Origin of the sequence: Actinomyces oris (assembly GCF_006546825.1) — a bacterium.
Classification (GTDB): Bacteria; Actinomycetota; Actinomycetes; order Actinomycetales; family Actinomycetaceae; genus Actinomyces; species Actinomyces oris.
Genome location: NZ_VICC01000004.1, coordinates 57,672 through 115,342 on the forward strand (window position 1 = coordinate 57,672; position 57,671 = coordinate 115,342).

Below are 57,671 nucleotides of genomic sequence, written 5' to 3' on the forward strand. Positions count from 1 at the left end.
GCAGCGCTCAGGGCGCGTTGGAGGACTCGGTGGCGCTGTGGCGGTGGACGGCGCTCTCGGTGCGCGAGTCGGTCCCCGCCCCCGAGGCGTCCTCGGAGCCGTGTGAGTTGTCTGCGGGGCCGGAGTGGAGGGTGGGCTCGGCCTTCAGGCCGCGCAGGCCGTTCCACGCGAGGTTGACCATGTGGGCAGCCACCTCCTCCTTGCTCATCGAGCGGTTCTCCAACCACCACTGAGCCGGCATGGCCACGATACCCACCAGCATCTGGGCGTACAACGGGGCCGTGCGCGGGTCGAGGTCGTGGGCGGCGAACTGCGAGGCGAGGATCCCGGAGACCTCGATAGCGACGTCGGCCAGCAGCGTGGAGTAGGTGCCGGCGGCGCGGTCCGAGCCGGCCGAGAGGATGCGGAAACCGTCGGGGGAGTCCTCGATATAGGTCAGCAGGGCCAGGGCGGCCCGCTCGGCGACCCGTGAGGCCGAGCCGGAGGCGTCAGATCCTCCTGTTTCGTGACGCCCGGCCTCCGGCGCCGCCGCGGCGTCCGCGGCCGGGTCCGCGATCGCCGAGGAGATCGCGGCCGAGATCGTGGTGATCTCCCGGTCGACGACGACGGCGTACAGGCCCTCCTTGCCGCCGAAGTGCTCGTAGACCACCGGTTTGGACACCTGGGCGCGGGCCGCCACCTCCTCCACACTCGTGGCGTCGAAGCCGCGTTCGGCGAACAGCCCGCGGGCCACGGCGATGAGCTGCTCGCGCCGCTCGCTGGCGCTCATACGGGTGCGCTTGGCCGCCATGGCCCTAGCCCCTCTCGCTGTGGTCCGCCGGCCGGGTGGGGCGACGGCGCTCGGACCACTGGGCGAAGCGCGCCGAGGCCAGAGCCCCGGTGCGGCGGGCCAGCCGGTGGCTGGGGGCCTCGATGTAGCGCTGGAACAACCAGGTCAGCGGCGCCGAGGCCAACGGCGCCAGGATGAGCACCCACCACGGCGAGATCGAGTGCGTCAGCAGCCGCAGCGAGACCACGACCGGCTCGTGCACCAGGTACAGGGAGAAGGACATGAGGCCCAGGTACTGCACGGTGCGCGAGCGCAGCAGGCCGCGCAGCGCCCCGGCCCGCACCACGAGGTGGACCAGGTAGGCCGCGGCCGCCAGGGTGACCGCGTTGGCCAGACGCTGAGCCGTGTGGCTCTCCATCCCCGGCCACCAGGCCAGGGTGATGAGCAGCAGGCACACCAGGGCCTGCGCCGCCGCCCAGGGCTGGGGGCGCTGCGGCACCGGGGCGGGGTTGTGCCCCCAGGCCCAGCCCATGACCGCGCCGACGGTGAAGACCGGCAGGTAGCTGCCCGAGCCGGGGCTGGCGGTGATGACGGGCACCGCCAGGGCCGCCACCACCGGCAGCCAGGAGATCCGCCAGCGGGCGCACAGGGCCACCCCGAGGATCATCAGGGGCAGCACGAAGGAGAAGATCGCCTCGGCGTGCAACGACCACAGGACGGTATTGCGGTAGGCGTGCTTGGGGATGAGCAGGTACTCCATGAGCATCTGGCGCGCCCCGAGCCCCACGGGGTGAGTGACGGTCATCCAGTGCCCCAGCGCCGGATCCTCCGAGCGCGGCACGAGCAGCATCGCGATGACCGCGAAGGTGGTGGAGGCCGCCGCCGGCAGCCACAGGCGCACGAAGCGCCTCGGGGCGTAGTCGACCCAGTCGAAGCGCCGCCCCTGGGCGTGGCGGCGGGCCACCGGGTAGGTCAGGGCCACACCGGACAGGACGAAGAAGATGAGGACGGCCTCATGGCCCGCCCACAGCAGGTGGAGGGGGCTCTGGGTGAGGATCCGGTTGAAGGTGCCGGTGGGGACGGTGCCGGGCCGCGCCCCGACCTCCGCCAGTGCGGGGACGGTCTCCAGGGCGTGGTGGATGAGCACGACGACGGCGGCCAGCCCGCGCAGCCCGTCGAGCTCGATGAGTCGCACCGCTGCCGGCTTGCCGGAGGAGGGAGGGGGAGCGGAGGGGGAACTGGACATGCCCCCATCCTGCCCTGTCCTCCCAGCCGACCGCGAAGTCCGAGGAGTGTGGCATACGCCCCGCTCAGACGGGAGACCCGGTGCCAGGTCCGGTCCTGGAGGCGACCGGGGCGCAACCGGGCGCGACCGGGGCGCGCTGAGCCGCCGCGAAGGTGCCGAGTGCGACCGGGACATGAGAGACTGTCCCGGCGTCTCGCCCCTCGCCGTCAGGCCCGGGTCGGGATGCGTCCTTCCGCCCTGGTGTAGCGGCAGCACGCAGGCCTTTGGAGCCTTGAGGCCCGGGTTCGAATCCTGGGGGCGGAGCGGCGTAGCATGAGCGGCGTTGGGGTTCCCTCGCTCTCACGCCCGACGGCGGTCACCCGGTCGCCGGCGGGATACGCGCCAACCGTCCATCCGTACCTGATTTCAGAAACCGTTGGAGTCCGTCCCCGGCCTCCGCCCGGTCGCGGCCGGAGACGTCGGGAGCCCGGGCGCGAACCTGTGAGAAGAGGACACGTGACGTCAACCGCACCCGCCGCCGTCATCGTCATGGCCGCAGGCAAGGGAACTCGTATGCGATCGGTCACCCCCAAGGTCCTGCACCGGATCGGCGGTCGCAGCCTCGTGGACCACGCCGTCACCGCGGCCAGGGGGCTGGAGCCCCAGCACCTCGTCGTCGTTGTGCGCCACGAGCGCGACGCCGTCATCGCCCACCTCGCCGAGGTCGCCCCCGATGCCGTTCCGGCCGACCAGGACGAGGTGCCCGGTACCGGGCGGGCCGTCGCCTGCGGGCTGGCCGCCCTCCCCGAGGACCTCATCGGGCCCGTCGTCGTCACCAGCGGGGACGTCCCGCTGCTGGACACCGCCACCCTGAAGGAACTCCTGGCTCAGCATCATGAGCGCGGGGATGCCGTCACCCTGCTGACCACCGAGCTCGAGGACCCCACCGGCTACGGGCGAGTCGTGCGCGAGGCGGACGGCACCGTCTCGGCCGTCGTCGAGCAGCGCGACGCCAGCGAGGCCCAGCGCGCTATCCGCGAGATCAACGCCGGCGTCTACGTCTTCGACGCCGCCCACCTGCGCACCGCCCTGGCGACCCTGGGCACGGACAACGACCAGGGCGAGGTCTACCTCACCGACGTCGTCGCCCATGCCCACCAGACCGGCCGGTCCACCAGCGCGCTGGTCGCCACCGACCACTGGCTCGTCGAGGGCTGCAACGACCGCGCCCAGCTCGCCGAGCTCGGCGCCGAGCTCAACCGCCGCGTCCTGGCCGGCTGGATGGCCCAGGGCGTCGGCGTCGTCGACCCGGCCTCCACCTGGGTGGACGTCACCGCCGAGCTCGCTCAGGACGTCACCCTCGAGCAGGGTGTCCTCGTACGCGGAACCACCCGGATCGGCCAGGGTGCCCGGGTGGGCGCCTACGCGATCCTCACCGACGCCGTCATCCCGGCCGGCTGTGTCGTGGCCCCCTTCAGCCAGCTCGACGCCGATGCCGCCCAGGCCTGACGCATGAGCGCACCGCAGCTTCGGCCCCGACCGGTGAGGCCGTCATGGCTCTGCCGGCCGAAGCGATCACTGACCTTCACCTCCGTCTCCAACAGTCACATCGAGGGCCGCACCGGCCGTGAGAAGGGAACCACGTCATGACGGGCATCATTACCAAGGGTGAGAAACGGCTGGTCGTCGTCTCCGGACGCGCTCATCCCGAGCTCGCCCGGGACGTGGCCAGCGAGCTCGGCACCGAGGTGCTGTCCTCCACGGCCTACGACTTCGCCAACGGGGAGACCTACGTCCGCTTCAACGAGTCGGTGCGCGGCTGCGACGTGTTCGTCGTCCAGTCCCACGGCGACCGCGTCAACGACTGGCTCATGGAGCAGCTCATCATGGTTGACGCCCTCAAGCGCGCCTCCGCCAAGCGCATCACCGTGGTCGCCCCCTTCTTCCCCTACGCCCGTCAGGACAAGAAGCACCTGGGGCGCGAGCCCATCAGCGCCCGCCTCGTGGCCGACCTCTACAAGACCGCCGGCGCCGACCGCCTCATGAGCGTGGACCTGCACACCTCCCAGGAGCAGGGCTTCTTCGACGGCCCCTGGGACCACCTGTGGGCCCAGCCGGTGCTCGTGGACTATGTGCGCACCCGCGTCGACCCGGCCAATGCCGCCGTCGTCTCACCCGACGCCGGCCGCATCCGGGTGGCCGAGCGCTGGGCCAACCAGCTCGGCGGCACCCCGCTCGCCTTTGTCCACAAGACCCGCGACGTCACCCGCCCCAACGAGTCGGTGGCCAACCGCGTCGTCGGCGACGTCGAGGGACGCTCCTGCGTCCTGGTCGATGACATGATCGACACCGGCGGCACCATCGCCAAGGCCGTCCAGGTGCTCCTGGACTCCGGGGCCAAGGACGTCATCGTCGCCGCGACCCACGGGGTGCTCTCCGGGCCGGCTGTGGACCGGCTCTCCACCTGCGGGGCCCGCGAGGTCATCGTCACCGACACCCTGCCGATCCCCGCCGGCAAGCGCTTCGAGCAGCTGACGGTCCTGCCGATCGCGCCGCTGCTGGCGCGCGCCATCAAGGCCGTTTTCGACGACGGCTCAGTGGCGGAGCTCTTCGACACCGTCGGCGTCGCCGGCGACTGAGACAGTCGGGTCCGCTCCTCGCAGGACCCCCATGAGCCACCGCGCGCCGGCTCCGGCCGCCGCGCTCCCGCCCTCGCCGAGCCCCTCACCGGGCCCGGCGAGGGCGTTTTTCATGGGGTGGGCTCCCCATGACGGCGAGTCGCGCTCGAAGTGTGCAGTAACCTTCAGATAACGATTTCGTTGCAAACCGACCTTGCGGTCACGTAGCGTGGCGCCGTCATCGAATTGTGTTCCTTTCGTTGCCTCTTCGTGTTCCGCATGGTCGGATGCGCTCCCCGAACTAACAAGCGCTACCAGTTACATTAATCGTTATCGCAGACATTCATCCGGTGACTCATGTGGGCCTCATCCGTCCCGGTACCAGCGATGATCTGTGATCCGCTTGCGCGTCGCTCGCCATATATACCGGAGGTTCCTGTGCGTCGTCTCTCCCCCATCCCCCGTCTTGCCATCATCGTCTCCCTCCTGCCGCTCCTGCTCGCCTCGATGGTTGTCCTGACCCCCGCCGCCCCGGTGGCCTCGGCTCAGGAGACCGAGGCCGATGCCGACGGAGACGACCCGGGCGACGGCTCCGGCGACGTCGGTGACAACGAGGCCGCCGCTGCCGCTGGTACTGACCCCTCCGGCCAGTCCTCCCGGGAGCCCACCTACACGGCCGCGCCCCTGCCCACGGTGCAGATCGACGGCGTCGCCTGGGGGCAGCTCGTCGTCGGCGACGTGGTCTACGTCGTCGGCAACTTCAACAATGCCCGCCCGGCCGGGGCCCGTGCCGGACAACAAGAGGTCCCGCGCTCCAACATCCTGGCCTACGACCTCAACACCGGGAAGCTCATTGAGGACTTCGCCCCCACCCTCAATGGCGCGGGACGAAGCCTGGCCCTCTCCGAGGACGGCAAGACCCTCTACGTCGCCGGGGAGTTCGACAAGGTCAACAACGAGTGGCACAGCCGTCTGGCCGCCTTCGACATCTCCCACGGGCACGGCACCCTCATCTCCTCCTTCAAGCCCGTGTTCAGCACCACCGTCAAGGACATCGCGGTGGCCGGCGACACCCTCTACGTCGGGGGCTACTTCACCAAGGTGAACAACCAGCAGCGGACCCGCCTGGCCGCCCTCAAGGCCTCCACCGGTGAGCTCCTGGACTGGACCGCCTCCGCCGAGGGCCCCAACGCCCAGGTCTACGCGATCGAGGTCTCCCCGGACCATTCCAAGGTCGTCATCGGTGGCTCCTTCTCCACGGTCAACGGCTCGAGCAAGCCCGGATACGGGATGGCGCTTTTGAGCGCCTCCACTGGTGAGGTGCTGCCCATGCCGGTCAACGACACGGTGCGCACGGCCGGTGAGAAGGCCGCCATCTTCGACATCGCCGTCGACGAGGACGGTTTCTACGGCACTGCCTACTCCGCCGTCGGGCGCCTCGACGAGGCCAACCTCGAAGGGAGCTTCAAGGCCGACTGGAACGGCAACCTCGTCTGGCTCGAGCCCTGCCACGGTGACACCTACGGGATCGCCCCCACCAAGGACACCGTCTACACGGTGGGGCACGCCCACTCCTGCGAGACCATCTACGGGTTCCCCAACATGCCCGAGGTGCGCAAGGACGGTCAGCACCCCCTGTACGTGCGGGCCATGGCCTTCACCAACAGCCCTGACATCACCATCCGCCACCAGGGGGTGGTCGACGGGTACCAGGACTGGTCGACCTCGGGTCTCAAGAGCCCCACGATCATCGGCTGGTACCCGGACCTGGAGGCGGGGAAGTTCACGAAGACGTCCCAGGCCGCCTTCAAGGTCGACGTCACCGACTCCTACATCCTCATGGTGGGCGAGTTCATCGAGGCCGACGGCAAGGTCCAGCAGGGGATCGTGCGCTACCCCAAGCGCGCGGGCCAGCCCACGCTGCCCCCCGAGGGCAAGGCCGAGACCCTGGCGGCCAAGGCGGAGGTGACGACCTCGAGCTCAGTGAGGGTGGGGTTCAACGCCACCTGGGACCGCGACGACCCGACCCTGACCTACAGCCTCTACCGGGATGACGAGACCACGCCGGTGGCCACCGAGAAGATCAGCGACACCCGCTGGGCCCTCAAGAGCCACAGCCTGGAGGACACCACCTGCTCGCCCGGCGATCACACCTACCGCCTGGTGGTCTCCGACCCCAGCGGCAACACCATCACCGCCCAGATCCCGAGCCTCACGGTCCCCAAGACGGCGCAGAACAACAAGGAGAAGGGCAAGAAGGCCAAGCCCGCCGCTGAGGCGAAGGACGCCGCCAACAACGCGGACCAGGACGGCAACCAGCAGGCCGCCGACGAGGACCAGGCCACCGATGAGGAGGACGACAACTGAGCGCTCCGGCCAGGCGGGATCCTGGCCGGGAACCAGCCTGGTCCGGTGTAGACATGAAGGGCGGGTCCGTTGCTTTGAGCATCGGACCCGCCCTTGACGCTGGTGCCGGCAGCCGGCTCACCAGGAGCGGCGCGTCGGTTGCCTGCGGCGACCGGCCGAGGCCGCAGAGGCAGCCGAGGCGGAGGCTGTGTGGCGGGCCGAGGAGGCCGACGACGCTGAGGCCATCTGCTGGCTGGGCTGGATCGACGGCGGCGGAGGCAGCGGCGGGGCGTCCGGCCGATCAGGACTGCGGTGGCGTCCACCCGTTGACGCCGACACCGGCGTGAGATGGCGGGTCTGCTCGATGGAGGACTCCTCGGACAGCGGCGTCACGAGAGTCAGCCGCGGCTTGGACATCCGCCGGCGTCGAGCCAGGGTCTGCCGGCGCGAGGGCGCCTGCTGACGCATCGACGTCGAAGGGGAGGGGGAGTCGGTCTCGGAGGCCGAGTCCTGCGTGCGCGCCGCGACGCGTGAGACCTCGGCGGCGGCCGGGGGCTCGGGGGCCGACGAGGTCGGCTGGGCCCGGCGTCGGCCCGTCGTCGTCGGCAGGGCGGAGGCATCCTGCCAGCCGGCCGATGACACCGAGCGATCCGCCGAGGGCGAGGTGATGCGCCGTCGGACGGGCGTGCTCGGCGCGGAGCTCGACGTCGGCGCTGAGACGCGCCGGCGCCCGGTGGCCGGCGTGGTGGAGGCAGGGGAGCCGGCAGACGAGGTGACTGGTGCCGGGGCCGACGTCGGAGCCGGCGGGTACTGGTAGGACGGTCCCGCCGAGGGGGCGGAGGAGGCCGGGGAGGCTGAGGAGCCTGAGACGGTCTGTCCGGTGGGCAGGGCGGTGCTGCGCCGAGTGGGGCCGTCGGGTGCGCCCGGGAAACGGTGACTCCCGGAAGTCGGGGCGGCCGTGTAGGGCTGCACAGCGATCGACGGGGAGGCCGGCACCGTCAGGTCGGCGGGGGTGGGAAGCGGAGGGGGCAACGGCGCGTGCCTGTAAGAGGCGCTGGTCTCGGAGGCCGACTGGGACGAGACGGTCCCGGCCGAGATGGTCTCGGCCGAGATGGTCTCGGACGAGGCGCCCGGGGCGGGCAGGTCGGCCTGCTGGCGCTGCATGGCGGAGGTGATGCCGGAGGTGAAGCTGTGTGCCGGGTCCGGGGTGGAGGGCTGTACCGAGGACTGAGCGGAGACGGAGGCCGCCGAGGGTGACGACAGCGGCGCCGCGCTCATGGAGACGGGGCTCTGCGAGGCGGGGGAGTACGTCGGCATCGGGGAGGCCGGCGACGACAGCGGCGCCGGGGCGTGGGTCGGCTCCTGGGCGGAGGGCACCGGCTGGGCGGCCGGGTTCGCGGAGTCGGAGATCGCGGGCATCGCGGTCGTCTGCTGGGGCGACTGGGGCGACTGCGGGGCCGGGAAGGTCGGGGCCGGTGCTGATGAGGCCGTCGGCTGAGAGGCCGGTACTGGGGCCGACGTCGAGCCCGGCAGCATGGGCGCGGAAGCGGGGGACGGCATCGAGGCGGGGGCTGCCTGCGGGGCCATGGCGCCGGGGGCCGGGATGACGGAGGCCTCGGGGGAGGCCGGGACCGGAGACTGGGCCGGGAGCTGCTGATACTGGTAGGGCGGCTGCGCCTGCACCTGAGGCTGCGCGGGCGGCTGGCTCGGTCGCAGCAGGTCCGAGGTCTTCTGCCTCAGGGCGCTCAGCGTGGCCGCGGTGCGCCCGGGGTGGATCTCTGCGCCTCTGTCGGCGCCGTGGCCGCTGTCGCGCCGGTGACGGAACATCGCGTAGGAGACGGAGGCCAGAAGCCCCAGCAGCAGTCCGGAGATCGCCGCGGCCCGGGCGCCGGGTCGCTCCATGGTGGTGTTGGCCGGCGTGGCGGGCGAGGTGGTGCTCGTCGTCATGCCCAGGGCCTGCTTGCCCAGCAGCTCGCCGGAGGTGAGCTCCTTGTTGAGCGAGTCGGCCGTCGCCTGGGCCATGTCGACGGCCTTCTGCTTGCTGCTGGCCTTGGCGGTGATGGACAGGACCAGCGTCTCAGGCGGGTTGGTGACCGTCAGGGCGTCCGACAGGTCGGTGGTCTCCATGTTCAGGTTGGCCGCCGCCGGATCGAGGACCTTTGGGCTCGTGGAGAGCTCCACGAGGGTCGGCATGAGGTCCTTGGCCTGGGTGGAGAAAGACGGGGTCTCCTTGGACTTGGGCTGGATGCCCAGGGTCGTGGTGGCCGCGGCGACCGGCTTCGTCGCCAAGGCCACTCCCAGCCCGGCCAGGATGCACACGAGCAGGATGACGAGGCAGGCCACAAGGTTCCTGCGGATGGCGTGAAGGATCTGCGACGGCTGCACGCTGCTCCTCATCTGGTCTGGGGATGATCTGGATCTGGTCGGTTCCGGCGGCCCGTCGGGCACCGTGGGCCGCATGGCCCGGCGGATGCTGAAAGGCTACGGCCCAACCCTAACTGTAAGATCACGCTTAGGTCTCGGCGACTGTAGTAGCCTTCGCTGCGCCCCCGGCCACGCCTGGAATCCTCAGACGTGGGGGAGCGGGCGATGTGGTGAGTCTTTCACCGGAACCGTGTGACGGGCGAGGGGTCCGAGGACCCCGCACCAGCAGTGAAGAAGGCGTCGGGGTCGGCCCAGCCGGGGCGACGACGTCGGACTTCTTCCGGTTGCTCCTGACCTTGGTCAGGGCCTCGGAGGCTCTTCCAGCATCTTCCCGGGTACTTCTCACAGCAGCCTGTGGCGGCTTGCCGCCCCACCGGCCGTCCGCCGACAAGCCACGTATCAACCACCTACCGACCACCTACCGACCACCGTGACATCACCGCGGTCATGACAGAACAAGGGAGGAATGATGTCCTTCGTCAGGACCCTGTTCATCGTCCTCCCCATGGTGGCCGCCGGTCTGGCGGTCCTCATCTTCGTGGCCGACCGCATCCACCGCCGCCCCATTGTCGGGGCCGGCCTGGTCATGGGCGCCATCGGCTTCGTGCCGGTGTGGGTGATGATCCCCTTCGAGCCCAATGTGCCTCCGGCCACCCTGGCCTGCTTCCTGGTGATCGTCGCCCTCCTGCCCGGTTTCTCGTGGCGGCTGACCAGCGGTGACTTCATGGTCGCCACCGCTTGGTGCCTGGTGGGCCTGTCCGTCGCCGCGGGCTCGCCGCTCAACTACGTCCTGTCCGACGTCGTCTTCGGCGCTCTGCCCGCCTACCTCGCCGGACGGCTGCTCGTGGAGCGGCTCGGGCTGCGGCGCATGGCCGAGGTCCTGGCGGTCGTGTGGATCGTGGTGGCGGTGCTGGCGCTGTTCGAGGCCGTCACCACCATCAACCCCTTCAGCTACATCACCATCGACAACAACCTCTACGAGGAGTGGGCCCCGCCCCTGGCTCGGGGCAGTTTCACCCGCGTCGAGGGGGCCTTCGGCCACCCCATCGCCCTAGGCGTGTGCCTGGCGGCCGGGATTCCCCTCATCCTGGCCACGCGGTGGAGGCCCGGCTACCGGATCGCGGCCGGCGCCCTCGTTCTGGGGGCGACCATCCCGACCTTCTCCCGCTCGGCGATCGCCTGCGCCGTCATCGCCGTCATCCTCAGCCTCATGCAGGTGCACACCAACATCCCCGCCCTGTGGCGGATGAGCTTCCTCATGGTGCTGGTCGGCGTGGGCAGCGTGCTGCTGCCCTACGTCCTGGGCGTCTTCGACTCAGCCGGCCGTGAGCAGGAGGACTCGGCCGGCTACCGCGGTGACATCCTCGTCCTGGTGCGTCAGCTCAAGCCGCTGGGACTGTCCCCGGTCTACCAGAAGTCAGGGGACTCGGTGTCCTGGGGCGGCTACAGCTCCATCGACAACCACCTGCTGCTGACCGCGCTGCGCTTCGGCTGGCTCCCCGTGGTGCTCATCATGGTGGGGCTGCTGGTCTACGGCTTCCGGGCCGTCGTTCAGCGTTCCAACCCCGCGCAGATCGCCCTGCTCAGCCTCATTCCGGCCTACGGCACGGTCGCCTTCATCACCCAGATCGGCACCGTTGTGTGGCTCATCGCCGGCATGGCCGCCTCAGCGCAGGTCTCCGTCCTGCTGGAGAGTCGCAACAAGACCACGGGTGGGGGCGTGGGCGTCGTCGCCGGGCACGCCAACCCCTGGAACCGGATCCGCAGCGGGGACTGGTCCCGCCGGGCACTCACCCACGTAACAGTGGGCGATAATTCGTAGCCTCTTTTGTCTGCATTGAAAAATAACTTCTATGTAAGTGTGGGCACACATAAGATCTGCCTTTTCAATGTCCTATCTCTTCTGGGCTGCTGTAAGATCGACATTGGTGTAACATCACTGTTGTCAATGCGCCATAGATTCCAGAGAGGTGATTTCCTGTGACGACAGAATGGACTGTTAGTGATTTTTTAGGTGAGCGAGAGTTGCTCTCTAACCAGCTTGACGCCCGCTCATTCTATGAGCACTTAAAACGAGAGTTTAAGAGCCTACCCCGATACCGGCATTCTCGTATGGGCGTTGGGAAGCCTGGTGGTTCTTCCTCTAAAGACGAGAAGGTATGTTTTTTTCGGGGGCAGGCATGCAGTGAGTGGGGGTTGACCTCTTCTTTATATCGCCTACTTGATGCCACCGATAATCTGGGTGTAGATAGTGAGCTTGAGATGGCTGAAGCGGAGAGGATTGTAATTGATACCGCACGTTCTCCGCACATTGGAATTGGGCGAGGGGTTTCACCTCTTGAATTGCTGGCGGTTCTGCAACATCACGGTGTTCCAACAAGGCTTATCGATATGTCGACAGATTGGCGGGTGGCGCTGTATTTTGCGTGCAATGAGCTAGATTCGGAGGATGGCCGTCTTTTCTTGATTTTTGTGGACCAAGATTCACGGCCTTCAGTCCCTTTCGATTCAGAAATTAATGTTGAATTGAATTGGTGGCAGGGTGCGGAGGATGCTTTCATTGAAAGTGTGTGGAGAAGCTCTGTATTTCCGGTACTTTTCCCATTTTTTGATGTGAGGATGATCTCTCAGAGAGGTTATTTTATAGTCGGGGGATTACCTGAAGATGGGGCCCACTTAGGTGTGAGTTGCGATGACGTAAACCTAATAGATATTCGGAATGTGTCTTCACTTCCGATTTGGTTTCCAAAACTTGAATATAGAGATCAGTGGGGTAGAGTCTTCAATGGAGTTGCAAAGTCGCCAAGGGCCTCTGTAGTGACTTTAAGGGTTCCGGCAGAGTTTAAGTCCGGAATTAGGAGGTTGTTGTGGGAAGATGGAGTCTTCCAGGATTCTCTGTATCCACCTCTCATGGAAAGTGTGCGCTTACTGAAGGATTGCGCAGCAACCTTTCAGGACCGGGCTTCTTTGTTTGATTCTGCCGAAGATGATGGCGAAGTAGATTTTTGAGGATTTTGAGGTGAGTGCGTGGATGTAGATGGGGGTATAATATTTGAGAGTGATTTTCTCTAGTTTCGTGGACGCGAAAAAGGTATTAGTGCCCCGCTGCTTTGTGGTATTCGAGGTACACTCGCGGCCGTGCTCCTGACTGCGCTCCTGCCTTCGCTGCTCGCCGACGCCGACATCGCCCGCACCGTCCGCGCCGCCTCCTCCCGCTCGCGCACCGACCGCAGCCTCGTCGTCGCCCCGGGGGCCCGGCCCGCCGTCCTGGCCGCCATGGCCCTGGGGGAGGAGGGCGTCCAGAGGGTCGCTGGCGGCGACGCGCCGGCGACCGGCTCCGCCGAGGTCTCCGGCACGCCCCTGCTCGTCGTCACCGCCACCGGCCGCGAGGCCGAGGAGACCGCGCTGGCCCTGCGCAGCTACCTGCCGGCCGACGACGTCGCCGTCATGCCCGCCTGGGAAACCCTGCCCCACGAGCGCCTCTCGCCGCGCGCCGACACCGTCGCCCAGCGCCTGTCGGTCCTGCGACGCCTGGCCCACCCCGAGGAGGGTGGGGCGATTCGCGTCCTCATCGTTCCCGTGCGCGCCCTGCTGGCCCCCGTCATCGCCGGGCTCGGCGAGCTCGAGCCCGTCCAGCTGGCCCCCGGTCTGGCCGTCGGCCTGGAGGAGACCGCCCGCCGCCTGGAGGCCGCCGCCTACACGCGCGTCGACATGGTCGAGTCCCGCGGCGAGTACGCCGTGCGCGGCGGCATCCTCGACGTCTTCCCGCCCTCCGAGCCCCGGCCGGTGCGCGTGGACTTCTTCGGCGATGAGATCGACGAGGTCTCCTCCTTCGCCGTCGCCGACCAGCGCACCATTGAGACGCTGGACGCCGTGACCGCCACCGCCTGCCGCGAGCTGGTCCTCACCGACGCGGTGCGCGAGCGCGCCGCCGCCCTGGTCGCCGCCGTCCCCGGCGCCGCCGACATGCTGGAGAAGATCAGCCAGGGCATCGCCGTGGAGGGCATGGAGTCCCTCGCCCCGGTCCTGGTCGAGAAGATGGTCCCGCTGCTGGACCTCGTCGGTGACCGACTCACGGTGCTGCTGGAGCCCGAGCGGGTGCGCAAGCGCGCCGAGGACCTGACCGCCACCACCACCGAGTTCCTCGCCGCCGCCTGGACCTCAGCGGCCTCCGGCGGCACGGTTCCCGTCGACCTGTCCGCCGCCGCCTTCGCCCACCTGGCCGAGGCCCGGGCCCTGGCCCTGTCCTCCAACCGAGGCTGGTGGTCCTTCACCGCCCTGGCCGCCGGCCCCGAGACCACCCGCCTGGACCTCAGCGACCCCCACACCTACCGCGGCGAGCTCGAGCGGGCCGTGGCCGACCTGGGCCGGCTTGCCCGCCAGGGCTGGACCGTCGTCGTGGCTACCGACGGTCCCGGACCCGGCCGGCGCATGGCCCAGCTCCTGGGCGACGGCGACGTCCCCGCCCGCATCGTCGACCAGCTCTCGGAGGTCGGCGAACTCGGCCGCGACGGCGACTGGGCCCCCGACCCTGCCGCTGTTTCTGATGACGCCGACGGCTCGGCCGGTGCCCCGACGGCGGGCCCCGGCGACGGCGTCGTGCGCGTCACCCAGGCCAGCGCCGGCCATGGCTTCCTCGCTGAGGGCCTGCGCCTGGCCCTCATCGCCGAGTCCGACCTCACCGGGCGGGCCTCGGCAGGCCCCCGCGAGCGCCGCAGCCTGCCGGCCCGCCGCACCCGCCGCTCCGTGGACCCCCTGTCCCTGCACGCCGGGGACCTCGTGGTCCACGCCCAGCACGGGGTGGGGCGCTTCATCGAGCTGAGCCGGCGCACCGTGGGTGGGGCCCGCTCCTCGGCCACCCGCGAGTACCTCGTCATCGAGTACGCGCCCTCCAAGCGCGGCCAGCCCGGCGACCGCCTCCTGGTGCCCACCGACGCCCTGGACCAGGTCACCAAGTACGTCGGCGGCGACAGCCCCGCCCTGAGCAAGATGGGCGGCGCCGACTGGGCCAAGACCAAGTCCAAGGCCCGCAAGGCCGTGCGCGAGATCGCCGGCGAGCTCGTGCGCCTCTACGCCGCCCGCGCCGCCACCACCGGTCACGCCTTCAGCCCCGACACCCCCTGGCAGACCGAGCTGGAGGAGGCCTTCCCCTACACCGAGACCCCCGACCAGCTCTCCACCATTGACGAGGTCAAGGCCGACATGGAGAAGGCCCAGCCGATGGACCGCCTCGTGTGCGGCGACGTCGGCTACGGCAAGACCGAGATCGCCGTGCGCGCCGCCTTCAAGGCCGTCCAGGACGGCAAGCAGGTCGCGGTCCTGGTGCCCACCACGCTCCTGGTGAGCCAGCACGCCGAGACCTTCACCGAGCGTTACGCCGGCTTCCCGGTGACCGTGGGGGCCCTGTCCCGCTTCCAGGATGCCGCCGAGTCCGCCAAGGTGCTCGAGGGTCTGGAGAAGGGGAGCGTCGACGTCGTCGTCGGCACCCACCGCCTCATCACTGGTCAGGTGAAGTTCAAGGACCTGGGCCTGGTCATCATCGACGAGGAGCAGCGCTTCGGGGTGGAGCACAAGGAGACCCTCAAGGCGCTGCGCACCAACGTGGACGTGCTGTCCATGTCCGCCACCCCGATCCCGCGGACCCTGGAGATGGCGGTCACCGGCCTGCGCGAGATGTCCACCCTGGCGACCCCGCCCGAGGACCGCCATCCGATCCTGACCTATGTGGGCGCTTACGAGACCAAGCAGGTCTCCGCCGCGATCCGCCGTGAGCTGCTGCGCGAAGGGCAGGTGTTCTTCGTCCACAACCGGGTCGAGGACATTGACGCCACCGCCGCGCGCCTGGCCGAGCTGGTGCCCGAGGCGCGCGTGGCCACCGCCCACGGGCAGATGAACGAGCACCAGCTCGAGGCCGTCATCGACTCCTTCTGGCGCAAGGAGACCGACGTGCTTGTGTGCACCACGATCGTGGAGACCGGGCTGGACGTGTCCAACGCCAACACCCTCATCGTGGACCGTGCCGACCGCATGGGCCTGTCCCAGCTCCACCAGCTGCGCGGGCGCGTGGGGCGCGGCCGGGAGCGGGCCTACGCCTACTTCCTCTACCCCTCGGACAAGCCGCTGACCGAGACGGCCCTGGAGCGCCTGCGCACCATCGCCACCAACACCGACCTGGGGGCCGGGATGCAGGTGGCCATGAAGGACCTGGAGATCCGCGGCTCGGGCAACCTGCTCGGCGGCGAGCAGTCCGGGCACATCGCCGGGGTCGGCTTCGATTTGTACGTGCGCATGGTCTCCGAGGCCGTGGCCGCTTACAAGAAGGCCCTGGCCCGCTCCGGGAAGGCCGGGGCCGACGTGATCGGCTTTGAGGAGGGCGACGAGGAGGACGTCGAGCTGCGCATCGAGCTGCCCGTGGACGCCACCGTCCCCGAGGACTACATCCCCCACGAGCGCCTGCGCCTGGAGGCGTACACGAAGTTCGCGGCGGCGCGCTCGGGGGAGCAGGTCGACGACGTCCTGGAGGAGCTGGCCGACCGCTACGGGCCCGTGCCTGAGGCGACCTCCCGCCTGGCGGCGCTGGCACGCCTGCGGGCCCTGGCCGCCGAGCTGGGGGTGCGCGAGATCGTCGCCCAGGGCAAGTCGGTGCGCTTTGCCCCGGTGGACCTGCCCGAGTCGGCGCGCATGAAGGTCACGCGCCTCTACCCGGGGACCGTGCTGAAGCCCGCCACGCGCACCATCGTGGTGCCTGCCCCGGGCACCAACCGCATGGGCGGGGCGGCCCTGTCCGGCGAGGAGGTCGTGCGGTGGGCCGAGGTGCTCCTGCGCGCCGTCGTCCAGGGCGACACCTCCTACGAGACCGAGGCCACCACCTACCGCAAACGCCGCTGACGCACGTGCTAATGACAAGGGGAGCTTGATCGCCTCAACCGGTGATCCGGCCGTCCTGCATGGTCAGGACCCGGTCACAGGCCTCAGCCACCCGTGGATCGTGCGTGGCGATGATGAGGCTGCCGCCGTGACGGGTGCTCTGGGAGATGAGCAGCGACGTGACCTCCAGGGCGGTGGCGGAGTCCAGCGACGCCGTGGGCTCGTCGGCCAGGATGCAGCGCGGCCGGTTGACCAGGGCTCGCGCGACGGCCACACGCTGACGCTCCCCGCCCGAGAGCCGCGGGGGTGTGGTCGCCTCGGCCCAGCCGATCCCGACGTCGGCCAGGGCCTGTCTGGCCCGCTCGTGCCTGACCCTGCGCCTGGTGCGGGGCCTGCTGTACTCCAGGGGAAGAGAGACGTTCGCCAGCACGCTCAGATGGTCGATGACCGCGCCGCTCTGAGGGATGAGGCCCAGTAAGCGGTTACGGGTCCGGGCTCGCCCATCCGGGCTGGAGGGAGCGGGGACGCCGCCAACGAGGACGCTTCCGGAGGTCGGTGGGATCGTCAGTGCCAGTACGCCCAGCAGGGTTGACTTGCCGCACCCGGAGGGCCCCATCACCGCTACCGACTCGGATCGGCCGATGGCAAGCGACGCCGAGTCGAGTGCGTGGACCGGCTGACCGCCACGGTGGTAATCGACGCTGACCTCGATCAGCTCCAAAGCCTGCGTCATCGGACTGTCCCGGATCGCGCGAACTCGAATCGCACACGGCGGACTGTAGTCATGAGAAAGACCAGGTAGATGATGATGAGGGCGCTCCCGGCTGCCGCTGCGGCGCCCCTCAACAGAGTGCTGGCCGCCAAGGCAAGAAGCGTCAGAGCCGGAAGCACCAGCATGGTGACGGCCAGGAAGGCCGCCAGGCGTATGGTGAGCTGAGCCGACGTCGCGCCATAGAGATGACGCAGCAGCAGGTCGGCTCGTTCGCGTCGCAGCACCGACCGAATGGAGGCGCTGTAGGCGATGGAGACCAGGGCAGTCAGCCCCAGCAAGCCGACGCCGTGCATGGCAGCCCACACCACCAGCTTGCGGAAGCGCTCGGGCTGATCGGCGGCCAACCGGTGCGGAACCAGGGCCAGCCGATCCTGCCTGGCAGCCGTGATGAACTGCTCGGTGTCGTCGTCGGTGGCGGAGAGCAGAACCGTGCGCCACACGGCCTCCTCCTGCTCGGTGCTATCCAGGTGATCCAGGCTCGAGGGCGGCAACACGATCAGCACCGATCTGTCCAGGTCGATCCCCACCGCAGCGGGGTCGAAGAGCGAGGCCGACGACGGCGTTCTGCCTGCCACCGGCACGCTGCGACCTCCGACGTGCAGCGGTCCGTCCACGGGATGGGGGACCTGACCCCCAACCATGGCGCAGGGCGCTGGCGAGCAGAGCCTGGCTCCGGTCATGGCGTTCTGAGCGGCCTGCCCGACGACGATCACCACTGGATTGCCTCCGGCGAAGGAGGGGTCGCCGACCTCCACGTTGCCGAGGATCATCGTGTAAGCGGAGCCTGAGGCGATGCGATCACCCAGGTCCTCCATCAAACCAGTACTCGGATCGTTGTCCAGATCGCCGAGGTAGTAGGGCGTGAAGGTGGTGGCGTCGAGCTCGCGCAGACGCTGGGCCGCCATCACCACTGACGACTGGGTCATCACCTCGGCCAGTGTCATGGTGAGGATGACGCTGACCAGCGTGAACATGAGAGCGATACCCGCGGTGCTCCAACGGTGGCGCCATGCGGTGCCCAGCGCGCCAGCGATCTCGGTGTGGATCATGCTCCGGCACCTCTGAGCTCGAGATGCAACCAGATGGCGAAGGTGATCCGGCGTGCCATCCACAGCACGGCTCCGCCCACCACCGCCCCCACGGCCAGAACCTCCAGCTCCGGCAGGGCGGGAGTAGCCTGAGCCACCAACGCCGTCGCAGCGCCTGCTCCCAACGCTCCGACTGCGGTCCCCGCGATGACCTGAAGCAGCTCCCGGCCACAGCGCTCGCGGACCAGTGCCGCCTCGGTGGCGCCGATCAGGCGACGCAGCCGGATCTCTCCGCGTTGCTCAGGCAGTGACAGTGCCAGGGACATGACGGTGCAGACGATCCCCAGGGCGGCGAACAGTGCGGCCATGGCCACTGTTGAGTCGCGCACCAGGGACACCAGTGCCGGTTGCCGCCGGGTGCTCTCGACTGTCAGCCCGGACTCCTCCAGCACAGAGCCGACACGTGCGATCAAGGCCGGGTCCGTGGTCCCCAGGAGCAGCTGCCCAGTGCCCAACGGCGCGTTACCAAGCGGTTCCACAAACTGAAGACTGCTGGTCGACGGCGTGACTCCCGGGACGCTCACGGTGCCGAGTACGGTGCGTCCGGCAGGTGCCAGCGGAGCCTGTCCACGTGCCCTCCACACAGTGCTCGAATAGGTCCCGCGGATCACAAAGAGACCGTGGCGCGAATCGGTATTCAGTGGGCCGGCCCAGTCGATGTGCTGTTTGGGATCGAGGACCACGAGGATGGGGTCACCATCGCCTTGGGAGGTCTTCACCGTACTGACGCCCTCCTCAGTGAGAAGTGCCCGCAGTCGCCGGGCGGCCGTGAGCTGCTGTTCCTCGGTTGCGGAGCGAGCGGAGCTGGACAGGGTGAGGGTCGTCGTCGGCCCAGGTATGCCGTAGGTAGCGGTTGACCGGGTCTGACCCCACCACAGCACCGCCAGAGCCAGAAAGGCAACCAGCATCCCGTAGGCGACTGACAGTGCCCCGTCTGCCGATCTGCCGGCGTGAGGGAGGAATCTGTCCCTTGTGCTCGCCAGTCGGGGAGTGGACGGGCTGCGATCCTCACAGCCGGTGACTTTGGTGGGTGGGCTGATGAGCGAGTACCTCCTTGACGGCCGCCCCGCATGCTGACGGGCAGGTGGCAGACGTGGGATGAGAGCGCGGCCGGTCAGTCGTTCTGTCTCCCGTATCTCACCTATATCTACGGTGCCGTGCCGATCCCGCCCGCGCAACCGCTGGTCACTGCACGAGGGTGGGGATGTAGTGGCCGTTAGTTGTGCCTACTGCACGAAGGTCCCAGCTACCTGGAATACACCCGACCCTCCTCCAGTAGCGCCCGACCCTCGTGCAGTACGGCCGGAGCCGCGTCGGCGGGTGGCGGAGCACCGGCTGCGTGCGTCGTCGCAGGCGGAACGGTAGGGTCTGGGGCAGAAATGTTGTGACACCATGTCGCCCTCCGGCGTCGTCCCCTTCCAGGAGCAGACCGTGACCCGAAGCCTTGCCGCACGTACGCGCGTCCTCGCCGCCAGCGCTGCACTCCTCCTCGCCGTCGGGGCGCTCGCCGGCTGCTCCGACCACCCCGGCCAGGTGGCCGACATGCACTACACCGGCCTGGACGGGGCCCGCCACTCCGTGGTCGTCAGTGAGAAGGACGTCGACGTCGTGGTCAAGGAGCTGGACTCCGCACTCGGTTGGGAGAACCTGGTGCGTCAGGGCGTGAATCGGTCTGAGATCGTGAACGGCCTCCTTCAGGCCCCTGTCCTGGTTGAGGTCGGCCAGGCCCATGGCCTGACTGTCACTGACGCGCAGATCGTGCAGCTGGTCAAGGAGCGGCTGGGTTTCCAGCCCCGCAAGCCGGAAACGCTCACCTACCTGCGGGCGAGTTTGTTGAACGGCCAGTACCAGCAGCTTTCTCAGCACCCGGAGCAGGCTGGGCAGCAGGGGAAGGTCGTGCTCGCCGACCTGGACAAGGTTCGCGGCACGCTGGACGGTGACATCTCCCCGCGCTACTCGAATAAGGCTCAGGCCTGGCTGACCCGGACCGATCCCCGCCTGGAAGCCAGCAACAACCCCTTCGGCGGTGGCCTGCAGCAGGCCCCCCAGCAACAGCAGCAGGACCCCCAACAGCAAGCCCCGCAGCAGGGCGGCCAGCAACAGGCTCCCCAGCAGCAGGGTGGTGGCCAGCAGCAGCCTCAGCAACAGGCTCCTCAGCAGGGCGGCCAGCAGCCCGCCGACTCCGGCCAGACCGACGGGCAGGGCCACACCGGTCAGGCCGACGGCGCTGCGGGCGAGGCCGGCCAGGGCGCCGAGCGGCCCGAGACCAGCGGCCAGTAGGGCCGCACAGAGCCCCCAGAACGACGGCGGAACCCAGGGACCGCCGTCGTCCAGTCTTCTCGCCGGGCGTGAACACTGTGCAATCCTCAGGACCATGGCCCTCGTGGTGGGGGAGTCGGCCCGCTAGGCTGATCCTGCATTCGGCAGTCGCGCGCGAGCGTGCCCGACGCCGACGACCGCATCACGATCCCCTCAGCAAGGAGCACCAAGTGGCCCTCATCGAGAACGTTCACGCCCGCGAGATCCTCGACTCCCGTGGCAACCCGACCCTTGAGGTCGAGATCCTCCTGGAGGACGGTGCTTCCGCTCGCGCCGCCGTCCCCTCGGGCGCCTCCACCGGTGCCTTCGAGGCCGTTGAGCTGCGCGACGGCGACAAGAGCCGTTACGGCGGCAAGGGAGTGGAGAAGGCCGTCGACAACGTCAACGACATCATCGCCCCCGAGGTCATCGGCTTCGACGCCGCCGACCAGCGCGGTCTCGACCAGCTCATGATCGAGCTCGACGGCACCCCCAACAAGGGCAAGCTCGGCGCCAACGCCATCCTCGGCGTCTCCCTGGCCGCCGCCCAGGCCTCCGCCGAGTCCGCCGGCCTGGACCTGTTCCAGTACGTCGGCGGCCCCAACGCCCACGTCCTGCCCGTGCCCATGATGAACATCCTCAACGGTGGTTCCCACGCCGACTCCAACGTGGACATCCAGGAGTTCATGATCGCCCCCATCGGTGCTCCCACCTTCCGTGAGGCCCTGCGCATGGGCGCCGAGGTCTACCACGCCCTCAAGGCGGTCGTGAAGGAGCGCGGCCTGTCCACCGGCCTGGGCGACGAGGGCGGCTTCGCCCCCAACCTCGACTCCAACCGCGAGGCTCTCGAGCTCATCGTCGAGGCCATCGAGAAGGCCGGCTACAAGCCCGGCAAGGACGTCGCCCTGGCCATGGACGTCGCCTCCTCGGAGTTCTTTGACGACAAGACCAAGACCTACCAGTTCGAGGGCGAGGCCCAGGACACCGCCTCGATGGTCGAGTACTACAAGCAGCTCATCACCGACTTCCCGATCGTCTCCATCGAGGACCCGCTCTCCGAGGACGAGTGGGACGACTGGAAGCACCTCACCGAGCAGATCGGCGACAAGGTCCAGATCGTCGGCGACGACTTCTTCGTCACCAATCCCGAGCGCCTCGCCAAGGGCATCAAGCTCGGCGCCGCCAACGCCCTGCTGGTCAAGGTCAACCAGATCGGTTCCCTGACCGAGACCCTCGAGGCCGTCGAGATGGCCCACCGCGCCGGCTACAAGACGATGACCTCCCACCGTTCCGGTGAGACCGAGGACGTCACCATCGCCGACCTGGCCGTGGCCACCAACTCCGGTCAGATCAAGACCGGCGCTCCCGCCCGTGGCGAGCGCGTCAACAAGTACAACCAGCTCCTGCGCATCGAGGAGGCCCTCGGCGACGCCGCGGTCTACGCCGGCGCCGGCGCCTTCCCCCGCTTCCAGGCCTGAGCCTGACAGCGACCAGCCGGCGTCGAGCCGCTGACTGACGCGGCGCCTCAGCCGCGACTCGACGACGACGCACCCCACCGCTTCGGGGCAGACGGGTTCTCCCGCCTGCCCCGAAGCGTTGTCTACGGGACGGTGCTGTTGCGCGTCCACCAGGGGGCGAGTGATGAGTGGGGCGTGAGCAACGCGCCCGGTGGGGTGCGTCCTCGTGCGGCCCCCGGTGAGGCAGGATGCCGGTATGACTCCACGCCGCCCCTCCTCCAGCCAGTCCGGGACGCGCCGTGTCGCCGGCGGCGCCCGGCCCCGTCAGGTTCCGGCCGAGCGGGCGGCCTCCGCGGCCGGGGCCGGTTCCGGCTCGGCCGCCTCCCGGCCCCGGGGCCTGCCGACGACGGTGCCCGGGCGGACCCTGCCGCCCAGGGTCGTCATCCTGGCGGTCGTGTGCCTGCTGGCCTTCGTCGTCATCTTCACCTCCCTGCGCGCCTACCTGTCCCAGCAGGCCCAGTACGACGCTGTCGTCGACAGGATCAAGGAGGCCTCCGACACCTCCACCACCCTGGAGAACGAGCTGGCCCAGTGGAAGGACGACACCTACGTGCGCTCCCAGGTGCGTGAGCGCCTCGGCTACGTCATGCCCGGCGACACCAGCTACGTCGTCGTCGGCGCTGACTCCATGAAGGAGACCGAGGCCGGCGGCGGGGCCACCCCGGGCGCTCAGGACGCCCCCTGGTACGAGGAGCTCCGGGACTCCTCGCGGGCCGCCGGCCAGGCCAACAGCACCGCGCCGGCAGGATCGAAGGGTGGGGCGGACGGCAAGACCCTCAACCCCGCCCAGAAGGAGCTGCCGACCGGGGAGCCCAACCAGGCGCCGTCGGATCCGCCCAAGACCACGCCGAAACCGGCCACCACCCCGCAGACGAAGGAGACCCCGTGAGCCCCATGCCCCAGATGCAGGAGCCGGTGTCGTCGGCCGACCTCGAGGCCCTGGCCGAGCAGCTGGGGAGGGTGCCGCGCGGAGTCGTCGCCATCGCGGCCCGCTGCGTGTGCGGGCGCCCCACCGTGGTGCGCACCGCCCCGCGCCTCGACGACGGCACCCCCTTCCCGACCAGCTACTACCTCACCCACCCGGCCGCCGTGAAGGGCTGCTCCACCCTGGAGGCCGAGCACCTCATGGAGACCTTCAACGCCGCGCTGGCCGACGACGCCGAGCTGGCCGCCGCCTACGCCGCCGCCCACGACGACTACCTGGCCCGTCGCGCCGAGCTCGGGCAGGTCCCCGAGATCGAGGGGGTCTCCGCCGGCGGCATGCCCACGCGCGTCAAGTGCCTCCACGCCCTGCTCGGGCACACCCTGGCCGCTGGAGCCGGCATCAACCCCATCGGTGACCGCACGCTGGAGGCCCTGCGCGAGCGCGGACTGTGGGATCCTGAGCGCTGCTCCTGCTGAGCGGCAGGGACGCCCTGCTCCTTCCCTTCCCGACCGAGCCCAGGAGGCCGCCGCCATGACCCGCGTCGCCGCAATCGACTGCGGCACCAACACCATCCGCCTCCTCATCGCCGAGGCCCACCGTGACGACTCCGGGCGCCCCCGCCTGGAGGTGCTGCGCCGCCGCAACGAGATCGTGCGCCTGGGCCAGGGCGTGGACCGCACCGGCCTGCTCGACCCCGAGGCCCTGGAGCGCACCCTGGCGGCCGTGGCCTCCTACGCCGCCGACTGCGCCGAGTTGGGCGTCGCCCCCGGGGGCGACGTGCGGCGCTTCGTGGCCACCTCCGCCACCCGCGATGCTCGCAACCGCGAGGACTTCGTGGCCGGGGTCAGGCGCCTGCTGGGCATTGATCCCGAGGTCGTCAGCGGCCAGGAGGAGGCCCGCCTGTCCTTCACCGGCTCGCTCCTGGGTGCCGGTGAAGACGAGGGCACGCCGGGGGCGGGCGAGTGCGCACCTGCGCCGCGGCTCGTCGTCGACCTCGGGGGCGGCTCCACCGAGCTGGTCCTGGGCGTGGATGAGCCCAGCGCCGCCATCAGCCTGGACACCGGCAGCGTGCGTATCACCGAGCGCTTCCTCGCAGGCGGCGTCACCCCCGAGGCCGAGGCTGCGGCCCGGGCCGAGGTGCGCGGCCTGCTCGATGAGGCCGAGCGGGTTGTCGACCTGTCCGCCCCGGGGCGGCTGGTCGGCCTGGCCGGCACCATCACCACCGTCACCGCCCACGCCCTGGATCTTCAGTCCTTCGACCCGGAGGCCCTGAACGGCGCCGAGCTGAGCCCGCAGGCGGTCCTGGCCTCCTGCGAGGCGATCATCCACTCCACGCCCGAGCAGCGCGCCTCCTGGGGCTACCTGGCCCCCGGCCGCCGCGACGTCATCGCCGCGGGCGCCCTCGTGTGGAGCGAGGTCGTCACCCGAGTCATGGAGCGGACCACCGCCGCCGGGCGCCCGCTGGCGCGGGTCACCACCAGCCTCTACGACATCCTCGACGGCATCGCCCTGTCGCTCGTGCCCGAGTCGGGGCCGGCCGAAGGGACCCCGGCGTGAGCGCGACGTCGCTGACCTGGGGCGGGCGCAGCGTCCCCGGCCCCGGCGGCCTGCCCGCGGTGGCCGTCTCCCTGACCGGGCCGAGCCTCGCCCAGGCGCGGACCCAGGCTCGCAGCGCCGTCGACGCCGGTGCCGATGTCCTCGAGCTGCGCGTCGACCTGCTGGAGGAGGCTGGCGCCCTGGCCGCCCCCGCCCCGCTGGACGCGGCCACGGCCGCCGCCCAGGTCCTGGAGTGCCTGCGGGGGCTGGGGGAGGCCATTGCCGCCGACGGTGCTGACGCCGTTACCGGCGCCCCCCTGCTGCTCACCTGCCGCACCGCCGCCGAGGGGGGCCGGGCCCAGCTGGATGACGCAGCCTACGGCTCCCTCCTGCGCTCCGTCCTCGACGGGCTCGCCGACTGGGCGCCCGAGCGCCGCCCGGCCGCCATCGACGTCGAGGTTCAGCGCGGATGCCTGCCTCAGATCTGTGCACAGGCCCACGGACTGGGTATCGACGTCGTCGCCTCCTTCCACGACTTCGAGGCCACCCCCGCCGATGAGGCCCTCGAGGAGGTCCTGGCCCGCATGGCCCGAGAGGGCGCGGACCTGGCCAAGATCGCCGTGTGGCCCACCGGTGCCGACGACGTCGCCCGCCTCCTGCGCGTGTGCGCGCGGGCCACGGCGGGGGCGGGGGAGGGCACCGGCCTGGGTGTGCCCGTGGCGGCCATGTCCATGGGGACGCTCGGGGCGGTCAGCCGCGTGGCGCCGGCCTTCGGGTCGGCGCTGACCTTCGCCGTCGTCCCCGACGAGCAGGGACAGGCCCGGGCCTCCGCACCCGGCCAGCTGCCGATCCAGGACGTGCGCCGCTGCCTGGAGCTGCTGCGGGTCTGACCGAAGTCCGCACCCGCGCGTTCGTAGGGTAGCCCGTGCGTTCGAGGGGTAGAAGGTACGATCCCGGCACCTACGGTACGAACGCGCGGAGCCGGCGCGAGTTAGACGTCGAGCCTGCGCAGGAGCTCTACGGGTGGAAGGGCACCATCCTCGATGTAGGCGCGGAAGACGGAGGCTGCCTGCTCGCCGGTGAAGACCTCCTCGGGGTGCAGACGCAGGGAGAAGGGCTCGGGACCCCCGTTGTCCCAGGTGATCGTGGTCCACGCTTCGGGGTCGGCGACGGGCTCGCGGGCCACGGCGTAGTGCTCGTAGGAGTCGTCCTCGTGGGTCACGCGGATTTCAACGCTCATGGCGGCCGCCGAGCCGCCGCACTGGATGAAGGTGGCTCGCGCCGGGGAGGACTCCGGAACCTCGTCGATGTGCGACGTTCCCTCGGGCAGTGCCCACACCACGACGGCGAAGTGCCTTGTGCCGTCCAGGTAGGCGGGTGAAGTGAGCTTGCGGGCGACCTCATCGGCGACGAGCTGCGGGGTCTGGGGCTGCAGGAAGACGTCGATGGGACCGTTCCTGCCGACGATGTACTCGGCGAAGTACCTCATGGTCTGCTCTCTGGTAGTCGGGTGCGGGAGTGCTGCCGGCGTTGTGAGGCGCTGGCGGGCTCGGGGCCGTTGTCCTGCGGATGATCTCAGTTCCCCACCCGTTGAGTGTTCACATGGCTGGGATATGGGGACAAGTGCCCGCCTCCGGCCGCCGCGAGCACGGGCCTCCGGCTGCACGGCGCGAGTAGTCTTCGCTGCACCCGCGGTGTCTTGCGACGGGCCTGGTCGCAGGCGGGAGCGAAGGAGGCGGGCATGGCCGAGCACGGGCGGCGCGACGTCGTCGGCATGGGGCTCGCCGGCGGGGCGGCACTGGCGCTGGGTGGATGCGCCCCAGCGCAGGCCGGCCGGTCGCGGTCGAGTGCGACGCCGACGTCGGATGGTCGTTTCGCGAGCTTCGCCGAGTACGTCCCCGTGACGCTGGAGATCCGTACCGACCTGGGGCGCCTCGACAGACGCATGCCGGGCGTCACCATCTCCTCGGCTCACTGGGTCATGCAGTACTGGCAGGAGAAACGTGAGGTCCTGCCCCCGCAGGACCGCCCGCTATGGGTGCACGGGGTGATGACCCTCGATCCCGCCAGCAGTCGGGCCCTTGCCGAGGCATCGAGTGGGAAAGCCGATCCGCTCCCGGGGATCTACCCCGACCTGCGCCAGTATGTCCCCGAGGGAAAGGTCTTCACCACGGTCCCCAAGGAGAAGGCCGATGCGATCCTCGACATCGAGCACATGATGCAGGATGACCCGAGCCGTTTCGAGTCGCCCTCCTTTGACACCGAGCAGGTCGCCATCTGCGCTGACGTCAACCTCCTGATCCTCATCGCGAGGGAATGGCATACGTGACGCGGCTGAGCGGCTGCAGGCCTGCGGCCCGCGCCATCGTAGGGTAGGTCGCGAGGTCGTGCCTTCAACCCTCGACCGCGCGACCTAAGGATCGACCGCGCGAGCCGGTCCGGTCTTGCAGGGGCTCATTGCCTGTGCCTGGCCCTGCCGGCCTGCCAGCCCACCGGACCCCCCAGGTGGGGCGCCTCACCGGCTGCGCGGCTGTTCGCGCGCCCCGCCCATGCCGTAGTCTTGCCCACGTTGCCCCGGCGAGGGACGCGCCAGCACGGCGTGCATCCGTGATCGACGTGGTGGTACCTGGCGGTACTGCGCGTCGTCGCGCCCAGCCGGACCACCATCAGCCGCGGGGCACCGGGCCCCGCCTCATCCGCAAGGAGAGCCACATGGCCAACAATGCCATCACCCTCAAGGCCCAGGACCGCACCGAGTTCGGCAAGGGCTCGGCCCGCCAGGCCCGCCGCGCCGGCCAGGTCCCCGCCGTCGTCTACGGCCACGGCACCGAGCCCCGCCACCTCCTGCTCGAGGAGCACGCCACCCGCCTGGCCCTGCGCAGCAACGACAACGCCCTGGTCGAGCTGGACGTCGCCGGCGGCGAGACCCTCCTTGCCCTGGCCAAGGACGTGCAGCGCCACCCCATCCGCCCCGGCGTGCAGCACGTCGACTTCCTCCTGGTGGACCGCAACGAGCGCGTCGACGTCGAGGTCCCGGTCACCGTCATCGGTGAGGCCGCCCCCGGCACCATCCACATGATCGAGGCCGCCACCGTCATGGTCTCCGCCCCGGCCGTCTCCGTGCCCGAGGCCATCGAGGTCGATGTCACCGGCGTCGCCGCCGGCACCGTCCTGACCCTTGCCGACATCACCCTGCCCAAGGGCGTCGAGGCCGTCGCTGACGCCGAGACCGCCGTGGTCAACGTGGCCAACGAGCACGCCGTCGCCTCCGAGGTCACCGAGGACGCCCCCGCTGAGGGCGACGCCGAGGCCGAGGCCGAGTGAATCGCGCGTGATTGACATGCCCAGCCATGACGACCTGCCGGCAGGCGCCTCCCGCACCACCTGTGCCGCCCGCGCCGGGCTTACCCCGGGGTGGGGCGCATGAGTGAGGCTTGGCTCGTCGTCGGGCTGGGGAACCCCGGGACCCGGTACGCCCGCAACCGCCACAACGTCGGCTACATGGTGCTTGACGTCCTGGCCGAGCGCACCGGGTCCCGGTTCTCCCAGCACAAGAAGGCTCGCGCCCGCGTGGCCGAGGGCAGGCTGGGCATGATGCCCGGCGGAGCCCCCGGCCCCCGCGTCATCCTGGTCGAGCCCTCGGTGCTCATGAACCTTTCCGGCGGCCCCGTGGCCGGGCTCGTCTCCTACTACGGGATCGACCCCGCCAGCCGCCTGCTCGTCATCCACGACGAGCTCGACCTGCCCGCCCACGAGCTGCGCCTCAAGCGCGGCGGCGGCGAAGGCGGTCACAACGGCCTGCGCTCCATCAGCAAGTCCATCTCCACCAAGGACTACGCGCGCCTGCGCGTCGGCATCGGCCGCCCGCCGGGCCGCCAGGACCCCTCCGACTTCGTCCTGTCCGACTTCCCCGGCCGTGAGCGCGCCGACCTCGGCGTCACCCTGGAGCAGGCCGCCGACGCCGTCGAGCAGGTCGTCACTCTCGGTTTCGACGACGCCCAGCAGCGCCTCCACGCCCCCCGCTGACGGTGGTCCCTCAGGCCATGAGGCCGGTCTCGTAGGCGACGACGACGGCCTGGACCCGGTCGCGCACATCGAGCTTGGCGAGCACGTTGCCCACGTGGGTTTTGACGGTGGTGGCCGAGACGACCAGGTGCGCGGCGATCTCCGCGTTCGACATGCCCTGACTCATGAGCACGAGGATCTCCTTCTCGCGCGGGGTCAGTGACTCGATCCGCGGATCCGAGGAGGACTGCTCCGGCGCCTCCGAGCTCGGCAGGGAGGCGGCGAACATCTCCAGCATCCGCTGCGTGATGCGCGGCGAGACGACCGCCTCCCCTGAGGCCACGGTGCGGATCGCCTCAGCGAGCTCGGTGGGCCGGGTGTCCTTGAGCAGGAAGCCGGAGGCTCCGGCGCGCAGCCCGGCGAAGGCGTACTCGTCCAGGTCGAAGGTGGTCAGGATGAGTACGCGCGTGCCCGGGCACTCCTGGGCGATGCGCTCGGTGGCCTCGATGCCGTTCATGCCCGGCATGCGCACGTCCATGAGGATGACGTCGGGGTGCAGGGCCCTGGCCTGGGCCAGGGCGGAGGTGCCGTCGGAGGCCTCGCCGACGACGGTGATGTCCTCCTCGGCCTCCAGCACCATGCGGAAGCCCATGCGCATGAGCGCCTGGTCGTCGGCGAGCACGACGCTGACCGGGCCGCTGACCTCGCCGGGGTGCTCCGACCCTCCAGGCTGGAGAGGGTCGCCGCTCACAGGGGCGTCTGCCATGAGAAAGTCCCTTCGTCATGCTCGTCCCAGCGCAGGACCGCGCGGACTCGCCAACCCGTGGGAGTCGGGCCGGCCTGTACGGTCCCACCATAGACCGATGCGCGTTCGCGCATGCCGATCAGCCCCTTGCCGGATCCGTGCATCGGGCGCGTGCCGGGGGCGGCCTCGTTGTCCACGGTGAGGACCACGGTGCCGATGTGCCGCTCGACGTCGACGCTGACGGCCGGTGTCGTCGGTGCGTAGCGCAGCACGTTGGTCAGGGCCTCCTGGGCGATGCGGAACACGGTGAGCTGGAGGGCCTTGTCCGCTGGGAGCGCCGCACCCACCCACCGGTAGGTGACCGGCACCCCCGCCGCCACGAAGCGTTTGACGAGCTCGGTGATGTCAGCCTGCTCGGGGGAGGGGGCCAGGGGCAGGTCTCCGCGGGAGCGGTCGCCCGCGCCGTCGGTGGCCTGCTGGCGCAGGTTGGCGATGGGGACGCTGGGCTCGACCGGCGTCACCGTCCCCAGGGGGGCGAACTCGGGCACCGGCAGGTCGCGGACCTCGTGCTGGCGGGCCGACGACGGCGATTCCCCCGAGGGTGCAGGCGGCTCCGGGGACTGCGGGGCCTGTTCTGCTGCCACCGAGGGGTCCTCCCGCAGGACCCCCACCAGGCGGCGAGTGTCGGCCAGGGCGCTGCGTCCGGCCTCGGCCAGGGTCTCGATGGCCTGCTTGGCCGTGGCTGGATCGCGCTCCACGATGGCGGCGGCGCCGTCGGCCATGGTGATCATGACGGCCAGGGAGTGGGCGACGACGTCGTGCATCTCCCGGGCGATGCGGCTGCGCTCCTCGGCGGCCGCCAGCAGCACTGCCTGCTCGCTGGCCAGGGCCATTCGGGCCGAGCGGAGCTCCATGGCCTTGAGCCTCAGACGGGCGGAGCGGGCGTTGAAACCGACCAGGATGCTGACCAGGAGCAGGAGAAGGATAATGGCGGTGTTGCGCAGGATCTCCTCAAGTGTCAGGCCAGGATTTGTCAGGATGACGTCCAGCACGAGCACCACTAGGGAGACCGTCCCCGCGGTCCATGCAACAGCCGGCCGGCGGTGCGAGGTGACCGTTCCCAAGCCGATGGGGACTGATATCAGCCCCATGCCACTGACGCCGACGGCCGCGTACAGCAGCTGCTCCGCAGTGAGGTGGAAGACTCGCAGGACTGCGAACTGATAGATCTCCGGGATCAGGAGTATCGCAGTCCAGCTCCACACAGGGCAGCGTCTGCGAAACGACAGCGCGGTCCCCATCAGCGCGATCGCGATCAATGCCAGGGGCAGGATGGGGTAGGCCTTCACCGGGTTGCTCGGCCGCAGGAGAAGCGTGACGCCCATGATGAGGGTGTAGGCGACGATGCCGGCAGCGATGGAGATATCGGCGATCGTCGGATGGCGGTGGTACCACTGGCTGATCGTGCGCAGCGGGCCCCGGGGCTCGGGCTGGAGCTCGACGTCGTCCTCGGTGGGCGTGTCGGTGGCTGGACGGCCGGGCTGAGGGGCTGGCAGCTGGCTGGACATAGGGCTCAGTGTGTCATTCCAGGGGGTCGTGATCGACGTCGATTTGTACGGCTGAGGCACCCGCTTCCGACGATGGGGGCTCTTCCCTTCATGGTCGGAGGCGGGGATCGCCGAACCGGGGGAGGGCGTCGCGGGCAGGGAGCGGATGAGGCTGCGCAGGACCGTGGGGTCGGTCAGGGCCGAGGGCAGCCCGGCGCCCGCCCGGCTCTTCTCGACCGATGCGGCTGTACAGCCGGGGGCGTCGGCTACGGAAGAGGCAGGAGGGGCGCCGGGGTCCTCGTGGGGAGAGGAGGGACCGGAGGCCTGGTGAGAGGACGCGGGGGCTGACATGGGCTTCGCCTCCGGCTGACGGCGGGGGAGTCGCCCGCTCAGGCGTCGCGCCGGGAGAAGACGAACCAGGCGGCGATGAGCGGGATGAGCGCCCAGGCGGCGAAGACCGCGATGGACTGGCCGTGGGTGAGGAACTGGGCTCCCTCAGCGCTCGACTGGGCGGCCTCCGGCAAGGGGTTGGACACAGCCGAGGAGACGGAGATCGGCAGGCATTCGATGATCTTGTTGACCCAGTTCCACTGACCGGCCGCGAGCTGAAGCGGCAGCAGGATGACGAACAGGAGGGAGACGACGACGGTGATGGCGCCGGCGGTGGAGCGCAGCAGGAAGCCGATGCCCAGGGTCATCAGCGCGATGCCGGCGAAGACCAGGCCTGAGCCCCAGATGTAGCCGGCGTAGTGCGCGTCGGTGAGGGAGCCGGCGTGCTCGCCGAGGAAGGGCTTGGAGATCGCCCAGGACAGGAAGACGGACAGGCTTCCCAGAAGGAAGGAGACGATGGCCAGGACCACGGCCTTGGCCAGGAGGAGATGCCCGCGCCTGGGGACGGCGGCCAGGGAGGAGCGGATCTGACCGGAGGCGTACTCCCCGGTGATGACGAGGGCTCCCAGGACCGAGACGACGATCTGCCCGAATGCCAGACCGGTGGTGATGAGGTCCTTGGCCGACTCCTGGCCCTCCGGCCGCTGCCCGGACGCGATGGCGATACCGGCGCCGAACAGGACGGTCAGGGCGATGGCGATGAAGGAGGTGATCCAGGTCGAGCGCAGGGACCAGAGCTTGATCCACTCGGCGCGCACGGAGTGCAGGAGGGTCTGGCGGCCCTGAATGTGTGGGCCGGCTGGGCGCGGGGCGGGGCCTGCGGGGGCGGTCCCGACGGCGGTGCGCACCGGGGCGGGGCTGGCTGGGGCGGCGGAGGCGTGTGCGGGGCTGTGAGTACTCATGGCTGGCCTTCTGGAGTGAGACGGATGGAGCTTCTGGTGGCGGGCGTGGCGCGCTGGCGTGCGGGCCTCAGCCCCGGGCAGAGGCCCGCGGCACGACCTGTGGCACGGCCTGCTGCACCTGGTTCTGGGAGGTGGGATCGGCGCGGTACTCCACGGAGTCGCTGGTCAGAGTCATGTAGGCCTCTTCGAGGCTGGCGCGGATGGTGGTGAGCTCGTGCAGGACGATGCCGCCCTGGGCGGCCAGCTCGCCGATGGTGGCGGCGGTGGTCGCGGTGGTCTCCAGGACGTTGGGGGCCACGGGCCGGGCGGCCAGGTTGCGGGAGGCCATGAGCTCGGCGAGCTCGGTGGCCTGAGGGGAGGCCACGCGCACCCGGTCGGTGGTGGCTGAGGCGATGACGTCGTCGACCGGGCCGGCCGTGAGGATCCGGCCCCGGCCGATGACCAGGAGGTGGTCGGCGGTCTGGGCCATCTCGCTCATGAGGTGGGAGGAGATGAACACGGTGCGGCCCTCGCCGGCCAGGCGGCGGCAGGTCTCACGCACCCACTTGACCCCTTCGGGGTCCAGGCCGTTGACGGGCTCGTCGAACAGGAGCACGCCGGGGTCGCCCAGCAGGGCTGCCGCGATGCCCAGGCGCTGGCCCATGCCCAGGGAGAAGCCCTTGACGCGCTTCTTGGCCACCGAGGCCAGGCCAGTGATGTCGAGGACCTCATCGACCCGCTTGGCGGGGATGCCGTTGGAGGCGGCCAGCTGGCGCAGGTGGTTGCGGGCGCTGCGCGAGCCGTGCAGGCCCTTGGCGTCCAGCAGGGCGCCGACCTCGCACAGGGGGGCCGACAGCTGCCGGTAGGGGCGCCCGTTGATGGTGACCTTGCCGCTGGTGGGCTTGTCCAGGCCCATGATCATGCGCATCGTGGTGGACTTGCCCGCCCCGTTGGGACCCAGGAAGCCGGTGACGGTGCCGGGCTCGACGGTGAAGGAGATGTTGTTCACCGCGGTCTTCTTGCCGTAGCGCTTGGTGAGATTGACTGCCTCGATCATGATGTTCTCTCTTCCACGTGGGCCTCTGGCCAGGGGGTGGATGGATCTCCGTGGTTCCTCCAGGGGGCTGCTCCCACGGAGCAACCGGATGGCTCCAGCCTAGGAATGCGCCGTCGTCGGCGAATCGGCCGAGGTGACGAACCCGGGTTCGGCCGGGGCGGGTCCGTCAGGGGGAGGAGGGTCCTCCTGGAGGATGAGAACCGATCGGTCGATGTGACGCCGTAGGGCGTCGAGGAGACGGCGGCACTTGGTGCGCGAGTGGGGATCTCTCCCCACATGGCTACGTTGTGAGGGAAATAGGTTCCCCTGACCGGGCGGGGGCTGCGCATAATATGCGCAGTTTCCGGTGCCGGTCCGTGGCGGCCGGACTGGACTGCGAGCGGCGGCCTCTCCGGGCCGACGGTCCCAGCCCCCTCAGAGAGGATGAGAGGAACATGTCCAATCCCTTCTTCAGCCGAAGCACCGCCTTCAAGGAAGGCGGCCATGCGCCCGGGACCGCCCCGGCCCAGACGCCCAACGGCTACCCCACCATGCCCGGCTACCAGGCCGGCCAGTACGGCCAGCAGGCAACCGGCTACGGCCAGCAGTACGGCCAGTACGGCAACCAGTACGGTCAGGCCGCCGGCCAGTACGGCAACCAGTACGGTCAGCAGGTGGCCGGCTACGGCCAGGTGACTCCCGAGCAGATGGCCGGCCTGGAGACCCAGTACCAGGCGCCGTCGGCCACCAACGCGGACATGCGACGCATGACCTACGACGACGTCATCATCCGCACTGCCGGCATGTTCGCCGTCATCCTGGCCATGGGCGCCCTGACCTGGAGTCTGGTGACCAATGAGGCGACTTTCGGTATGGGCGCCGCGGCGGTGCTCGCCGGCGTCATCGGCAGCATCGTCCTCGGTCTGGTCAACAGCTTCAAGCGGGAGCCCTCCCCGGCCCTCATCCTGGCCTACGCGGCCTTCGAGGGACTGATGCTGGGTGGCGTCTCCGGCGTCATGGAGGCCCGCTACGAGGGCATTGTCGTCCAGGCCGTGCTCGCGACGCTGGCCACCTTCGGCGCCATGCTCGCGGCCTACTCCTATGGCGGCTTCCGGGTCCAGGGCAGGTTCCGTCGAGTGGTGGTCGTGGCCACCTTCGGCTACATGATCTTCAGCCTCATCAACTTCGTCCTCATGGTAACCGGCGCCACTACCGGCGCCTGGGGCCTGCGCTCCCTGACCATCATGGGGATCCCGCTGGGAGTCCCGCTGGGAATCCTCGCGGTCATCCTGGCCTCCTTCTTCCTGGCGATCGACTTCGAGTCCATTGAGAACGGGGTGCGCAACGGGCTGCCCCGGCGCTACGCCTGGGCGGGGGCCTTCGGCCTGGTCGTCACCCTCGTGTGGCTCTACGTGGAGTTCCTCCGCCTGCTGAGCTACTTCCGCGACTGAGCGCGGGGCCGGGCCAGGTTCGTCCGGTCCGGTCTGACGCCACCACCTCGGCTGGGGCCGGGACGCATGTGATGCGTTCCGGCCCCAGCTGTGTATGCGCAGCGTCCGTGCCCCTTCTCTCTGCCACCCCGGCTGCTGTCCGCCTCGGTCACCGGGTTCGCGCTGGGCCGAGGCCCGCTGAGGCGTCGAACCGGGGGCCTCACGTAGGCTCACCGCATGATTAACACCAACATGCCCTCCGTCGAGGGCGCCAAGGGCACGAAGCCCACGCTCACCTTCCCCGGGACCGAGGCCCCCGAGGGGCTCCAGGTCCAGGTGCTCGACGCCGGTGACGGCCAGGTGGTGGAGGCCGGCGACACGATCGTGGCCAACTACCTGGGCCAGATCTGGGGCGGCGACGTCTTCGACAACTCCTACGACCGCGGCCAGCCGCTGAACTTCCAGGTCGGCGTCGGCATGGTCATCCGCGGCTGGGACGACGGCCTCGTGGGCCAGCGCGTCGGCTCGCGCCTGCTGCTGTCCATCCCCTCCGAGCTCGGCTACGGCGACCGCGGCGTCCCGCAGGCCGGCATCCGCGGCGGCGACACCCTCGTCTTCGTCACGGAGATCCTCGACGTCATGTGAGCCGGGCCCACTGAGCTGCTGACCGCGCGTTCGCACGGTAGGTGCCCAGGACCGCACCCTGACAGTGCGTCCTGGAGCCCTGCTGTGCGAACGCGCGTCTGCTTCCGTGACGCAAGCCCGGTGTTCCGCAAATCGTGGCGGTGAGCGAGGCCCTCCTCGGGTGCGGGACGACGGCCCGAGACCGCGCCGGGGGTGGCCTTGGCGCGTCTCAGTGCGTCTCAGCGCGTCTCAGGGACAGGAAGCGAAGCGGCGCCCGGAGCCAACGAGGGCTACGCTATGGCAACACGGCGTCGTGAAGCGCTGGCCACCCCCTGAGGCCGGCTCCTTACGACGCCGTTCCAGTCCGTCTGCCCAAGAAGGAATCGCTCATGCCGCAGTACCGCAGCGCCACCTCCACCCACGGCCGCAACATGGCGGGCGCCCGTGCACTGTGGCGCGCCACCGGCGTCAAGGACTCCGACTTCGGCAAACCGATCATCGCCATCGCGAACTCCTTCACCCAGTTCGTCCCCGGGCACGTGGGCCTGCGCGACGTCGGACGCCTCGTGGCCACCGAGATCGAGGCCGCCGGGGGCCTGGCCAAGGAGTTCAACACGATCGCCGTCGACGACGGCATCGCCATGGGCCACGACGGCATGCTCTACTCCCTGCCCAGTCGCGACCTCATCGCGGACTCCGTGGAGTACATGGTCAGCGCCCACTGCGCCGACGCCCTCGTGTGCATCTCCAACTGCGACAAGATCACCCCGGGCATGCTCATGGCCGCCATGCGCCTCAACATCCCGGCCATCTTCATCTCCGGCGGCCCCATGGAGTCGGGCAAGATGACCGCCGCCGACGGCACCACCCGCAAGCTCGACCTCATCGACGCCATGATGGACGCCGCCGACCCCACCGTCTCCGACGAGACCATCAGCGCCATCGAGCGCCTGGCCTGCCCCACCTGCGGCTCCTGCTCGGGCATGTTCACCGCCAACTCCATGAACTGCCTCACCGAGGCCCTCGGCCTGGCCCTGCCCATGAACGGCACCCTGCTGGCCACCCACGCCGACCGCGGCGAGCTCTTCAAGCGCGTCGGCCACCAGATCGTCGAGATCACCCGGGCCTACTACGAGCACGACGACGCCTCCGTCCTGCCGCGTTCCATCGCCACCAAGGCGGCCTTCGAGAACGCCATGAGCCTGGACATCGCCATGGGCGGCTCCACCAACACCGTCCTGCACCTGCTGGCCGCCGCCCAGGAGGCCGAGGTCGACTTCACCATGGCCGACATCGACCGCCTCTCGCGCAAGGTCCCCCACCTGGCCAAGGTCGCGCCCTCGACGAACCTCTACCACATCGAGGATGTCCACCGCGCCGGCGGCATCATCGGCATCCTCGGCGAGCTCGACCGCGGTGGCCTGCTGGAGACCACCACTTCCAACGTCCTGGGCACCACCCTGGGTGAGGAGCTCGCCGCCTACGACATCGCCCGCCCCGGCCCCGACGGCGTTCCCGGCTCCCAGGTCAGCGAGGAGATCCGCACCGGTTACCTCGCCGCCCCCGCCGGCGTGCGCACCACCGAGATGTTCTCCCAGGCCTCCCGCTGGGAGTCCCTCGACACCGACCGCGCTGCCGGCTGCATCCGCGACATCGAGCACGCCTACTCCGCCGACGGCGGCCTGGCCGTCCTCTTCGGCAACATTGCCGAGAAGGGCTGCATCGTCAAGACCGCCGGCGTGGACGAGTCGATCCTGACCTTCTCCGGGCCCGCCGTCGTCTTCGAGTCCCAGGAGGACGCCGTCGCCGGGATCCTCGGAAAGCAGGTGAAGTCCGGCGACGTCGTCATCATCAGCCACGAGGGACCGCGCGGCGGCCCCGGCATGCAGGAGATGCTCTACCCGACCACCTACATCAAGTCCATGCACCTGGGTAAGGAGTGCGCCCTGCTCACCGACGGGCGCTTCTCCGGGGGCACCTCCGGGCTCAGCATCGGCCACGTCTCCCCGGAGGCGGCAGCCGGGGGGCTCATCGGCCTGGTGCGCAGCGGCGACGTCATCGACATCGACATCCCGGGCCGCTCCATCTCCGTGCGCCTGAGCGAGGAGGAGATCGAGCGCCGCCGCGCCGAGGAGGAGGCCCGCGGCGAGGACGCCTGGACCCCGCACGTGGACCGCCCCCGCAAGGTCTCCGCAGCGCTGCGCGCCTACGCCATGCTCGCCACCAGCGCCGACCTGGGCGCCGTGCGCGACCTCAAGCGCCTCGGCATCAAGTAGCTCTCAGCGGCCGTCAGGGACGACCAGGGTTGACCAACTGCATATTTGAAAATCGTTGTCACTTGCACCTAGGGTTTGCGTGTGACAATCGTTCTCAGATCGCTGGTGGTGCGATCCGGCAGCACGACGTTGGTCAACGGCGTCGCCCTCCGCCTGGCCCCCGCAAGCCGGACCGCCCTGGTCGGCGCCTCCGGGGCGGGCAAGTCCCTCACCTGCGCCGCGCTCGCGGGTACCCTACCGGCCTCCCTGGAGGTCGCCGGCTCCCTGACCGTTGAGCCCGACGTCGCCGACGCAGGCAGCGACCCGCGCGCGAGCTCCGACCAGGCGGACAGGGCAAGTGGCGTCAACCTCCTGGGTCTGCCCGCCGCCCGGCGCCCCCGGGGCAGCCGCATCGCGCTGGTCCCGCAGGACCACTCCACCGCCCTGCACCCGCTCATCGCGGTCGGCCGCCAGATCGCCCTGGCCTCCCAGGCCGCCGGACGCACCCGGGACGAGGCAGATGAGCGCGCCACCGACTACCTCTACGCCGTCGGGCTCGACGAGTCCTTCGCCGACCGCGTCCCCGGGCGCCTCTCCGGAGGTCAGCGCCAACGCGTCAGCCTGGCCCTGGCCCTGGCCGCCGAACCCGCCCTCATCATCGCCGACGAGCCCACCACCGCCCTCGACGTCGTCGCCCGCGCCGAGATTCTCGGGCTCCTGAGCTCCCTGACCAGCCTGCCCCAGGCCCCCGCCCTGCTCCTCATCACCCACGACCTGCCCGCCGCCGCCATCTGCGAGAACATCGCCGTCCTCCACGACGGCGCCATCATCGAGTCGGGGCAGACCCGCTCCGTCCTGACCCGCCCCGAGCACCCGGTCACGGCCGCCATGTGCGAGGCCGGCGCCGAGGAAACCATCGACGGGGCCCTGGCCGCAGCGGGAGCCGCCGCATGAGCGGACTTGAGACCCGTGGCCTCAGGCGCTCCCACCCGGGGGCGGGCGGCGAGCGGCGAGAGGTGCTGCGCGGCGTGGACCTGCGCCTGGAGCCGGGGGAGAACGTGGCCCTCATCGGACGCTCAGGATGCGGCAAGACGACGCTGCTGCGCGCCCTGCTGCTGCTCGACTCCCCGGGGTCGGAAGACGCCGGCGAGATCCTGCTCGACGGCGAACCCGTGCGCCGAGGCGGAGCCCGAGCGCTGCGGGCCTTCCGTCGGGCGGTGCAGTACGTGCCCCAGGACGCCGCCGCCACCCTCCACCCGCGCCGCTCAGTGCTGGCGCAGGTGGCCACCCCGCTGCGCACCCTGGGGGTGGTGCGCGACCGTGAGGAGGCCACCAGTCGGGCCCGGCGGGTGCTGGAGAGCCTCGAGATTCGCCGCGAGATATGGGAGAGCCGGCCCCACGAGATCTCCGGCGGCCAGGCGCAGCGGGTCTCCATCGCCCGGGCCCTGGCCCTGTCCCCGCGCTATCTCCTGCTCGACGAGCCGGTCTCCGGGCTCGACCCCGCCCTGCGCCGCCAGACCCTCGACCTGCTCGCCGCCATCGAGGCCGGCCCCGAGACTGGCCCCGACGCCGACACGAGCGGTGAGGGAACGCCCCCCGCCAAGTCCGGCGCGAGTGGTGAGCCTGAGCCCGCCCCGGCTGGTTCCGGCGCTGTGCCCGCCCCAGCTGCTTCCGGCGCCGTGCCCGCCCCAGCTGGCTACTGCGCCGTGCCCGCCCCAGCCCTGCTAGTGGTGTCGCACGACCTGGCCGCCGTCGCCCGCGTCTGCCAGCGGGCCCTGGTCATGGACGGCGGCGCCATCGTCGAGGACGCCCCCATGCGCCGCCTCCTGACCGAACCCGCCCACCCGGCCACCCGCGCCCTGCGCGACGCCGTCCCCACCCTGCCGACCGCCACCGACTGACGACCTCCCCGACCGATGACACCCCGACAGCTGACACTCCGACACAGGCCCGAAGGAGCATCCATGTCCATGCCCACCCCCGCCGTCACCCGCCGCCAGGTCCTCGCCGCCCTCGGCGTCGGAGCCGGCGCCGCCGCCATCGCCTCCTGCTCGCGCAGCTCCTCGGGCGACGGCCGCATCCGCCTGGCCATGTTCCACGCCCCCGAGAGCAAGCTCAACCCGCTCACCAACGACGGCCTCAAGCTCACTCGGTGGTCCTGCGCTGAGGGCCTCACGACGCTCAACGCCGACGGCGACGCCCAGGAGCTGCTCGCCACCTCCTGGAAGCGCGAGGGCGAGACCACCTGGCGCCTCACCCTGCGCGAGGGCGTCACCTTCCACGACGGCACCGCCCTGAGCGCCGAGAACGCGGCCGCCGCCCTCACCTTCGCCGCCACCGCCGCCAAGCCGCCACGCGTCCTGGACGGAATCCAACTCACCGCGAAGGCCGACGGCAAGGACCTCCTCCTGACCACCGCGGCCCCCGACCCCCTCATGCCGCAGCGCCTGTCCAGCCCCCAGCTCGTCATCCTGTCCCCGGCCGCCTACCCCAGTTCCGCCGACGGCGCCATCGACCCCGTCGGCCACGGCACCGGCGCCTTCATCCTCAAGCAGGCCAACGGCTCCTCCGGTGCCACCCTGGAACGCAACGACAAGTACTGGGGCACGAAGGCCACCGCCCCCGGCATCGACGTCACCTACGTTCCCGACGGCGCCGCCCGCGCCAACGCCCTGCGCACCGACACCGCTGACATCGTCGAGGCCGTCCCCGTCGCCCAGGTCGGCAACATCGACAAGAACCTTCTCCACGAGGTGGCCACCCCGCGCACCTCCACCCTCTACCTCAACACCCGCTCCGGCCCCTTCGCCGACCCCGCCCTGCGCGCCGCCGCCCGCAATGCCGTCGACCCCGCCGCCCTCATCAAGACCGTCTTCGAGGGCCACGCCGACTCCCCCGTCGGACTCCTGGGGCCGGCCGTGCCCTGGGCCGCCGAGCTGCGCGCCTGGAAGAAGGAGACCTACCCCGGAGCCTCGGGTGCGGCCGCCACCGGCAAGGTCCCGGGCGCCACCGCCGCCGGGACCGTCCCCGCCGGCACCGCCATCACCCTGGCCTCCTACACCGACCGCCCCGAGCTCGGAGAGATGGTCCCCCTCCTGGCCCAGCAGCTCGAGGCCGCCGGCTTCAAGGTCACCCAGGACGTGCGCGAGTACAACCAGATCGAGTCCGAGGCCCTGGCCGGCAAGTTCCACGCCGTCCTCGTGTCGCGCTCCACCGTCCTGGACTCCGGCGACGCCGTCGCCTACATGACCGCCGACTTCTCCTCCTCCGGCTCTTACTCCATGAGCGGCCTGCACGACGAGAAGGTCGACGCCGCCATCTCCAAGGCCGCCGCCACGCAGCCCGGCGACGAGCGCCACAAGGCCATCATGGCCGCCGAGCAGGCCATCCTCGCCTCCGGCGCCGCCATCCCGCTGGCCCACGAGCGCGTCATCCAGGGCGAGGCCGCCGGGGTCACCGGCGCCCAGCGCGACCCGGGCGAGCGCGCCCTCATCACCTCGGCCACGACCGTGAAGAAGTGAGCGGCGTGCTCACTCGGCTCGCCGGGCGCCTGCGCACGGGTGACCTTGTCACCGGCATCTCGCGCCTGCTCGCCCTGGCCTGTCTCGTGGTCCTGGTGGGCATGCTGCCATGGCTCTCGGGCAAGGACCCGGCCCTGACGATCCTGCGCGCCACCTCCTCCGACCGGGAGCCCACACCGGAGGTCCTGGCATCCATCCGCAAGAGCATCGGGATCGATGGCGGCCCCCTCCACGTCATCGGGCACTGGCTGGCCGGAGTGGCCCGCGGCGACCTGGGCCGCTCCTGGGTCTCGGGAGCCGACGTCGGCCCGGATGCCGTGGACGCCTTCGGGGTCTCCCTGAGCCTCATGGCCGCCGCGCTCGGCGTCGGGGTCGTCGTGGCCGCCGCACTGGTCCTGCCCGCCCTGCGCGACGGGCTGCGAGGGCAACCCCGGCCCCGCGGCGGCGCCGCCTCCGCGGTCCTCATCTCCCTGCCCGAGTACCTCCTGGCCCCGATCCTCATGCTCGTCCTGGCCGTCTACCTCAGGATCCTGCCGCCCTTCGGGTGGGGCAGCCCCGAGAAGGTCATCATGCCGGCCCTCAGCCTGGGCCTGCCCACCGGCGGCTACCTCGGCGGACTCGTCTCCGACGCCGTCACCGCCACCTTCTCCGAACGCTGGGTGGCCACCTGGTCCACCGCCGGCATCCGCGGCCGAACCCTGGCCGGAGCCGTCCTGCGGCGGGCCCTGGCACCACTGACCGGGCAGGTGGCGCTCGTCGTCGTCGCCCTGACCGGCGGCGCGGTCGCCGTGGAGAAGATCTTCGCCATCCCCGGGCTGGGGCGCGAGCTCCTGGACGCCGCCTCCGCCCAGGATGTGCCGGCCCTCCAGGCCCAGATCCTGCTGCTGCTCGCCTTGGCACTGGCCACCGGCGTCATCGCCGGGGCGGCCCGACGCCTCCTCATGGGGCGGGCCGCCGGGGCGGGCGGACTGACGGCACCGCCCCCGGTGGAGCACCCGGGGCGGGCCGCCCGCGTCATCGCCGTCAGCGGTGCCGCCCTGCTGGCCCTCATGGTGGCCGTCGGGATCCGGCGAGACCCCTACGCCGTCGTCGCGGACAAGCTCGCACAGCCCAGCGCCGCCCTCCCGCTGGGCGCCGACTCGCTCGGGCGCGACGTGCTGGCACGGGTGGCTCACGGGGCCGTGTCCACGGTGAGCGGCGCCGTCATCGTCACGGTGGTGTGCTTCGTCATCGCCATCCTGGTGGGGCTGGCGCCGCGGGCGGCCACGGGGTTCATCGAAGTCGCCAACGCCGCCCCGCCGATCCTGGCCGGCCTCATCGTCGCCGGCGTCTCCGGGCCCAGCGCCACGGGCGCCGCCATCGCCGTGGCTGGCGTCGGCTGGGCACCCCTGGCCTCCCACGCCGCCGGGCTCGTCGCCGAGAACCGGCAGCGCCCCGACGTCCTCCTCGCCCCGGTCCTGGGGGAGGGGCGGTTGCGGATCACCCTGACCCGGGTCCTGCCCGCCGTCGTCGGCCCTCTGGCGCGCCACGCGGCCCTGAGGCTGCCCGGCAAGGCCTTGGCCCTGGCCGCCCTGGGATTCCTCGGCCTGGGCGCCCAGAGCCCCGCACCGGAGTGGGGGCTGGTCCTGTCCGACGCGCTGCCCTACATCGAACGGGCCCCCTGGGCCGTGGCCACGCCCGCCGCCGCCCTCGTGGTCCTGTCGATCACGTCCGTCGCCGCCTCCCGCAGCATGCGGCGCTGAGACCGCGGGGACCGCTGGAGCGGCTGAGACGTTGAGGGCCCGGTGGCAGCGGTCCGGCTCCGGCCCGGGCCGGGCGCGAGGGGGCTGCGTCGTCGGGCACAGATAACGAGGCGGGCGCCAACCGCGCAATGGGTTGGCGCCCGCCTCATCAGCCGACCGGGGTCTCAGCCCTCCAGGGCGTGGAGGCGGTCGATCGGGGTGGAGACGGCCTCGCGGGCGCGCACCACGGCCTCCTCATCGGGGGCGTCGTAGAAGCACAGGCACTTGACCGTGTCCTCGCGCACGTAGGTGCGCAGGAAGCTCACCTCCGGCACCTGGGCGTACTTGGGGGAGTTGGCCTTCTTGCGCGCCAGGTAGGTCTCCATGGAGATCTCCTCGGGGATGTCCCACTCCACGAGGTAGTCGGCCTTGCGGGCCAGGGCGCGCACGTCCTCCAGCTCGGCGCCCACGAGGCGGACCTCGTCGGGGCCGGTGACCTCGGCGTCGGCCGCAGCGGACCGGACGGCCTCGGTCAGGCCGGTGACGTCGTCGGAGTCGAGTTCGACGATGGTGAAGATGCGTTCGTGACTGGCGGTGACTTGCGACTCCAGGACGGAGGCGCCGGCGGCCTCAACGGCCTGGGAGACCTGCGCGATGAGGGCCTCGGCGGCCTCGCGTGACGGGGTGGTGGGGACGAGCTCGAAGAGCTGGAGCGACATGGCGGCTCCTTTCCGTAGGGTGTGCGTACCAACCTTGCGGTCCAGCCGAATTATTCCCGCCGGCTCCGGTGAACTGAGGACGTGCTCGCTCTGCGGACACATCGGATGGCGCAGCATTGGCAGACCCGATGAGGAGGTGGGGGCATGACGTGTATTAGGCGGCGACGTGAATCCCGAGAGTTCCGCCGAGAGCGTGAGCGATACGTGCGAGCATGACGCCACCGGGTGCTTGAGCGCCGTTTTCAATCGCTGAGATAACGGACTGACGTGTTCCTGCGCGTCGGGCCAGTTCTGTCTGGGAGATTCCTGCGGCCGCACGCGCGTTGTAAACCAGCTCGGCAAGTTGGAGGCGGGCCTCGGTCTCGATGGCAGCCCGGTTGTACTCGGCTCGCTCGGCCTCGGTCATGGCGGCCAGCGACTCCTGCCTGAGCTGCTCCCACGAGGTGGTGACGGTGGAGCTGTTCGCGGCGGTGCTCATGATCTTCTCCCGTTCTTCTCTTCTGCGTGCCGACTGGCCTCGTGGGCGGCTTGCGCTCGTCTGGCGCGCAGGACTTCGGTTCGCTCGTTCTGACGTTGCTTGCGGAACGTTGTGAGAGTGACGACTCGGCGGTCCGGGTCGAACACGTACGTGATTCGGCGGTTGACGTTCTCAAAGGAGAACCGCAGTTCATGTAGCCCGTCGCCGAGTGGTCGGGAGTGTGGCATGCGGAGCATATTGCCCTGCAGGGCAAGCCGTTCGAGGACCCGGTCTGTCGAGGCCTTGCCGGCGGGAGTCAGTCCCGCATACCAGATGCGCACCTCCTCGGAGAACTCAATCGACCACCTCACACTCACGCCATGACTATATCATCGGGAGGATATCCGCTCTAGAGGATGTCTGTTCTGGCGGTGACACTGCCTCGGAGATGCCAAGGCATCGCAATCAGCGCGTGCCACCGCCGGCTTGAGCCGGGCGGCGCCTGGCCCGTTACGCTGTCACTCGTGAATGAGCTCGACAGCGTCAGCAGCAACGGAACTCCGGCCTGGGACAGCGCCCGCTACCTGCGGGAGATCCTCAAGGCCCCCGTCTACGAGGCGGCCGAGCACACGCCCCTGCAGGAGATGCCGGCCCTGTCGGCCCGCCTGGGCAACACCGTCGAGGTCAAGCGCGAGGACCTCCAGACCGTCCACTCCTTCAAGATCCGCGGCGCCTACAACGCCATGCGCTCCCTGAGCCCGGCCGAGCGCGAGCGCGGCGTCGTCACCGCCTCGGCCGGCAACCACGCCCAGGGTGTGGCTCGCTCCGCCGCCCTGCTGGGGATGAGCGCCATCATCGTCATGCCCACTGTCACCCCTCAGATCAAGGTTGACGCCGTTCGGGCCCTGGGTGGCGAGGTCCGCCTCCACGGGGACAACTTCGATGTGGCCAAGGCTGAGGCCACCCGCCTGGCCGAGGCCGAGGGCCTGTCCTACATCGCCCCCTTTGACGACCCCCGTGTCATTGCCGGTCAGGGCACCATCGGTCTGGAGCTCATCCAGCAGGACGCCCATCTCGACCGCGTCTTCGTGCCCGTGGGCGGCGGCGGGCTGGCGGCCGGTGTCGCCGTCCTCATCAAGCAGCTCATGCCCGGGATCAAGGTCATCGGCGTCGAGCACGAGGAGTCGGCCTGCCTCAAGGCTGCCCTGCTGGGCGGGGAGCCCATCACCCTGCACCACGTGGGCCTGTTCGCTGAAGGGGTGGCCGTGCGCCGCATCGGCGAGGAGACCTTCCGCATGTGCCGGGCCCTGCTTGACGACGTCGTCACCGTCTCCTCCGACGAGACCTCCGCCGCCGTGCGTGACATCTTCGACGACGTGCGCGCCATCTCCGAGCCCTCCGGGGCCCTGGCCCTGGCGGGGCTCAAGCGCTACGTCGCCGAGCACCACCTGTCCGGCGAGCGCCTCGCCTTCATCCTGTCCGGCGCCAACCTCAACTTCCACCAGCTGCGCTACATCTCCGAGCGCAGCGAGATCGGTGAGCAGCGCGAGGCCATCCTCGGGGTCACCATCCCCGAGGAGCAGGGCTCCTTCCTGCGCTTCGCCTCGGTCCTGGGGGCCCGCTCAGTCACCGAGTTCAACTACCGCCTCTCCGCGGCCCGCACCGAGACCGACCCCGCCCGCATCTTCGTGGGCGTGCGTATCGCCCGGCGCCAGGAGCGCGCCGAGATCGTGGCGGACCTGGAGGAGGCCGGCTACGACGTCATCGACCTCACTGACGACGAGCTCGCCAAGGTCCACGTGCGCTCCATGATCGGCGGGCGCGCCACCCCGGGAGTGTCCGAGCGCCTCTTCTCCTTCCTCTTTCCCGAGTCGCCCGGAGCGCTGGCTCACTTCCTTGAGGTGCTGGGGACCCGCTGGAACATCACCCTGTTCCACTACCGCACTGACGGCGCCGACTACGGCCGCATCCTGTGCGCCTTCGCGGCCGGGCCCGACGACGTCGAGCTGACCGAGCACATGGACCGCCTCGGCTACTCCTACAACGAGGAGACCGCCGACCCCGCCTTCCGTTTCTTCCTGGCCCGATAGTCCGTGACGAGTTCGCGGCTCCATGCGCCCTCACCGGAAAGGCGAGCACGGGGCGTTGTGGCCGGTATCATGCAATAAGGGAGAGTTCGTTCTGTCGAAACTCCCATAAGGTTGTTGGTAAATCAATTGTCGCGGCCGGGTGCGCCATCGGAGTCTTCGCCTGACGCTGACCCCGCCCCGGCTCATCTCAACCAGGAGAGAAACATGACCCGTCTTGCCGTCGTCGTCGGTTCCGTCCGCCCCAACCGCGTGGGTGGCACCATCGCCCAGTGGGTGGTCGACCAGGCCAACGAGATCGAGGGCGTTGAGGCCGAGATCGTCGACATCGCCTCCTTCAACCTGCCCCTGTTCGCCGAGGAGATCCCCCCGCGCATGGCCGTCCCCAGCGACCCGGCCGGCGCCGCCTTCGATGAGGCCCTGAAGTCCTTCGACGCGCTGATCTTCGTCACCCCCGAGTACAACTTCTCCATCCCCGGCGCCCTGAAGAACGCCATCGACTTCCTCCAGCCCGGCGCCGTGGCCAACAAGGGCGTGGGCGTGGTCGGCTACTCCTACAGCGTCGGCATCCGCGCCGTCAGCCACCTCCAGCAGATCCTCCAGGGCATGGGCGCCACCGTCGTGGCCTCCAACGTGTTCCTGTCGCTCAACACCGACTTCGCCGACGGCGCCTTCTCGCCGGCCGCTTTCCACGACGCCGAGGTCCCGGCCATGGTGCGCGACGTCGTCGCCCACTCCGACGCCCTGGCCTCCCTGCGCTGAGGACTCCGAGCTCGACCGTTCGGCTGAGCCGGAGGGCGCCAGTCCATCGCGTCGCCGTCGGCGGCACCTGCGGGTGCCCCGGCGGCGACGTCGTTCCTGCCGGGGGTGCCGGGACCTGCTTCGGTGGGTGGGTAGGGTTTCCCCCATGACTGAGCGCAGCGAGCGAGACGGTTCCCGCCGGGACGACAGGGGCGGATACGGCGAGCGCGGGTACCGGGGAGGCTCCGGCGGTGGCGACCGAGGCTACCGCGGCTACCGAGGTAGCTCGGGAGGCGGCCGCGGAGGAGACCGAGGCTACCGGGGAGGCTCCGGCAGCGGCCGCGGCGGTGACCGCGGCTACCGGGGAGGTTCCGGTGGTGACCGCGGCTACCGGGTCGGCGAGCGAGGCCGCTCGCGCCGCGTCTACGACGACGAGCCCCGCGACGGTCTCCTGGCGGACCTCGTCGGCCACCTCCACGCCCTCGACGGACGCTCCTACGCCGCCTACAAGGCGATCGTCGGACGCTACCGGGCGCCCGCCGGCTGGTTCCTGCACATTGACCGCGTCCAGTCCGACCCCTACGCCCCGCCCACGCGCATCCATGTGGACGTGCCCACCGATCTGCACGGCCTGGAGCTGCTCGACGAGGCCGACCTGCTGGCCGACGCAGACCGCCGCCTGGCCGTGGGCGACTTCCTCACCCGCGAGCTGCACGCGGGCTTCCGTGGCACGGCGCTGTCCATTGCCTCCCCGGGCCAGGAGATCCTGCAGCGCTCCAGCATCATCCTGCGCCCCGACGAGGAGAAGGAGGGGACCGGTTGGGTGCTGGAGGTCCGCGCCCGCCTGGCCCTGCCCGCCCAGGGCCGCTCCATCCAGGGCCATGAGGCCTCCCGGATCGTGGGGCGCGACCTCGTGCGCGAGCTGGAGGAGGTCATGGACCTCACCGGCGAGCGGGGCGACCGGCTCGTGCGCCACGTCGCCACTCTTGAGGACCACCGGGCCCTGACCGCGACGGTGGCCCGCAACGGCTGGGTGGCCTTTCTCGCCGACGGCTCCGTGCTGCCGCGCCGCTCCGGGGTGAGCGACGATCTCCTGGACGGCGGCGTTCCCCTCCAGGCCCCCGAGTCCATGGCCGCCACGGTGGAGCTCCCGCACGCCGGGACGGTGCGCGGCACCGTCGTCGAGGCGGGCGTCAACGTCATCGTCGGAGGCGGCTACCACGGCAAGTCCACGCTGCTGAGCGCCATTGAGCGAGGTGTCTACCCGCACGTGCCCGGGGACGGGCGCGAGCTCGTCGCCACGGTCCCCGACGCCGTCAAGGTGCGGGCCGCCGACGGGCGCGCCGTGACGGGCGTCGACCTGACCCCCTTCATCTCCCACCTGCCGGCCGGGCGCGATACCGCTTCCTTCACCACCCGCAACGCCTCGGGATCCACCTCCCAGGCCGCCTCCATCATCGAGGCCGTCGAGGCCGGTGCCACGACGCTGCTGCTGGACGAGGACACCTCCGCCACGAACCTGCTCATCCGCGACTCGCGCATGCGCGAGCTCGTGGCCGCCGAGCGCGAGCCCATCACGCCTCTGGTGGACCGCATCACCGCGTTGTTCCGCAGGAGGGGCGTCTCCACGGTCATGGTCATGGGCGGCTCCGGGGACTACCTGGACGTGGCCGACCGGGTCCTGCTCATGGACGCCTACCACCTGCGCGACGTCACCGAGCAGGCCCGCCGGGTCGTCGCCGGCCAGCCCCGGCCCCTGACCGGCCTGGAGGACTTCGCCGAGCCGCGCCAGCGCGTCCCCGAGCCCGCCCCGCCGCGCACCCGCCGGGGGCCGGTGCGCACCCGCGCCCACGGCACCTCCACCCTGGTCCTTGACCGGGAGGACATCGACATCTCCGACGTCGGCGGCGTCACCGATCCGGGGCAGGCCGAGGCCATCGCCTACGCCCTGCGCGCCCTGCTGGAGCAACGCTTCGACGGGGTATCCCCGCTGCGCGAGTGCCTGGACGACCTCGAGGCCCTGCTCGACGACGAGGGCCTGGACGCCCTGACCGACGAGCGCGAGCGGCCCGCCTTCCTCGTGCGCCCCCGCATGGTCGACGTCGCCGCGGCCGTCAGCCGTTACCGCAAGCTCGAGCTGGTCTCCCGCCCACACACTTCGACCAAAACTTCAAAATCGACCCGGAGCCGCGTCGTTTCTGAAGATTCGGTCGAAGTGATCGGCGATCCCGGTCTCCACAACGGCGCCGTCGGCCCACTGTTTCCACAGGACGGTGGGCGCGCTGAGTGAGTGCTGGGGCGTTGTGGGCAGCATGGGGGCATGACTACCGCGATCTCCTCCCCGCCCCTGTCCGACGGCGGGACCCTGCGCCCGCTGATGTGGAACGAGACCGGTCTCGACGGCGCCGCGTGCGCGCGCCCGGACCTCAGCCACGACTGGCTGCGCGTCGCCGCCGGCGTCTACGCGCCCCGCGCGGCCTGGCAGGAGGCCGCGTGGATGGAGCGCTACGAGCTGCTGCTCGAGGCGGCGCACCGGAAGTACGGCGAGGACCTGATGCTGGCGGGCGCCTCCGCCGTCGCCGCCTACGGGCTGCCACTGGTGGGGACGGTCCTGCGCCGGGTGGAGGTCGTGGACGGGCACCCTGGCCGGGTACGGACCTCCTTGCTGAGGCGCCACGTGCGTCGCCCCGGCACTGAGGTCGTCAGAGTGGGCGGGCATCTCGCCGTCGCACTGCCGGACGCGCTCATTGACCTGGCTCGGTGGAACGGCCTCATGGCGGGAGTCGCCGCCATGGATGCGGCCCTGAACAACGGGTTGTGCTCCGCGGAGGGACTGCAAGAGGCGCTGGAGCGTCTGCCCGAGACGGCAGGTGGCGGCCCTCGTGCGCGGCAGGCCGTGCGCCTGGCCGACGGCCGCTCCGAGTCGCCGGGCGAGTCGATGTCCCGCGTGCGCATGTGGGAGCACCGGCTTCCCAGGCCGGAGCTGCAGGTGAGTGTGCGGGTCGGGTCGGAGCTCTACATCCTGGACTTCTACTGGCCGGATCATGGGGTGGCCGGGGAGTTCGACGGTCGGGTCAAGTACCGGTCGGCCTCCTTCGGGCAGCACCCGGAGGATGTCGTATGGCGTGAGAAGCTCCGGGAGGACGCGCTGCGGGCCTCAGGCCTGACGGTGGCCCGCTGGACATGGGCGCAGGCCTGGGGCGATGCCGGGGCGCAGATGCTGCGACGACTGGCCGCTGCCGGGGTCAGGCCCACTGGCCGACGCTGGTGAGCCCCTCCTCCCTCCTACTCCCTCACACACTTCGACCGAATCTTCAGAATCGACCCGGAGCCGCGTCAATTCTGAAGATTCGGTCGAAGTGAGTGGGTCGGCGGGGGCTGCTCGGCTGCGCGGCTCGCGCTAGGCGGCAGAGCCGGCCCGGTACTCGGCGCGGTACTCGCTGGTGCGGGTGTGGATGAGACGGGGGATGGAGATGGTCTTGTCGAAGCTGCCGTCGCGGTAGCCGGCCTGGAGATTGAACAGCACCATGAGCCGCAGCACCATGGGGTTGCTCGTGCGAGCCACGCGCCGCAGCGTCGAGACTGGCATCTTGCGCAGGATGCCCGCGATCTTGCCGGCGTCACGCCAGTTGGCACGCACCGCCGGAACGTTGAGACGGTTGAGGGCCTCGACTTCGCGCAGGAAGAAGTCGGCGCCCTCTCTCTCGGCCGCGCGCCACCAGCCGGCGCGGTAGGTGGCCTCGAGCTGCTTAACGGCGTCGCACAGGGCGTCGTAGTCGACGCCGACGACCTCGGTGCGCAGCTCCTCGGCCCGGATCCGCTCCAGGGTGGCGTGCGCCAGCGGCAGGATGGCGCGGGCGACGTCGTCGACGGCGTTGTTTCGGGTGAGGCGGTCCGCTTCCGGGAGGGGCTTGCCATCGCGGGGCAGGTGCGCGTCGACCTCCTCCAGGTGCGCGATAGAGGAGCGCAGGTCGCCGGTGAGGCGGGCGGTGGAGCGCGGAACCCCCATGGCGATGAGCAGCTCGGTTGCGGCGCGCCACTGGAAGTCTGTGTCCTCAGACCAGTGGATCTCCGGCTCCGCCCCCGCCGGAGACCGGTCCGACGGGGTGCGAGTCTGCTGGCTGCTCATAGGGGTTGAGCCTCCTGTGGTGCGCAGGGAAACAGGTCAGGAAGTCGCGGGCGCTCGCAGCTGGGAGTGCTGGCCGGCGGCCGGAGGACAGCATCTCAAGGCAACGTGTGAGAACGCTGGTGATTGACACTTCAAAGGCTGGAGTGGCCCGCGGGGTAGTGGGAGCGGCACTGGGGTGCTCCGGTGGACGGTGTTGTTGCTGCTAGTGATGTGGGTGGAGTCCGAACCGGGAGGAAAGTCTGCTGGCTCGGCGGCGAATCGAAGTGGAGATGTACATTGCGCATTACCACGGACATTGCCGTGAAGTTCCCGCCCTTGTTGGTAGGGGCGGAATGGGGGCGGACGGCCCTGTTGCTGCAAAACGCCGTGGAACTACGGTGGTTTACCGAGCATGAAGCGCGAGCTATGTCCCGACCGTCCTGAGGTCGGGCGTTGGTTGTTGTGTGCGTGCATGGGTGCGCAGCGAGAAAGGTCGAGAACGATGGCTGGTTTGGGTCGTGATGTGCCATACCGCGACAAGATGGCATGGTCGCCGCTATTGCTCGTCGTTGGAACCGCGCTTCAAGTGGTGTTGCTGATCGTGGCATTCTTGGTGATGCTGTCCATTCCTGAGTTGACGCTTGGCGCCCTTGAGTCCGCGCAGTCTGTCGTTGGAACTGTTGCCTGGATGAATGGACTCTCCTCTTTTGTTGCCAGTCTTCTGGCGATGTTTATCGTGAGGCGGCGCCTTCGATCGGTAGCCATGCTTGTCGTGCATTCTGTGGTTCCGGCGGCCGTAGTCAGTGCCGTCAACATTGTTCCCACATATGCGATGCGGGGTTGGTTGTCGGTTCTCGTGGTTATCAGTTTTGCGATCGTCGCATCGGTTGTTGCATCCTTGGTATACGCTCTCCTGCTGCGTCGGGATGACTATTTCTGATTGCAGGAAGTGGTGTGGCGCGACGGAGAGCTCGATTCTCTGGCTGTTGTGTTGGATTGTTGAATCCTGATGTTCTGGAGTGAATGGTGAAGGTGGGGAAGACTGTGTTTCTCTTGTGGTTAAAGCGGGGTGTTCGTGATTGTGGATTCCGGAGAGGTCGTGAACGCGGCGCAGCACTCGTTGAGTTTGCAGGAATGGCTATCGTCGTGGCGGTCATCATTGGTGGGGTGATTGCTGTTGCTCCAAGTCATGGACGCGACATCTCATGCAGCATTCTCTCCAAGATCAGTGAAGCCATTGGGGCTGGGGAGATGCAGTGCGGTGGCACTGATAATAAAGCCGAAGAGGATAAGCATAAGCCGACTGATCCTTGTACCACCCATCAACATTCTCAAAATTTCAATGCCGGCCTTGGTGTGGTAGTTGACGTTGAGGTCAATGAGGGTATTGTTACGGAAAAACTGTCCAATGGGCACTACAGGGTAACCGACAAGCGTGGGGACAAGGTTGGAGTCAGTGCCGGATATGGTGGCGGTGTCGAGTTTACGGTTGATAATCAGACCTATGGGTCTCGCGCCTCTGCGGAAGCTGCTGCTAAACTTGCCGAAGAGCGCGGGGTGACCTATGAAGTCGACTCTGAGCAAGCAAAGGATGGCCTGAAGAACTATCTTCTTAGAAAGAAGGTGGTTGACCGTTCCACTGGCATTTTTGGTGGGTGGGTAAACGGGATGATCGATGGCGCCACTCACTATGAACCCCCAAAACCAAAAGAAATATACTATCAGGTTGGTGCAGAAGGAAGTGCAGAGGCTGCTGCCACCGAGGGTATTGCGGGTGCTAAAGCAGAGATTGGCGCGGCTGTTGCTATCGGGGGTAAGGTAAATCTCGAAAAAGGCACGGTTACTACGTACTATAAGGTGAATGCGCAGGCATCTGGTCGTGCCGGTGCTGCGGGTGCTGGGGGAGAAGGTGAGGCATCTGGGGAGATAGTTGTTGCTGTGACGGCCGATAATAATGACCCAGATAAGGTTTTGAATGTGTCTGTTACCGGCTCTTATGATGCCCAAATTGGTGCAACAACGCCGTTGGGGGTCGATAACCCGGCCCCGCTTGAGTCTGGGCAGGTGTGGACGGCCTCGGTTGATCTGAGTTCCAAGGAAGTATCTCAAATGACTCGCAACTTTCTAGCTGCTGCCAAAGTTCCCGGATTCAACTCCGGTAAGGACTCGCTTCAAGAGCTTAATCAGGCTACAGCCACCTTCGTTAATGCTGCGGTGGATCGAGGGGTGCTGACTCGGCAAGACGTATCGAAGAGATCCTCAAAGTATGGGGCAAGGGCGACTTTTGAGTACGAGGCGGTAGCCAGTGCAGGGTTAGGGTACGTTGATGAGACCATTGAGTTCTCCAATGGGCAGTACTACTCTGGCGGAAAGTGGAATCGCTGGGAGGGCTGCTGATGTCGTTAATACTGCCTCGTAGGGCGGTTCTGATCCCGTTGGGTGCTGCTGGCTTGGTTTCATGCCTCGCAGGCTGCTCGGGGCGCGGCGGTCAAGCCGCTGGGGCGGCGTCGTCAGTAAGGCCTTCTCCCAGCCCTGGTGAAACATCCACGTGGCGGCCGGTGTCAGATATCCCGGTCGTGCCCGATACGCAGCCGCGCAACGTGCAGCCGACGTCTCCGTCGGGTGACCCGGTTGAGGTTCACGGTCTGACGCTCACGGCCCCTGCTGACGCCACCGTCAGCGAGGTGAGCAACTCCGAGGGCAATCCGGCCACGGAGATCCTCATGCCTGGAGCGCATGACGGCATCCCGCGCGTCAGAGTTCGGCGTGTGGAGTCCTTCGGGCGTTCCATCGTCGATGAGACCCATGCGCAGGAGGTGCTCCTGGTCTCTGAGCGTCGGACCAATGTGTTCCGAACGAAGGAGACATGGCCTCACATGAAGGAGGCCTACGTCATCACCTGGGATACCTCTGTCCCAGCTTCGGACGGATCGGATCTGCCGCTGAGTGCTCTGGGGCTCTGGCTCGGTGACACTGAGACCAGCGGCTGGACGCTGTATGCCACTGCTGAGCGGGGCAAGCTCGAGAACTCACCCCTGTGGGACGTCACCTTCTCCGTGCGGTCCGCGTAACCGCCCCCCGAGGTCGGGCACACCGATCAGCGCATGAGTACGGCCGGGCCTGACGGTGCTGCGAGGAGGCCGCAGGTGCTGGCGGCTAACCGCGGTCTCAGCGCTGCGGGCGCCGGGTGGATCCGTTTCAGGCCGGGGCGTCGTCGGGGGCCAGGATGTCGGTCTGTGCGGGAAGGTCCGTGAGGCCGACCGGGCAGGTCACCCCGTTGGGTCCGTGGTTGCAGTAGCCGCTGGGGTTCTTGTGCAGGTAGGCCTGGTGGTAGTCCTCGGCCAGGTAGTAGGGGCCGCCGAACTGAGCCGGCGCGTCCGCGGCATCCTCGATGGTGGTGACGCAGGTTCCCAGGCCCAGGCGCGTCAGCTCGCCCTGGAAGGCCTCGCGGATCCGCACAGCCGCCTCGCGCTGGGCCGGCGTCGTCGTCCACACCGCCGAGCGGTACTGGGTGCCGACGTCGTTGCCGTGGCGGTTCAGGTGCGTGGAGTCGTGGTTCTCCCAGAAAGTCCGCAGCAGGGTCTCCCCGCCCTCGCCGCACACGGCCGGGTCATAGACGACGCGCACCGTCTCGGCGTGACCGGTCGCCCCGGTGCACACCTCCTGGTAGGTGGGGTTGGGCGTCTGACCGCCCATGTAGCCCACTGACGTCGAGACGACGCCGTCCTGGCGCCACAGGATCCGCTCCACCCCCCAGAAGCAGCCGGCCGCCAGGTAGATGACCTGACTGCCCTCGGGCCACGGCCCGTCCAGGGCAGTCCCCAGCACTGGGTGCTCTCCGGGGTTGGGCAGGACCGGCGTCTCGCGGCCGGCCGGCGCCGATCCGCTGAGCGAGTGACGAAGGGCGTTGAACATGAGGACACGGTACTGCGCCCGGCCCCTATTCCCACCCGCGCTTCACTGACCGCGAGGAGCAGCCGGGGGAGACGTCGAGCCGGGCATTTCTCGCGGCGCCCAACGGAAATTCGGTGGGGCTGCGCGAAGAATGCCCGGCTCGGTGGAAAGGGGAGCGGAAAAGGGGGTCAGACCCGCTCGACCTTGACGATCTCGGCCTGGATCTTCCGGCCGTTGGGGGCCTCATAGGAGACGGTGTCGCCCGCGCGGTGCCCCATGAGGGCCTGCCCCAGCGGGGCGTCGGGGGAGAAGACCTTGACGCCGTCGGGCACGTCCTCGGTGATCTCCTGGCCGCCCAGGGCGAAGACCTGTTCCTTACCGGCCACCTTCGCGGTGACGATGGTGCCGGCCGAGACCGAGCCGTCGTCGGCCGCCTCGCCGATCTGGGCGTTCTCCAGGGTCTCCTCGAGTTGGATGATGCGCGCCTCGTTGAGCCCCGCCTCCTCGCGGGCAGCGTGGTAGCCGGCGTTCTCCCGCAGGTCACCCTCCTGGCGGGCCGCCTCCACGCGCTGGGCGATCTCCTTGCGCTCGGTCGTCTTGCGGTGCTCGAGTTCGGCGGCCAGCCGGTCGTAGGCCTCCTGGGTGAGCCAGGTGCCCTGTGACTGCTCGGACATGGGTCCTCCTTGGATGACTGGTGTTGGTCGCTCGGCAGCCGGTTGGGTTGCCTGGCGACGACGACACCCGGTGGCTCCTCGCAGGGCCGACCGGGTTTGAAGCGCGAGTCTACGCCGCAGCCTGAGGGAATGCTGTGCGGTTGGCGAAAGATACTGGAGTATTCCGGGGCTGGGGTCGGGCGGCGAGGCTGGAGAATCCTTGCCGGCCCGCCTGATCGACGTCGTCGCAGGGGTTGGGGGAGAGAGGTGGACATAGCAGCCGGCTCGACGGCGTGGCGGGCCGCCCGCCGGGCCCAGCAGCCTCGGTGACCGCCTCTCGGTCGGCCCGGCCGGCCGTCCCCGTTAGCGCAGAACCGCCAGGAAGCAGGCCACGCACTGGCAGGCCCACGCGGCCACGGTGCACACGTGGAAGATCTCGTGGAAGCCGAACCAGCGCGGCGAGGGGTCGGGAGTCTTGCGGGCATAGACCACGGCGCCCAGCGTGTAGGTCACGCCGCCGGCCACCAGCAGCCACACGATCGCGGGGCCACCCGCCCGCCAGAACTGTGGCAGGAACCAGATCGCCACCCAGCCCAGGATGATGTAGAGGGCGGTGGTGAACCAGCGCGGGGCGTGCATCCACAGTAGGTTCGTGGCCGTGCCGATCGCGGCCCCCGCCCACACGATCCCCAGGACCAGGGTGGCCGTGCGCGTCGGTAGCAGTGCCGCCGACAGGGGCGTGTAGGTGCCGGCGATGAGCAGATAGATGTTCGCGTGGTCGATCCGCCGCAGCGTGGCCGCGACCTTCGCGGGCCAGTGTCCGGTGCCGATGTGGTAGACGCCGGAGTTGGCGAACAGCAGCAGCGAGCACGTCAGGTAGACGGCGCAGGCCCACTTCAGGCCCGCTCCCGGCGCCAGCACCGTCAGCACGATGCAGGCCGCCAGGGCCAGCGGTGCGGTACCGGCGTGGATCCATCCGCGCAGCCTGGGCTTGACGGAGGCAATGACGCCCTTGGCGCTCATGGACGCAGAGCGGCTCGGGGCCTGCGACGTCGAGGGCGATGTCGGTGACATGGGCGTGAGCGTCCTTCTGGGTGGTGTGGGGTGGGAACGGGTCGATGCTGAACCTTACGACTCCGTAGGTTACGTGAGCGTAGGTTGTGGTGGTAGCGATCCGGGAGGCGATGTGACGCGGCAGGCATGGTGGAGTGCGTCGGCAGCTTCCGCGGCCGCCGTGGCCAGGGTCGGTGCGGCCCGGCCGCCTGGCACACCTCCGTTGTGCCTCGGCAACCCTGAGTGAACCTGATGGGCGGATTTGGCTCGGCTGTGAGCCGGCTCGTCCAGCGCGGGAGGGGTCTCGCACGATAGCGTTGGAGGTGGCCCCGCGCCGTCGGGCCCCGTCCCCAATAACCCCACCGAGGAGCCCCGAGGAACACGGCATGGCAGGCGACAACCTCCTCTACGACATCTACGAGCGCCGGCTGGCTGCGCGCATCGACCCGGCCACGGTGCCCCACCACGTGGGTGTCATCCTCGATGGCAACCGGCGCTGGGCCAAGTCCATGGGCTTTGGCGCCGCCCAGGGGCACAAGCGCGGCGCGGACAAGATCGAGGAGTTCCTCGGGTGGGCCGAGCAGATGGGGGTTCAGGTCGTCACCCTGTGGCTGCTGAGCACCGACAACCTCGCCCGCGACCCGGCCGAGCTCTCGCCCCTGCTGGACATCATCGCCCACGCCGTCGACGAGCTCGCCGAGACCGGCCGCTGGAGCCTGCGCCTCGTGGGCGCCGTCGACCTCCTGCCCGAGCCACTGGCCGAGCGCCTGCGCGCCGCCGTCGTCCGCTCCCGGCCGTCAAGCGCGGAGGCCTCTGGGTCGGACGGGCCGGCGGGCGAGGCTGCCAAGGTTGCCGAGGCCGGGGACCGGCGCATGCAGGTCAACATCGCCGTCGGCTACGGGGGACGGCAGGAGATCGCCGATGCTGTGCGCGAGTTGCTGCGCGAGCGGGCCGCCGCCGGGGCGAGCCTGGAGGAGGTGGCCGCCTCTCTCAGCGAGGAGGACATCACTGAGCACCTCTACACCAAGGGTCAGCCCGACCCCGACCTGGTCATCCGCACCTCGGGCGAGCAGCGGCTCTCCGGGTTCCTGCTGTGGCAGTCGGTGCACTCCGAGTACTACTTCTGCGAGGTCAACTGGCCGGCCTTCCGGCGCGTGGACTTCCTGCGGGCGCTGCGCGACTTCGCCAGCCGGGAGCGCCGCTTGGGCAGGTAGCCCGCCTCATCACGTGACTGAATGACGTGGCCGTCGGGGCCGGATTGGGCCCTCAGGTGTCACGAATGGCGACTTTTCCGCTGGTTCTGCGGCCGCTGTTTCTCGGGCGTGCCATAAAACCGCTGGTCACAGCGTTGGTGGGGCGCCGCATCGAGTGCCTGCACAGTGAATAGTCGCCCGTAGTGACAAATCGGCCGATGTGGGT

General features: G+C 69.6%; 48 protein-coding genes and 1 tRNA gene. 31 read left to right on the forward strand and 18 right to left on the reverse strand.

Annotated features, from left to right (window positions below):
* Positions 1-7 precede the first annotated feature (7 nt).
* Together FK267_RS04495 and FK267_RS04500 are read right to left on the reverse strand one after the other, a co-directional pair.
* The gene (locus FK267_RS04495; protein ID WP_141406430.1) at positions 8-790 is read right to left on the reverse strand and encodes a TetR/AcrR family transcriptional regulator; all 783 of its coding nucleotides are present in this window, start codon (positions 788-790) and stop codon (positions 8-10) included.
* A gap of 4 nt (positions 791-794) precedes the next feature.
* Positions 795-2,015 (reverse strand): acyltransferase family protein, encoded by a 1,221-nt coding sequence (locus FK267_RS04500; RefSeq protein WP_141406431.1) that lies wholly within the window; start codon positions 2,013-2,015, stop codon positions 795-797.
* A 231-nt stretch (positions 2,016-2,246) separates the two neighbouring features.
* Here FK267_RS04500 and FK267_RS04505 point away from each other — a divergent pair.
* The 4 genes from FK267_RS04505 to FK267_RS04520 all read left to right on the forward strand — a co-directional run bounded on the left by FK267_RS04505 (position 2,247) and on the right by FK267_RS04520 (position 6,979).
* Positions 2,247-2,318 (forward strand) — tRNA-Gln (locus tag FK267_RS04505).
* 192 nt (positions 2,319-2,510) lie between these two features.
* Entirely contained in the window at positions 2,511-3,503 is a 993-nt protein-coding gene (locus FK267_RS04510; RefSeq protein WP_075379414.1) for a bifunctional UDP-N-acetylglucosamine diphosphorylase/glucosamine-1-phosphate N-acetyltransferase GlmU, read from the forward strand.
* A 137-nt stretch (positions 3,504-3,640) separates the two neighbouring features.
* Positions 3,641-4,633, forward strand: a complete 993-nt coding sequence (locus FK267_RS04515; RefSeq protein ID WP_003787536.1) for a ribose-phosphate diphosphokinase — start codon at positions 3,641-3,643, stop codon at positions 4,631-4,633.
* Positions 4,634-5,050: 417 nt separating this feature from the next.
* Positions 5,051-6,979: a hypothetical protein gene (locus FK267_RS04520; RefSeq protein ID WP_141406432.1), complete on the forward strand. Its 1,929-nt coding sequence runs from the start codon at positions 5,051-5,053 to the stop codon at positions 6,977-6,979.
* Between the two features lie 117 nt (positions 6,980-7,096).
* Here FK267_RS04520 and FK267_RS04525 read toward each other — a convergent pair whose 3' ends face one another.
* Positions 7,097-9,343, reverse strand: coding sequence for a chain-length determining protein (locus tag FK267_RS04525; protein ID WP_232622508.1), 2,247 nt, complete (start codon positions 9,341-9,343; stop codon positions 7,097-7,099).
* Positions 9,344-9,851: 508 nt separating this feature from the next.
* Here FK267_RS04525 and FK267_RS04530 point away from each other — a divergent pair.
* The 3 genes from FK267_RS04530 (at position 9,852) to mfd (ending at position 16,270) form a co-directional block, all read left to right on the forward strand.
* Positions 9,852-11,204: a hypothetical protein gene (locus FK267_RS04530; protein ID WP_141406434.1), complete on the forward strand. Its 1,353-nt coding sequence runs from the start codon at positions 9,852-9,854 to the stop codon at positions 11,202-11,204.
* A gap of 158 nt (positions 11,205-11,362) precedes the next feature.
* Positions 11,363-12,391 carry an FRG domain-containing protein gene (locus tag FK267_RS04535; RefSeq protein WP_141406435.1) on the forward strand — a complete coding sequence of 343 codons (1,029 nt, stop codon included), beginning with the start codon at positions 11,363-11,365 and terminating at the stop codon, positions 12,389-12,391.
* Between the two features lie 129 nt (positions 12,392-12,520).
* On the forward strand, positions 12,521-16,270 hold the full coding sequence (mfd, locus tag FK267_RS04540; RefSeq protein ID WP_141406436.1) for a transcription-repair coupling factor: 3,750 nt from the start codon (positions 12,521-12,523) through the stop codon (positions 16,268-16,270).
* Positions 16,271-16,304: 34 nt separating this feature from the next.
* On the opposite strand, the gene FK267_RS04545 is transcribed toward mfd, so the two are convergent.
* Genes FK267_RS04545 through FK267_RS13395 form a run of 3 tightly spaced genes read right to left on the reverse strand, consistent with a single transcriptional unit; the run spans position 16,305 to position 18,522 of the window.
* The gene (locus tag FK267_RS04545; protein WP_141406437.1) at positions 16,305-16,982 is read right to left on the reverse strand and encodes an ABC transporter ATP-binding protein; all 678 of its coding nucleotides are present in this window, start codon (positions 16,980-16,982) and stop codon (positions 16,305-16,307) included.
* The gene (locus tag FK267_RS04550) at positions 16,979-18,070 is read right to left on the reverse strand and encodes a hypothetical protein (RefSeq protein ID WP_141406438.1); all 1,092 of its coding nucleotides are present in this window, start codon (positions 18,068-18,070) and stop codon (positions 16,979-16,981) included. The genes FK267_RS04545 and FK267_RS04550 overlap by 4 nt, the downstream gene beginning before the upstream one ends.
* Positions 18,067-18,522, reverse strand: a complete 456-nt coding sequence (locus FK267_RS13395; RefSeq protein WP_170198591.1) for an FtsX-like permease family protein — start codon at positions 18,520-18,522, stop codon at positions 18,067-18,069. Before FK267_RS13395 ends, FK267_RS04550 begins: the two co-directional genes overlap by 4 nt.
* A 979-nt stretch (positions 18,523-19,501) precedes the next feature.
* Here FK267_RS13395 and FK267_RS04560 point away from each other — a divergent pair.
* The 6 genes from FK267_RS04560 to FK267_RS04585 all read left to right on the forward strand — a co-directional run bounded on the left by FK267_RS04560 (position 19,502) and on the right by FK267_RS04585 (position 25,275).
* Positions 19,502-20,389 (forward strand): hypothetical protein, encoded by an 888-nt coding sequence (locus tag FK267_RS04560; RefSeq protein ID WP_141406440.1) that lies wholly within the window; start codon positions 19,502-19,504, stop codon positions 20,387-20,389.
* A 209-nt stretch (positions 20,390-20,598) separates the two neighbouring features.
* Complete coding sequence (gene eno, locus FK267_RS04565; RefSeq protein WP_075375403.1) at positions 20,599-21,885, forward strand: phosphopyruvate hydratase; 1,287 nt, start codon at positions 20,599-20,601, stop codon at positions 21,883-21,885.
* 235 nt (positions 21,886-22,120) lie between these two features.
* Complete coding sequence (locus tag FK267_RS04570) at positions 22,121-22,813, forward strand: FtsB family cell division protein (protein ID WP_141406441.1); 693 nt, start codon at positions 22,121-22,123, stop codon at positions 22,811-22,813.
* Positions 22,810-23,325 carry a DUF501 domain-containing protein gene (locus tag FK267_RS04575; RefSeq protein WP_198498131.1) on the forward strand — a complete coding sequence of 172 codons (516 nt, stop codon included), beginning with the start codon at positions 22,810-22,812 and terminating at the stop codon, positions 23,323-23,325. The genes FK267_RS04570 and FK267_RS04575 overlap by 4 nt, the downstream gene beginning before the upstream one ends.
* A gap of 55 nt (positions 23,326-23,380) precedes the next feature.
* The gene (locus FK267_RS04580) at positions 23,381-24,406 is read left to right on the forward strand and encodes a Ppx/GppA phosphatase family protein (RefSeq protein WP_141406442.1); all 1,026 of its coding nucleotides are present in this window, start codon (positions 23,381-23,383) and stop codon (positions 24,404-24,406) included.
* Positions 24,403-25,275 (forward strand): type I 3-dehydroquinate dehydratase, encoded by an 873-nt coding sequence (locus FK267_RS04585; protein ID WP_141406443.1) that lies wholly within the window; start codon positions 24,403-24,405, stop codon positions 25,273-25,275. Before FK267_RS04580 ends, FK267_RS04585 begins: the two co-directional genes overlap by 4 nt.
* A gap of 101 nt (positions 25,276-25,376) precedes the next feature.
* Here the strand turns inward: FK267_RS04585 and FK267_RS04590 are convergent, their stop codons facing one another.
* Positions 25,377-25,874, reverse strand: coding sequence for an NTP pyrophosphohydrolase (locus FK267_RS04590; protein ID WP_141406444.1), 498 nt, complete (start codon positions 25,872-25,874; stop codon positions 25,377-25,379).
* A 252-nt stretch (positions 25,875-26,126) separates the two neighbouring features.
* Between FK267_RS04590 and FK267_RS04595 the strand changes: the two genes are divergently transcribed.
* The 3 genes from FK267_RS04595 to pth all read left to right on the forward strand — a co-directional run bounded on the left by FK267_RS04595 (position 26,127) and on the right by pth (position 28,411).
* On the forward strand, positions 26,127-26,714 hold the full coding sequence (locus FK267_RS04595; RefSeq protein WP_141406445.1) for a hypothetical protein: 588 nt from the start codon (positions 26,127-26,129) through the stop codon (positions 26,712-26,714).
* A 383-nt stretch (positions 26,715-27,097) separates the two neighbouring features.
* On the forward strand, positions 27,098-27,709 hold the full coding sequence (locus FK267_RS04600; RefSeq protein ID WP_141406446.1) for a 50S ribosomal protein L25/general stress protein Ctc: 612 nt from the start codon (positions 27,098-27,100) through the stop codon (positions 27,707-27,709).
* A 99-nt stretch (positions 27,710-27,808) separates the two neighbouring features.
* Positions 27,809-28,411 carry an aminoacyl-tRNA hydrolase gene (pth, locus tag FK267_RS04605; protein WP_141406447.1) on the forward strand — a complete coding sequence of 201 codons (603 nt, stop codon included), beginning with the start codon at positions 27,809-27,811 and terminating at the stop codon, positions 28,409-28,411.
* Between the two features lie 10 nt (positions 28,412-28,421).
* Here the strand turns inward: pth and FK267_RS04610 are convergent, their stop codons facing one another.
* From FK267_RS04610 to FK267_RS04625, 4 genes are all read right to left on the reverse strand, one after another.
* Positions 28,422-29,156, reverse strand: a complete 735-nt coding sequence (locus FK267_RS04610; RefSeq protein ID WP_141406448.1) for a response regulator — start codon at positions 29,154-29,156, stop codon at positions 28,422-28,424.
* The gene (locus FK267_RS04615) at positions 29,138-31,033 is read right to left on the reverse strand and encodes a sensor histidine kinase (protein ID WP_373693219.1); all 1,896 of its coding nucleotides are present in this window, start codon (positions 31,031-31,033) and stop codon (positions 29,138-29,140) included. The genes FK267_RS04610 and FK267_RS04615 overlap by 19 nt, the downstream gene beginning before the upstream one ends.
* A gap of 38 nt (positions 31,034-31,071) precedes the next feature.
* Complete coding sequence (locus FK267_RS04620; protein ID WP_141406449.1) at positions 31,072-31,974, reverse strand: ABC transporter permease; 903 nt, start codon at positions 31,972-31,974, stop codon at positions 31,072-31,074.
* A gap of 67 nt (positions 31,975-32,041) precedes the next feature.
* Entirely contained in the window at positions 32,042-33,010 is a 969-nt protein-coding gene (locus FK267_RS04625; protein WP_141406450.1) for an ABC transporter ATP-binding protein, read from the reverse strand.
* Positions 33,011-33,444: 434 nt separating this feature from the next.
* Here FK267_RS04625 and FK267_RS04630 point away from each other — a divergent pair, with 434 nt between their 5' ends.
* From FK267_RS04630 to FK267_RS04660, 7 genes are all read left to right on the forward strand, one after another.
* Positions 33,445-34,440: a Bax inhibitor-1/YccA family protein gene (locus tag FK267_RS04630; RefSeq protein WP_141406451.1), complete on the forward strand. Its 996-nt coding sequence runs from the start codon at positions 33,445-33,447 to the stop codon at positions 34,438-34,440.
* Positions 34,441-34,656: 216 nt separating this feature from the next.
* Positions 34,657-35,064, forward strand: a complete 408-nt coding sequence (locus tag FK267_RS04635) for an FKBP-type peptidyl-prolyl cis-trans isomerase (protein ID WP_141406452.1) — start codon at positions 34,657-34,659, stop codon at positions 35,062-35,064.
* 368 nt (positions 35,065-35,432) lie between these two features.
* A complete protein-coding gene (ilvD, locus tag FK267_RS04640) occupies positions 35,433-37,319 on the forward strand; it encodes a dihydroxy-acid dehydratase (protein WP_010613899.1) in 1,887 nt (628 codons plus the stop codon).
* Positions 37,320-37,400: 81 nt separating this feature from the next.
* On the forward strand, positions 37,401-38,252 hold the full coding sequence (locus FK267_RS04645) for an ATP-binding cassette domain-containing protein (RefSeq protein WP_141406453.1): 852 nt from the start codon (positions 37,401-37,403) through the stop codon (positions 38,250-38,252).
* Complete coding sequence (locus FK267_RS04650; protein ID WP_141406454.1) at positions 38,249-39,199, forward strand: ABC transporter ATP-binding protein; 951 nt, start codon at positions 38,249-38,251, stop codon at positions 39,197-39,199. Before FK267_RS04645 ends, FK267_RS04650 begins: the two co-directional genes overlap by 4 nt.
* Positions 39,200-39,262: 63 nt before the next feature.
* Positions 39,263-40,819: an ABC transporter substrate-binding protein gene (locus FK267_RS04655; RefSeq protein WP_141406455.1), complete on the forward strand. Its 1,557-nt coding sequence runs from the start codon at positions 39,263-39,265 to the stop codon at positions 40,817-40,819.
* Positions 40,816-42,561 carry an ABC transporter permease subunit gene (locus FK267_RS04660; protein ID WP_249039337.1) on the forward strand — a complete coding sequence of 582 codons (1,746 nt, stop codon included), beginning with the start codon at positions 40,816-40,818 and terminating at the stop codon, positions 42,559-42,561. Before FK267_RS04655 ends, FK267_RS04660 begins: the two co-directional genes overlap by 4 nt.
* Positions 42,562-42,725: 164 nt before the next feature.
* Here the strand turns inward: FK267_RS04660 and FK267_RS04665 are convergent, their stop codons facing one another.
* The 3 genes from FK267_RS04665 to FK267_RS04675 form a co-directional block, all read right to left on the reverse strand.
* Positions 42,726-43,259, reverse strand: a complete 534-nt coding sequence (locus FK267_RS04665) for a DUF4242 domain-containing protein (protein ID WP_010613904.1) — start codon at positions 43,257-43,259, stop codon at positions 42,726-42,728.
* Between the two features lie 154 nt (positions 43,260-43,413).
* The gene (locus tag FK267_RS04670) at positions 43,414-43,737 is read right to left on the reverse strand and encodes a helix-turn-helix domain-containing protein (protein WP_010613905.1); all 324 of its coding nucleotides are present in this window, start codon (positions 43,735-43,737) and stop codon (positions 43,414-43,416) included.
* Complete coding sequence (locus FK267_RS04675; RefSeq protein WP_309313471.1) at positions 43,734-44,093, reverse strand: type II toxin-antitoxin system RelE/ParE family toxin; 360 nt, start codon at positions 44,091-44,093, stop codon at positions 43,734-43,736. Before FK267_RS04675 ends, FK267_RS04670 begins: the two co-directional genes overlap by 4 nt.
* Before the next feature lie 147 nt (positions 44,094-44,240).
* Between FK267_RS04675 and ilvA the strand changes: the two genes are divergently transcribed.
* The 4 genes from ilvA to FK267_RS04695 all read left to right on the forward strand — a co-directional run bounded on the left by ilvA (position 44,241) and on the right by FK267_RS04695 (position 49,815).
* Positions 44,241-45,806, forward strand: coding sequence for a threonine ammonia-lyase, biosynthetic (gene ilvA / locus FK267_RS04680; protein WP_141406456.1), 1,566 nt, complete (start codon positions 44,241-44,243; stop codon positions 45,804-45,806).
* A 204-nt stretch (positions 45,807-46,010) separates the two neighbouring features.
* Positions 46,011-46,565 carry an NADPH-dependent FMN reductase gene (locus tag FK267_RS04685; protein WP_003787469.1) on the forward strand — a complete coding sequence of 185 codons (555 nt, stop codon included), beginning with the start codon at positions 46,011-46,013 and terminating at the stop codon, positions 46,563-46,565.
* 145 nt (positions 46,566-46,710) lie between these two features.
* Positions 46,711-48,834 carry an ABC-ATPase domain-containing protein gene (locus tag FK267_RS04690; RefSeq protein WP_232622509.1) on the forward strand — a complete coding sequence of 708 codons (2,124 nt, stop codon included), beginning with the start codon at positions 46,711-46,713 and terminating at the stop codon, positions 48,832-48,834.
* A 30-nt stretch (positions 48,835-48,864) separates the two neighbouring features.
* Positions 48,865-49,815 carry a PDDEXK family nuclease gene (locus tag FK267_RS04695; RefSeq protein WP_141406457.1) on the forward strand — a complete coding sequence of 317 codons (951 nt, stop codon included), beginning with the start codon at positions 48,865-48,867 and terminating at the stop codon, positions 49,813-49,815.
* 129 nt (positions 49,816-49,944) lie between these two features.
* On the opposite strand, the gene FK267_RS04700 is transcribed toward FK267_RS04695, so the two are convergent.
* Positions 49,945-50,673, reverse strand: a complete 729-nt coding sequence (locus FK267_RS04700; protein WP_141406458.1) for a hypothetical protein — start codon at positions 50,671-50,673, stop codon at positions 49,945-49,947.
* 481 nt (positions 50,674-51,154) lie between these two features.
* Here FK267_RS04700 and FK267_RS04705 point away from each other — a divergent pair, with 481 nt between their 5' ends.
* From FK267_RS04705 to FK267_RS04715, 3 genes are all read left to right on the forward strand, one after another.
* Positions 51,155-51,592, forward strand: a complete 438-nt coding sequence (locus FK267_RS04705; protein ID WP_070513944.1) for a hypothetical protein — start codon at positions 51,155-51,157, stop codon at positions 51,590-51,592.
* Positions 51,593-51,786: 194 nt separating this feature from the next.
* Positions 51,787-53,049, forward strand: a complete 1,263-nt coding sequence (locus FK267_RS04710; RefSeq protein ID WP_141406459.1) for a hypothetical protein — start codon at positions 51,787-51,789, stop codon at positions 53,047-53,049.
* A 287-nt stretch (positions 53,050-53,336) separates the two neighbouring features.
* On the forward strand, positions 53,337-53,723 hold the full coding sequence (locus FK267_RS04715) for a hypothetical protein (protein ID WP_170198592.1): 387 nt from the start codon (positions 53,337-53,339) through the stop codon (positions 53,721-53,723).
* A 127-nt stretch (positions 53,724-53,850) separates the two neighbouring features.
* On the opposite strand, the gene msrA is transcribed toward FK267_RS04715, so the two are convergent.
* The 3 genes from msrA to trhA form a co-directional block, all read right to left on the reverse strand.
* A complete protein-coding gene (gene msrA, locus FK267_RS04720) occupies positions 53,851-54,567 on the reverse strand; it encodes a peptide-methionine (S)-S-oxide reductase MsrA (protein WP_141406461.1) in 717 nt (238 codons plus the stop codon).
* 167 nt (positions 54,568-54,734) lie between these two features.
* Positions 54,735-55,220: a GreA/GreB family elongation factor gene (locus tag FK267_RS04725; RefSeq protein WP_003787454.1), complete on the reverse strand. Its 486-nt coding sequence runs from the start codon at positions 55,218-55,220 to the stop codon at positions 54,735-54,737.
* Positions 55,221-55,562: 342 nt separating this feature from the next.
* Entirely contained in the window at positions 55,563-56,273 is a 711-nt protein-coding gene (trhA, locus tag FK267_RS04730; RefSeq protein WP_141406462.1) for a PAQR family membrane homeostasis protein TrhA, read from the reverse strand.
* A 365-nt stretch (positions 56,274-56,638) separates the two neighbouring features.
* On the opposite strand from trhA, the gene FK267_RS04735 reads away from it, so the two are divergent.
* Positions 56,639-57,466: an undecaprenyl diphosphate synthase family protein gene (locus FK267_RS04735; RefSeq protein ID WP_141406463.1), complete on the forward strand. Its 828-nt coding sequence runs from the start codon at positions 56,639-56,641 to the stop codon at positions 57,464-57,466.
* Positions 57,467-57,671: the final 205 nt, after the last annotated feature.

Coding starts and splice junctions, on each gene's coding strand:
- FK267_RS04550 (WP_141406438.1), bottom strand. CDS start 18,070: ATGATCCACACCGAGATCGCTGGCGCGCTGGGCACCGCATGGCGCCAC.
- FK267_RS04570 (WP_141406441.1), top strand. CDS start 22,121: ATGACTCCACGCCGCCCCTCCTCCAGCCAGTCCGGGACGCGCCGTGTC.
- FK267_RS04635 (WP_141406452.1), top strand. CDS start 34,657: ATGATTAACACCAACATGCCCTCCGTCGAGGGCGCCAAGGGCACGAAG.
- FK267_RS04705 (WP_070513944.1), top strand. CDS start 51,155: ATGGCTGGTTTGGGTCGTGATGTGCCATACCGCGACAAGATGGCATGG.
- FK267_RS04515 (WP_003787536.1), top strand. CDS start 3,641: ATGACGGGCATCATTACCAAGGGTGAGAAACGGCTGGTCGTCGTCTCC.
- FK267_RS04725 (WP_003787454.1), bottom strand. CDS start 55,220: ATGTCCGAGCAGTCACAGGGCACCTGGCTCACCCAGGAGGCCTACGAC.
- FK267_RS04530 (WP_141406434.1), top strand. CDS start 9,852: ATGTCCTTCGTCAGGACCCTGTTCATCGTCCTCCCCATGGTGGCCGCC.
- FK267_RS04735 (WP_141406463.1), top strand. CDS start 56,639: ATGGCAGGCGACAACCTCCTCTACGACATCTACGAGCGCCGGCTGGCT.
- FK267_RS04625 (WP_141406450.1), bottom strand. CDS start 33,010: ATGATCGAGGCAGTCAATCTCACCAAGCGCTACGGCAAGAAGACCGCG.
- FK267_RS04630 (WP_141406451.1), top strand. CDS start 33,445: ATGTCCAATCCCTTCTTCAGCCGAAGCACCGCCTTCAAGGAAGGCGGC.
- FK267_RS04670 (WP_010613905.1), bottom strand. CDS start 43,737: ATGAGCACCGCCGCGAACAGCTCCACCGTCACCACCTCGTGGGAGCAG.
- FK267_RS04610 (WP_141406448.1), bottom strand. CDS start 29,156: ATGGCAGACGCCCCTGTGAGCGGCGACCCTCTCCAGCCTGGAGGGTCG.
- FK267_RS04685 (WP_003787469.1), top strand. CDS start 46,011: ATGACCCGTCTTGCCGTCGTCGTCGGTTCCGTCCGCCCCAACCGCGTG.
- msrA (WP_141406461.1), bottom strand. CDS start 54,567: ATGTTCAACGCCCTTCGTCACTCGCTCAGCGGATCGGCGCCGGCCGGC.
- trhA (WP_141406462.1), bottom strand. CDS start 56,273: ATGTCACCGACATCGCCCTCGACGTCGCAGGCCCCGAGCCGCTCTGCG.
- FK267_RS04595 (WP_141406445.1), top strand. CDS start 26,127: ATGGCCGAGCACGGGCGGCGCGACGTCGTCGGCATGGGGCTCGCCGGC.
- FK267_RS04690 (WP_232622509.1), top strand. CDS start 46,711: ATGACTGAGCGCAGCGAGCGAGACGGTTCCCGCCGGGACGACAGGGGC.
- FK267_RS04620 (WP_141406449.1), bottom strand. CDS start 31,974: ATGAGTACTCACAGCCCCGCACACGCCTCCGCCGCCCCAGCCAGCCCC.
- FK267_RS04545 (WP_141406437.1), bottom strand. CDS start 16,982: ATGACGCAGGCTTTGGAGCTGATCGAGGTCAGCGTCGATTACCACCGT.
- FK267_RS04590 (WP_141406444.1), bottom strand. CDS start 25,874: ATGAGGTACTTCGCCGAGTACATCGTCGGCAGGAACGGTCCCATCGAC.
- FK267_RS04615 (WP_373693219.1), bottom strand. CDS start 31,033: ATGTCAGCCCCCGCGTCCTCTCACCAGGCCTCCGGTCCCTCCTCTCCC.
- FK267_RS04695 (WP_141406457.1), top strand. CDS start 48,865: ATGACTACCGCGATCTCCTCCCCGCCCCTGTCCGACGGCGGGACCCTG.
- FK267_RS04665 (WP_010613904.1), bottom strand. CDS start 43,259: ATGTCGCTCCAGCTCTTCGAGCTCGTCCCCACCACCCCGTCACGCGAG.
- FK267_RS04650 (WP_141406454.1), top strand. CDS start 38,249: ATGAGCGGACTTGAGACCCGTGGCCTCAGGCGCTCCCACCCGGGGGCG.
- FK267_RS04655 (WP_141406455.1), top strand. CDS start 39,263: ATGTCCATGCCCACCCCCGCCGTCACCCGCCGCCAGGTCCTCGCCGCC.
- FK267_RS04700 (WP_141406458.1), bottom strand. CDS start 50,673: ATGAGCAGCCAGCAGACTCGCACCCCGTCGGACCGGTCTCCGGCGGGG.
- FK267_RS04710 (WP_141406459.1), top strand. CDS start 51,787: ATGGCTATCGTCGTGGCGGTCATCATTGGTGGGGTGATTGCTGTTGCT.
- FK267_RS04600 (WP_141406446.1), top strand. CDS start 27,098: ATGGCCAACAATGCCATCACCCTCAAGGCCCAGGACCGCACCGAGTTC.
- ilvD (WP_010613899.1), top strand. CDS start 35,433: ATGCCGCAGTACCGCAGCGCCACCTCCACCCACGGCCGCAACATGGCG.
- FK267_RS04580 (WP_141406442.1), top strand. CDS start 23,381: ATGACCCGCGTCGCCGCAATCGACTGCGGCACCAACACCATCCGCCTC.
- FK267_RS04495 (WP_141406430.1), bottom strand. CDS start 790: ATGGCGGCCAAGCGCACCCGTATGAGCGCCAGCGAGCGGCGCGAGCAG.
- pth (WP_141406447.1), top strand. CDS start 27,809: ATGAGTGAGGCTTGGCTCGTCGTCGGGCTGGGGAACCCCGGGACCCGG.
- FK267_RS04560 (WP_141406440.1), top strand. CDS start 19,502: ATGTCGCCCTCCGGCGTCGTCCCCTTCCAGGAGCAGACCGTGACCCGA.
- FK267_RS04500 (WP_141406431.1), bottom strand. CDS start 2,015: ATGTCCAGTTCCCCCTCCGCTCCCCCTCCCTCCTCCGGCAAGCCGGCA.